The following is a 57,671-nucleotide window of genomic DNA, read 5'->3' as shown; positions in this document are numbered from 1 at the left end:
ATCCTGCACCGCGACGTCAAGCCCGCGAACGTGCTGCTGACCGAGACGGGCCGAGTCGTGCTGACCGACTTCGGCATCGCCAAGGCGCTCGGCGACCACGCGCTCACCCAGACCGGCATGGTGATCGGCTCGCCCGGATACACCGCCCCGGAGCGAGCCCGGGGCGAATACACCGGCCCCGAGTCCGACCTGTGGTCACTCGGCGCGACGCTCTACTTCGCCGTCGAGGGACGCCCGGCCTATGAACGCGCGACCGTCGGCGAGACGCTGGCCGCCCTGATGACGGAGGAGGCCGACCCGCCCGCGCAGGCCGGCGCCCTGCGGCCGGTCCTCGACGGGCTGCTCGTGAAGGACCACACCGCGCGCCTCACCCCTGAGCGCGCCGCCGCGATGCTCCGCCTGATCGCCGACACCCCTACGGGCTCCATTCCCGCCGTCCCCCCGGCACCCGCACGCGACGCGACGGCGCGTCCGGACGGCAACGCCTCGGCCGCCCGGCCGGCCGGGGGCAACGTGCCCGAGGACGACGATGACGACGCGAACCGCACAATGGTCGTCCCCCGCCCCACGGCGGCCCCCCGCCTCCCCGCCCCGCCTCCGGGCGGCGCCAGGAACGGCACCACAGGCAACACCGCAGCCAAGCCCGTCGGCAGGCCCGAGCACGCCCCCGAGCGCGTTTCCGGGGCCGCTTCGGGGGCCTATTCCGGGGGCACTTCCGGGAGCGCTTCGGGGAGCGCTTCCGGGGGCGGAGACAGGCACAGCACCACGGTGCCCGGCAGGCTGCCCGGCTCTGGGCCCATGACGCCCCCGCCGCCCGGCCCCGGCTCAGGGAACAGCTTCGGGAGCAGCTTCGGCAATGGCCCGGCGCCAATGCCAGGGCCTCACCCTGGCCCGCAGCCTGGCGCTTTCCCGCCCGGGGCCATGCCGCCCGGTGCCATGCCGCCCGGAGGCGTGCCACATGGGGCCTTACCGCCGGGGGATGGGGTTCCGGGGAAGCCGCCCAGCCTGGGCACGGACCTGTTCGCGATGCAGAGTCCCTCCGGCCCGGACGCCAAGACGCAGGTCCGGGTGCTCGTGACGATGGGAGTCGCGCTTTTCGGCGTCCTCGCGCTGATCCTCCTGGGCGTCTTCATCTTCGCGAAGTGATCGTCGCCCCGGACCTCCGGGCACCGTCGGCCAGATGTCCACGAACTCTGGCCCGGCCTGTCAGTGCTGTTGAGCATCCAGACGCCACCAACTAGGCGACCCGAGCCCTGGCCCGGTCTGTCAGTGCCGTTGAGCGCCCGGATACCGCCGACCACGTGACCCGAGCCCCGACCCGGCCGGGTCCTGCGCTGAGCGTCCAGACGCCACCGACCAGGTGACCCGAGCCCTGGCCCGGCCGATCACCGCGTTCAGCGCCCGGAAACCGCCGACCGGGTGAGGCGAGCTCTGGCCTGGTCGGTCACTGCGCCGGAAGGAACCTCCGGTCCTCGCGAAGCCCGCTCCGCTGGGCCTTCGCTGCGGTCCTCACTCCCTTCCGCTCCGCTCCCTCGCCCCCGCCGAACCGTGGAGGGGGACTGGCGAGTGTTGCGCCGGATGTCCGGACACTGCTAGCAAGGTCACGAATACCTTCGGTGTCCCCCTGGAGTGACCGGTGCGCAAAGGGATCAGCTACGCCGACGCGGTCAAACTGCTCGGGCAGGAGAGCACGGTCGCGAAGATCCTCACCGGCACCCTCGCCGGGGCTGTGCCGGGGTTGTCCTTGCTCGACGTCAAAGACGAGGCGGTACGGCTGGCGGGAGAGGCGACCGGCAAGCTCCGCGACCGTGTGACGGGCCTGAACCGGTACGACCGTACGGCCCGGCTGGAGGCGGCCCAGGCCGTCCTCGTCGTGGCGGCGTTCTTCGAGGCCCTGGACGAGTTGCCGCTGCCATTCGATCCGAAGGAACTCCGCCTCGACCGGGACGAGCAGGCGGCGCTGTCTGGAGCCGGCCCGCAACCAGGCTCGTTCATCCACACCCTGATGACGATCGAGCCGGCCGGTCTGCGCGCCAATCAGTCGTACGCCGTCATGCTCGACTCGATCACCGAGTATTACCGCACGCTCGCGGCGGCGCTGACCGGGTTCGTCTCCGGACTGGCCGTACGCGACCGTCTCGACGCGACCGAGTGGGCACGCGCGAAGACGGCGATCGAGGAGGAGCTGCCCGAGGCCGCGCGCCGAAAGTACGAGGAACTTCACCGGCGGCTGGCTCAGGATGTTCCCGAGTTCGCGTTGTGGCAGGACATGATCTCTCGGCAGCGGGTCGAGACCGGCCTGGCCGAGCTGGAGGCGCTGCTCACCGAGGTCGCCGCCAACACCAGGACACCCGAGCACCGGCATACGCTGTCCCTGGCGCACCGAGCAGCCCTACACCGGCCCATCGCCCAGTCGGGTGAGGTCCCCTCGGGCATGCGCATGCCCACGCTCGTCGAGGCGTACGTGAACCCGGACTTCCGGCTGGCCGAGTACGGCGAGCGGACCGATCCGAGCGCGGAGTGGTGGTGGGCGAAGGCGGAGCAGAGCGACGACATCGTCGGGTTCCTCGCCCGCTACTTCACCTCGCCCGAGGCCACCACGATGCCGCTGGTCGTGCTGGGCCAGCCCGGCGCCGGGAAGTCCGTGCTCACCAAGATCCTGGCTGGTCGCCTGCCGGACGGTGACTTCCTGCCGGTGCGGGTGCCGCTGCGGGAGGTGCCGGCCGACGGGACGATCCAGGAGCAAATCGAATCGGCGGTGCGGAATGCCACCGGCGAGCACCTGAGCTGGCCGGAGCTGGCGCGGTCGGCGGGCGGCGCGCTGCCGGTCGTCATGCTCGACGGGCTGGACGAGCTGCTCCAGGCCACCGGGGTCCATCGTTCCGACTACCTGAGCCAGGTGGCCGAGTTCCAACGTCGAGAAGCCGAGCTTGGTCGCCCGTTGGTCGTGCTCGTGACCACGCGCACGGCCGTCGCCGACCGGATGCGCTTCCCTCCGGGATGCCTGATGATCCGGCTGGAGCCCTTCAAGGAGGAGCAGGTCCGCCGCTGGCTGTCGGTATGGAACACCGCGAACCAGGACTATTTCACCACTCAAGGACTGAAACCGTTGCCGGCCGAGACGGCCCTGGCACATGGTGACCTGGCGTCGCAGCCGCTGCTTCTGCTGATGCTCGCGCTGTACGACGCCGACGCCAACGCCCTGCAACGCGGCGAGACCGGGCTCAGCCAGGCGGAACTGTACGAGCGGCTGCTGACCCGCTTCGCCCGCCGCGAGGTGCGCAAACACCAGCCGGGCCTGCCGGACGCGCAGATCGACCAGGCCGTGGAGACGGAGCTGCGCACGCTGGCCGTCGCGGCGTTCGCGATGTTCAACCGTGGCAGACAGTGGGTCTCCACCGACGACCTCAACAGTGACCTGGCCGCGCTGCTCCCGACTCCGACGGCCCAGACCGCAAGCTTCCAGGCGCCCCTGTCCCGAGCCGACCGGGTGATCGGGAAGTTCTTCTTCGTCCACCAGGCGTCCGCCGAGAGGGACGGCGGCAAACTCCAGACGTACGAGTTCCTGCACGCCACCTTCGGCGAGTATCTGATCGCCCGGATGGTGCGCGACGTGCTGCGGAGCATGGTCGCCCGCGAGAGGGCCGCCACCGACCCGTTCTTCGGCCGCCCACAGCCCGACGACGGGCTGCTGTACGCGCTGCTGTCGTTCGCCGTGCTGACCGAGCGGCAGCCGATCGTGAAATTCCTCCGCGACCTACTCCCTGCCCTCGATCGCGAGCCCACCATCGACCTGCTCGTCCGCCTGCTACACACCGCGGAGACCCGAACGGATCACAGCTACGCCGACTACCGTCCGGAGAAGTCGACGTTCGTCACCCGGTACGCCTACTACACGGCCAATCTGGTGATCCTCGCCTCTCTCACCACCGACGGAATAGCGGCCAGCCGACTATTCCCCCACGACGATTACCCCGCTGGCGCCCGGGCGGCGGAAGGGCCAATGCTGACGGCGGACTACCTCTGGGAATGGAAGTGGCACATCGAGCAAGGTCATCTCTCGCCGGCAGCAAGCTCGTTAGCCGAGGCGTGGCGGCACACGGAAGAAGTGCGGAGGACAGTCGAGGAGATCATTCGGGGTCTGCGGAGGGCCTACCGGTCGGATCCGGAGGGGGTCGCGACGGTCTTCCGGGAGGTGACGGGAGAAGAGCTGCCCGAGGAGGTCACAGGCGGGGCCGCGGATGAGAGTGCCCGTTCGGAGGGCGGGGATCCGGGCAGGAACGATGCGATTGACGAGAGGCTGTAGGACTGAGACATGGACGAATATCGCATCGAGCACGACTCCATGGGCGAGGTCCGGGTGCCCGCCCGTGCGAAGTGGCGGGCCCAGACCCAGCGGGCGGTGGAGAACTTCCCGGTGTCCGGCCGGGGGCTTGAGCCGGCGCACATCGCGGCGCTCGCCCGCATCAAGGCGGCCTGCGCGAAGGTCAACGCCGAGTACGGCGTCATCGACAAGGACATGGCACAGGCCATCCAGGAGGCGGCCGAGGAGGTCGCCGAGGGCAAATGGGACGACCAGTTCCCCGTGGACGTCTTCCAGACCGGCTCGGGCACCTCGTCCAACATGAACATGAACGAGGTCATCGCCACGCTGGCGCAGGAGCGGCTCGGCCGGCCCGTCCACCCCAACGACCACGTCAACGCCGCCCAGTCGTCCAACGACGTCTTCCCGTCGTCCATCCACGTCGCCGCGACGTACGGCGTGGTGCACGAGCTGACCCCGGCCCTGGAGCACCTGGCGACCGCGCTGGAGGAGAAGGCGACGGAGTTCGCCGACGTGGTGAAGGCGGGCCGCACCCACCTGATGGACGCGACGCCGGTCACGCTCGGCCAGGAGTTCGGCGGCTACTCCACCCAGATCGAGCTGGCGCTCGAACGGCTCCAGGCGACGCTGCCGCGCCTGGCCGAGCTGCCGCTGGGCGGCACGGCCGTGGGCACCGGCGTCAACGTGCCGGGACCGGGCTGGGCGCAGGCGGTGATCGCCGAGCTGAGCCGGACGACCGGCCTGCCGTTCACCGAGGCCAGGGACCACTTCGAGGCGCAGGGCGCGCGTGACGGCGTGGTCGAGCTGTCGGGCATGCTCAAGGTGATCGCCGTCTCGCTCAACAAGATCGCGAACGACCTGCGCTGGATGGGGTCGGGCCCGCGCGCCGGGCTGGGCGAGATCAACCTGCCCGACCTGCAGCCGGGGTCGTCGATCATGCCGGGGAAGGTCAACCCGGTGATCCCGGAGGCCGTCACGATGGTGGCCGCGCAGGTCGTGGGCAACGACGCGGCGATCACGATGGCCGGGGCCTCGGGGGCGTTCGAGCTCAACGTGATGCTGCCGGTGATGGCGCGCAACGTGCTGGAGTCGATCCGGCTGCTGGCCAACGTGTCGCGGCTGCTCGCCGACCGGTGCGTCAGCGGGATCACCGCCAACGTGGAGCGCCTGCGCGAGTACGCCGAGTCGTCGCCGTCGATCGTCACCCCGCTCAACCGGTACGTGGGGTACGAGGAGGCAGCCAAGATCGCCAAGCAGGCGTTGAAGGAGCGCAAGACGATCCGGGAGGTCGTCATCGAGCGCGGCCACGTGGCGAACGGCACGCTGACCGAGGAGCAGCTCGACCGGGCGCTGGACGTGCTGTCCATGACCCGCCCCACATAGGAGGGAGCGCATCTATGTCGTCGTCCGCCATGTGCCGGGAAGAGCGCGGTTTCTATCGTGAGGCAGCATGAGCCTTGAAGGACGTACGGCCCTCGTCACCGGCGCGGGGAGCGGCATCGGACGGGCGTGTGCCCGGCGCCTGGCCGCCGAGGGCGCGCACGTCGTCGTCGCCGACATCAACGCCGAGGCCGCGAGCAAGGTGGCCGCCGAGATCGGCGGCACGCCGGTGGCCGTCGACCTGTCCGATCCGGAGTTCCTGGTGGCCTGGCGGGGCCAGCTCCCGCCCTCGCCGCACACGCACCTGCGCGCCGACATCGTCGTGAACAACGCGGGGTTCCAGCACGTGGCCCCGATCGAGGAGTTCCCGCCCGAGATCTTCAACAAGATCATGCGGGTGATGGTCGAGGCGCCGTTCCTGCTCGTGCGCGACGTGCTGCCCGGCATGTACGAGCGCGGGTGGGGCCGCATCGTCAACATCTCCTCGGTGCACGGCCTGCGCGCCTCGCCGTTCAAGGCGGCCTACGTGACGGCCAAGCACGCGCTGGAGGGCCTGTCGAAGGTGATCGCCCTCGAAGGGGCGGCCCACGGCGTGACCTCCAACTGCGTCAATCCCGCGTACGTCCGGACGCCGCTGGTGGAGAACCAGATCGCCGACCAGGCGCGCACCCACGGGATCAGCGAGGACGATGTGGTCGAGCAGATCATGCTCGCCCCCGCGGCGATCAAGCGGCTGGTCGAGCCGGACGAGGTGGCCGAGCTGGTCGCCTACCTGTGCGGGCCGCAGGGATCGTTCGTCACCGGCGTCTCGATTCCCATCGACGGAGGATGGAGCGCGCGCTGACCACATCGTCTCCCAAGAACGCGACGGCTCCGGCGAGCGGCGCGCACGCCTATCTCGACCTGCTCGCCCGGGAGGCGTCGGCGGTCGAGTTCGAGGGCCCGATCCTGCAGGCCAGGGCGGCCGGGGCCGACTCGGCCACGCTGGAGGAGCTGGAGCGGGCCAAGGTCGCGGCGCTCCAGGTGCGGGCCGTGCTGCGCCGGCGGGCCAAGCGGGAGGCGGAGCTGTCGGCGCTGTTCGACACCGCCAGCGACCTGGCCGGGCTGCGCGATCTCGACGCGGTGCTGCAGGCCATCGTGCACCGATCCAGGCAGCTGCTCGCGACCGACATCGCGTACATGACGCTGAACGACCCCGAGCGCGGCGACACCTACATGCGGGTGACCGACGGGTCGATCTCGGCCAGCTTCCGGCGGCTGCGGCTGCCGATGGGCGCCGGGCTGGGCGGGCTGGTGGCGCAGAGCGGCACGCCGTACAACACGGCGGACTACTTCGCCGACCCCAGGTTCCGGCACACGAACACGATCGACGTGGCCGTCCACGAGGAGGGCCTGGTGGCGATCCTCGGGGTGCCGCTGCGACTCGGCACGCAGGTCATCGGCGTGCTGTTCGCGGCCAACCGCAGCGCCAGGCCGTTCGCGCAGGAGGAGGTGGCGCTGCTGTGCTCGCTGGCGGCGCACGCCGCCGTGGCCATCGACACCGCCCGGCTGCTGCAGGAGACCCGGGCCGCGCTGGGCGAGCTGAGCGAGGCGAACACGCTGATCAGGGCGCACAGCGAGTCGATCGAGCGGGCCGCGGACGCGCACGACCGGATGACCGGCCTCGTGCTGCGCGGCGGCGGGGTCGAGGACGTCGCGGCGGTCGTCACCGAGGTGCTGGGCGGCCGGCTGACCGTGCTCGACGACGAGGGCCGCCCCCTCGTGGGCGAGTCCCGCGACCTCGACACGGGCGTCTTCGACGCCGCGCAGTCGTCGCGGGCGCTGGGCCGCACGGTCAAGCGCGGCGACGCGTACGTCGCGTCGGTGGACGTGGGGGCGGCGCCGCTGTGCACGCTGGTGCTGCGGACCGACCACCTGGTGTCCGACACCGACCAGCGGATCCTGGAGCGTGCCGCGATCGTCACCGCGCTGCTGCTGCTGTTCCGCCGCAGCGTCGCCGAGGCGGAGGGGCGGGTGCGCGGCGAGCTGCTCGACGACCTGGTGTCCCGGCCGGAGCTGCGCGGGCTGGACGACCGGGCGCGGCGGCTCGGCATCCATCTCGACGCGCCGCACGTGCTGGTCGTGGCGCGGCACGACGGGCAGCGGGAGCGCGGCGCGTTCTGGGCGTCGTCGCAGGCGACGCTGGCGCACGGCCTCGCCACAACCAGGGGCGACGAGGTCGTGCTGCTGCTGCCCGGCGACCGGCCGGGCGCGCTGGCCCGGCGCGTCGCGGCGGAGCTGAGCGCCTCTCTCGGCCGCCCGGCGACGGCGGGAGCCGCGATGGCCACGGGTCCGGCGACGGCGGTGGCGTCCGCCTACGCCGAGGCCCGCCGCTGCGCCGGGGCCCTGGTCGCGCTGGGCCGTACGGGTGACGGCGCGAGCGCCGGGGAGCTGGGCTTCGTCGGCCTGCTCGTGGGCGAGCGGCGCGAGGTGTCCGGCTTCCTCGCGGGCGCGCTCGGGCCGGTGCTCGACTATGACGCGCGCCGGGGAACCGCCCTGGTCAAGACCCTCAACGCCTACTTCGGCACGGGCGGCTCGCTGTCGCGTACGGCCGAGGCCCTGCACATCCACGTGAACACGGTGACCCAGCGGCTCGACCGGGTGGGGCAGCTGCTCGGCGACGACTGGCAGGAACCGGAGCGGGCCCTGGAGATCCAGCTCGCCCTGCGGCTCCACCGGCTGCGCACCCACATGCCGGACGCCTGAGGTGTGTGGCGGCACCCCATAGGAGTGACCTCGGTCACTGCATACCGTGTGCGGAACCCCCATCGGAGGAGTTCCCATGGCAAACACCCCCCCTGCACGGATCGGAAAGGTGGTCGGGGCCAGCCTGATCGGCACCACCATCGAGTGGTACGACTTCTTCCTTTACGGCTCGGCCGCCGCCCTGGTGTTCAACAAGCTGTTCTTCCCCACCGAGGACGAGCTGACCGGCACCCTCCTGGCGTTCCTCACCTATGCCGTCGGCTTCGTCGCCCGGCCACTCGGCGGGCTGGTCTTCGGCCACTACGGCGACCGGCTCGGCCGCAAGCGGCTGCTGGTCATCAGCCTGCTCATGATGGGCGGCTCGACGTTCCTCATCGGCTGCATGCCGACGTACGCCGCGCTCGGCGCCGGCGCGCCGTTGCTGCTGACCGTGCTCCGTCTGGTGCAGGGCTTCGCCCTCGGCGGCGAGTGGGGCGGCGCGGTGCTGCTGGTCTCCGAGCACGGCGACGCCCGCAACCGCGGTTTCTGGGCGTCCTGGCCGCAGGCCGGCGCTCCCGGTGGCAACCTGATCGCCACCGGTGTGCTGGCGCTGCTCGCCGCGGTGCAGTCCGAGGAGGCCTTCCTCGCCTGGGGCTGGCGGATCGCGTTCCTGCTGTCCGGCGTCCTTGTGCTTATCGGCCTGTGGATCAGGCTCACGGTCACCGAGTCTCCGGTGTTCCAGCAGGCGCTGGAGCGGCAGGAGGCCGCGCCGAAGGCCCCCATCGTCGGCGTGGTGCGCCACCACTGGCGCGACGTGCTGGTCGCGATGGGCGCCCGGATGGCCGAGAACGTCTCCTATTACGTGATCACCGCGTTCGTCCTCGTCTACGGCACCACGGCGGCGGGCCTGCCCAAGGGCACCGTGCTCAACGCCGTGCTGATCGGCTCGGCGATCCACTTCGTCACGATCCCGCTGTGGGGCGCGCTGTCGGACCGGATCGGCCGCAAGCCGGTCTATCTTCTCGGCGCCGCCGGCGTCGGGCTGTGGGCCTTCGCGTTCTTCCCGCTGATCGACACCAAGAGCTTCTTCCTGGTCACCGTGGCGGTGACGATCGGCCTGGTGCTGCACGGCGCGATGTACGGCCCGCAGGCGGCGTTCTTCTCCGAGCTGTTCGCCACCCGGATGCGCTACTCGGGCGTGTCGATCGGCTACCAGCTCGCCTCGATCGCGGCGGGCGGCGTGGCCCCGCTGATCGCGGTCGCCCTGCTCGACGCGTACGGGTCGAGCGTGCCGGTGTCCGTCTACGTGGTGGCGGCGGCGGTCCTCACGATCATCGCGGTGGTCGCCTCCAGGGAGACCCGCGACCGCGACCTGTCGGCCATCCAGCCGACCTCGGGCGCCGCCCACGCCGCCGCGATCGTGAAGGAGGCCTGATGAAGGCCCTGGTCGCCCTCGCGCTGGCCCTCCCCCTGGCCGTCGCCGCCCCGGCGGAGGCCACCCCATCGCACGCCTCAGCGTGCCCGAAGGTGATCGTGCCGGGCGCGCAGAAGCAGGTGATCGCCTGCCTCGACGACCTGACCACGAAGGGCACCCTGGTCTCCGGGCACACCGACCAGTCGGACTGGTCGGGCCTCAACTCGCCCGGCGCCGTCAACCCCAGCGGGGTGCCCGGCATGCAGATCGACGGCTACTTCCCCGACACCTCCACGGGCGACACCAACCACGGCTGGAACCACGACGCGCAGTTCGTGATCCGGCTGCCGAAGACGTGGAACGGCGGCCTGGTCGTCGCGGGGTCGCCCGGCAACCGGGAGACCTACGCCAACGACTTCACGATCTCCGACTGGGCGCTGGCCAAGGGCTACGCGTACGCCGCGACCGACAAGGGCAACACCGGCGTCGAGTTCTACCGCGACGGCGCGCGGCCCGGCGACGCGGTCGCCGAGTGGAACCACCGGGTCAGCGAGCTGGCGGTCGCCGCCAAGGCCGTCGTCAAGCAGCGGTACGGCAGGCCGGCCCGCACGACGATCGCGGCCGGGCAGTCCAACGGCGGCTACCTGGTCCGCTGGCAGATCGAGAACCGTCCCGACCTGTTCGACGGCGGCGTCGACTGGGAGGGCACGCTCTTCACCACCGACGGGCCCAACCTGCTGACGTTCCTGCCGCCCGCGCTGCGCGCGTACGCGAAGGGCGACAGCGCAGGGGTGGCGGCGGCGGGCTTCGCGCCGGAGTCCGACTTCCTGTGGCCGTTCCACTACCAGTACTACTGGGACCTCACCCAGCGCCTCTACCGCGAGGAGTTCGATCCCTCCTACGACGGCGACGCCGAGGCCGGCACGCCGTTCTGCGCGTCCGGCACGCCCGGCTGCGACACCGACTACGACTACGCCTCCCGGCCCGCCGCGGTGAAGCAGGCGATGGCGCGGGTGAGCCTCACCGGGAAGATCAAGCGGCCGCTGGTCATCGTGCACGGCACCCTGGACACGCTGCTGCCGATCCGGAAGGATTCCGACGTCTACGCCAAGATGATCGGTGATCGGCACCGCGACCGGCTGATGCGCTACTACCGCTTCGAGGGCGGCAACCACGTCGACAGCCTCTACCCGTCGTTCCCGGACCGGCTGCGGCCGCTGCTGCCGTGCTTCCGCAGCGCGTTCACCGCGCTGGAGAAGTGGATCGGCACGGGCACCCCGCCGCCCCCGAACGCCACCCTGCCTCGCCCGGCCTCGGGCGACCTTGAGAACACCTGCACATTGGGAGCGACACCATGACCCAACCCATATCCGCCGAGCGCGTCAGCACGTCCCGGCTGACCCTCAACGTCCTGTCCGTTCCGGGCTCGGCGGGTGACCCTGTGGTGTTCGTCCACGGCAACGTCTCCTCCAGCGCGTTCTGGCGGTCGACGATGACCGCGATCGCGGCCGAGGGCTTCCGTCCGTACGCGGTGGACCTGCGCGGCTTCGGCGACACCGACCCCGAGCCGGTGGACGCGAGCCGCGGCGTGCGCGACTACTCCGACGACGTGCTCGCGCTGCTCGACCGGATCGGTCCCGCGCACCTCGTGGGCTGGAGCCTCGGCGGCGGAGTCGTCATGCAGGCCCTGCGCGACCGGCCCGACGTGGTCCGCAGCGCCGTCCTGGTCAACCCCGTCTCGCCGTACGGCTTCGGCGGCACCACGGGCCCGGACGGCGTGCTCACCAGCCCCGACGGCGCGGGCTCCGGCGGCGGCGCGGCCAACCCCGAGTTCGTGGCCGCGCTCCGGGCGGGCGACCGGTCCGCCGACTCCCCCGTCTCGCCCCGGAACGTGCTGCGTGCCACGTACGTCGCCGCCGGGACCGACCTGGGCGAGGAGGAGGACGCGTTCGTGGAGTCGATGCTGTCCACCCGCATCGGCGACGACCACTACCCGGGCGACTCGGCGGCCTCGGACGCCTGGCCGAACGTCGCCCCGGGCAAGCGGGGCGTGCTGAACACGATCGCGCCGACCAACTTCCGGATCGACGACCTGCACGAGATCGACCCGAAGCCGCCCATCCTGTGGATCAGGGGCGACCAGGACGTGATCGTCTCCGACACGTCGCTGTTCGACCTCGCCCACCTGGGCGCGATCGGCGCCGTGCCCGGCTGGGACGGCACGCCCGCGCAGCCCATGGTGGCCCAGACGCGGGCCGTGCTGGACCGCTACGGCGACTACCGGGAGGTCGTCATCGAGGGCGCCGGCCACGGCCCGCACCTCGACAGGCCCGAGGAGTTCCGCGCGGCCCTCCTCGACCACCTGCGCGCATAGACAGCGCGGACAGCTACCGGCGGTCGCGCAGGACGCGGACGGCGATGCGCCGCAGCAGTGAGGGAGCCTGCGGCGACGCCCCGGCGGGCAGGACGTGCACCTGCCCGCCGCGGCGCACCGTCAGCCCGAACAGCAGGTCCACGTCCTTCTGGTCGACGCGGAGCGCGGGCCGCCACGACCCCGGGCCGAGGCAGTCGTCCCCGCCGATCCGGCTGACCGGCACCCGCGCGACGAGCTGACCGGCCACCCGGCCGGGTATCCCCGGCTCGACCAGCGCGGGCACGACCATGCTGCGCCCGCGCCCGTCCTGCTCGCGCAGCACCAGCTCGGTCGGCGGCCCCCCGCTCGGCGGCACGTACGGCACGGGCACGACGACGAAGACGTGCCCCTCCTGCCTGGCGACGGAGGCGCGCGACGAGACCAGCGCGATCGACTCGGGGAACGACTTCGGCTCCACGCAGACGCCCAGCTCGCCGCGCTCGGACCAGCACGGCACGACGAGCCGTTTCGGCTCGCCGGCGAGCGCGCCCGCGCAGCTCATCGGCAGGGCGGGGCGGGCCACCCGGGTGCGGCCCGTGTGCACGCCCCGCATGCGCACGTGGATCTCCCACAGCCCGGCGGGCAGCGGCCGCCCGAGGGCCGCCACGCCGGCGTCGAGGCGGGCCTGGCCGTTCACCCACACGCGCACCTGGCCGCCGTGCTCCTGGTCGCCGAGGCTCGCACGGCCCACCGAGCAGGTGACCGGCAGCGAGTGGACCACCCCGGTCTCCGCGTGGCGTACGCAGACCTCCACGCGGGCCCTGCGCACCGCGTCGGTCACGTCGGCGCCCTCGTCGTCGAGCAGGCCGTCGAGCAGGCCCTCGACCCCGGGCGGCGGGGTCCACAGCAGCCGGTCGCCCCGCTGCCGCAGCCAGAGCGGGGCGCCCCCGGCCCGCAGGATCTCCACGCTCAGGTCGAGCATCAGCACGCCCTGGTCCCAGCGCAGCTCCCGCAGCTCCGCGCTGAGCTTGGCGCCCCGGGACGCCTCCGCGAGCGCGACCAGCGCGTCGAGGCGGTCGAGGCGCAGCAGCGCCGCACGGGCGCGCAGGTGCGCGGGCAGATGAGTGTCGAGCGCGGCGGGAAAACGGTCGAGGGTGAAGCGGCGCAGGAACGAGAAGAGGATCATGCGCTCGTCGGGCTCGGCGGCGAGGAACCGCGCCCCCGCGAGACGGCGCAGCCCGAGCGTCTTGTACCAGTGGGCCTGGATGCGCTCCCGCTGCGGGCCCGGCTCGGTGTAGGCGTCCACCACGTCGAAGATCGCGTTGAGTCCGTCGAAGAGCGCCTCGGCGTCCGGCGTCTCCTCCTCCGCCGTGCCCGGCGACGGCGGGCCCAGGTGGCAGCAGATCTCGTCGGACAGCACGGCGATCACCTTCGCGGCGAGGTACGCCCTGGTCACGAACGCCTGCTCGGACAGCGGCCGGTCGGCGAAGCGGAGCTGGCAGGTCTCCAGGAAGTCGCGGCTGAACAGCTTGTGCGCCGTCGGCAGCGCGAGCAGGTGGTCGCGCAGCACGTCGGCCCGGTCCCGGTCGCGGGAGAACGCGGCCGGCGGCGGCCCCTGGTCGGCGAGCCTGCCGATCAGCACGTCGGCGTCGGTGTCCACGGCCCTGTCGTACATCCGCTCCAGGGCGTCCGGCTCCAGCCGGTCGTACTGGCCGATCAGGTAGACGTACTCGCCGCGGGCCACCGACAGGCCGACGTTGCGCCCGCGCGCGGGCGAACCACTGTGGTCGAGGTGCAGGACCCGCACGTTGTCGCGTTGCTCGGCGATGGCGTCGAGCCGCCTGCGGGTCCCGTCCGTCGATCCGTCGTCGGCGAAGACGACCTCGTACTCATCCGGCGGCAGCGACTGCTCCAGCACCGAGCGCACGGACGCGCCGAAGGCGTCGTTCGACAGCCCGGGGTTGGACACGGGCATAACCACGCTGACCTTCACACCCATGAGGCCAAGCGTGCAGTGCGAGCCCCGCCGTACGCGCGGGCTTGCCGAAAGGTCGAGAAACCCTGACCAGAGTTTCGCGGTCAGTACCAGCCGGTCGACTGGGAGTGCGCCCAGGCGCCGCAGGGCGTCTTGTAGCGGCCGGCGATGTAGCCGAGACCCCATTTGATCTGGGTCGCGGGGTTCGTCTGCCAGTCGGAGCCCGCGCTCGCCATCTTGCTGCCGGGGAGCGCCTGGGGGATGCCGTAGGCACCGCTGTAGCGGTTCATGGCCCGCTCGTTCCAGTGGCTCTCCCTGTCCCACAGCTTCTCCAGGCAGCCCCACTCGCCGCCCCAGCCGCGCGCCTCGGCCATCTGCTTGCCGAGCGCCTTGTTGCTGCCGGGGTCGGGCGTGGAGCCGGGCGGGAAGTTGGCTGGGCTGAAACCACCGCCGCCGGGGGCCTTCTCGGCGATCTCGACCGGGTCGAGGCCCTTCTTCCGGTCGTCGCGGGTGCTTTCCAGCCGCTCCTTGCGCAGCGCCTGGACCGCCTGCTCCTTGAGGATGTCGGTCTCGGGATCGGGCGCGTTCGGGTCGAGCGCGAGGAAGCTGTCCGGGTCCAGCACCTGCTTGGGCGCGTTGCTGTGCTCGATCGAGGTGCGGACGACGAAGGCCGTCCCGCCGGCGAGCACGGCCAGGCTGACGGCGAGGATCGCCATCCCCTTGGGGGTCAGCCGGCCCGACCCCGAGCGGCCGCCGGTTCCCCGCCGCGGGCGGGCGGCGCGGGGACGATCCTTCAACTGCTGACCAGAGCTCACGGCTTATGAGCTTGCCCTGTGGTGGGGGGTGCTCCGCAACCGAATCGTGGTACCTGTTTGGTGACGTCTTGACTCGATGGCCGATCACATGGACTTTCCCCAACAATGTGATTTTAATCACACTTTGCGCCACAGGGAGGGGCATGGGTGCCCGCGCACCAGCCTGCTCCCGCTTCTTGATGATGAGGTGCTGACGGTGTCACAGGGCTGTGACAAATAGGGAAATGGTGAGGTTCGCACCATAATGACCGAGTGGCAGGCATCCTCCTGGTCGAAGACGACCCCTCGGTCCGCGCCGGACTCGAGCTCGCGCTCACCCGGCAGGGCCACTCGGTGACCGCGTACGCCACGGGCGAGGAGGCCCTCGAACACGTACGCTCCCGCCGCCCCGAGATCGCGATCCTCGACGTCATGCTCCCCGGCATCGACGGAGTCGAGGTGTGCCGCCGCATCCGCAGACTCGATCCGCTGCCGATCATCCTGCTCACGGCCAGAGGCGACGACCTCGACGTGGTGGTGGGGCTGGAGGCCGGCGCGGACGACTACGTCGTCAAGCCCGTCGAACCGCGGGTGCTGGACGCTCGTATCCGCGCCGTACTGCGCCGGCTGGAGTCCGCCTCGCCCGACCGCCTCACCTTCGGCGACCTCGTGATCGACCGCGGAGCCCTCAAGGTGAGCCTTTCGGGCAAGGAGATCCACCTCACCCCGACCGAGCTGCGTCTGCTCCTCGAACTGGTCCGCCACCCCGGCCAGGTGCTCAACCGCCGCTATCTCCTGCGCGCCGTGTGGGACCACACGCACGTGGCGGACTCGCGGCTGGTCGACGCGTGCGTGCAGCGCATCCGCGCCAAGATCGAGCCGGTGCCCGCCGACCCCGTCTACATCCACACGGTGCGCGGCTTCGGATACCGCTTCAGCCCGCCATGACCCCGACATGAGCTGGGTGCCCACCGGGTTGCAGGCCCGGCTGGTGATCACCTTCCTGCTGGTGGCGGTCACGGCGTCCGCCATGGTGGCGGGCCTGGGCTACCAGATCATCCGCCGGGGCATGCTCGACCGCGCGGAGCGGACCGCGGTCGCCGACGTACGGGAGACGCTCTCCAAGATCACGCTGCCGATCGGCGCGAGCGACGTGGTCTGGCCGAGCGACACCACCGTCACCGACGAGGACCTCAGCGGGGTCGTGCAGGCGCTGGAGGCGCCGGAGCGCACCGTCATCGTGACCTACGGCGACCACCGCAGCTCCAGCGCCGGCGCCAGGTTCACCATGGCCGACGTGCCCGACCAGCTCCGCTGGCAGGCGGCCCGGCGGCTCGTCTACCAGAGGGTGCTGCTCAGGGACCATCCGTGGCTGATCGTCGCCACGCAGATCCAGCGGGCCACCCGCGACGACATGCTGCGCCCGACCGGCCTGACGGCCTACGTCTTCGTGCCGCTGTCGGACGAGGAGGCCGTGCTGTTCCGCCTCAGGAACGCTCTCGCGCAGGCCGGAGCCATCACACTCGTCCTGGCGCTGACCCTGGCCCTGCTGTCGGCCCGGCGGGTGCTGCTGCCCGTACGGCGGCTGGGCGCGGCCGCCCGCGCCCTCGGCGCAGGTGAGCTGCACGTCCGCCTCCCCGTACGCGGCCGGGACGAGCTGGCGGAGCTGACCGCGACGTTCAACGAGACGGCGGCGGCGCTGGAGGGCAGCGTCTCGGAGCTGCGGACGCTGGAGTCGATGTCGCGGCGGTTCGTCGCGGACGTCTCACACGAGCTGCGCACGCCGCTGACCGCGATGACCGCGGTGACCGACATGCTGTCGGAGGACGCCGACGACCTGCCGGAAGACGCCGGGGAGGCGGTGCGGATCGTCGTCCGCGAGATCGACCGGCTGCGGGTGCTGGTCGAGCACCTCATCGAGATCAGCCGGTTCGACGCGGGCGCCGCGACGCTCCGCCGGGAGACGGTCGACGTGGGCGACACGCTGGCCGACTGCCTGGAGGTGCGGGGCTGGGCCGACCGGGTGAAGCTCACCGTGCCCGTCGGGCTCACGTTCTCGCTGGACGCCCGGAGGTTCGACGTGATCGTCGCCAACCTCGTCGGCAACGCGCTCAACCACGGCGCGCCTCCCGTGGTTGTCGGCGCGCGGGTGGCGGTCGGCGGCGAGCATCACGGGGCGCTCGAAGTGAGCGTGCGCGACCACGGGAGCGGCATCCCCGAGCAGGTGCTTCCCCACGTCTTCGACCGCTTCTACAAGGCCGGCACCGACCGGGCCAGGAGCGTGGGCAGCGGTCTCGGCCTGGCCATCGCCAAGGCCAACGCCGAGTTGCACGGCGGCTCGATCAGGGCCGAACGCTGCGACCCCGGCACCCTCTTCCGCGTCTGGATCCCGAAACCATGAGCCGCGGACGGACCAGGCGTGCGTCCAGGGCCCTGCTCGCGGGCCTGCTCGCGGCACTGCTCATGGTGTCGGCGGCCTGCGGGGTCGCGCCGACCGGGGTGATCGACGCCGGTCCCGCCCCCGTCATCAGCGGCACGCCCACCCTCGTCACGATCTACATGCTGCGGGACGGCCGGCTGTGGCCCACCCGCGTCGCGGCGCGCTCACCCCACGTCAACGACGTGCTCTACGCGCTGTTCGCGGCCAGCGGGCGGACGCCGAACCAGCTGTCCACCGCGCTCACCGGCCTCACGCTGGCCCAGGTGCAGCTCGTCAGGTACGCCCCGGACGCCGGCAGCCGCAACGACCCCGACGCCACCCTCAGCCTGCGCGTACGGCTGTTCGTGAGCGGCTGGAAGATCACCAGGACCGCCATGGCCCAGATCACCTGTACGGCGCGGCTGCGCCCGGAGATCTGGGCCGTGGAGATCGCTCACGCGACTCCCGACAAGAACGGGCCCCTGAAGGTCCACACCTGCCGGGAGTTCTGGGATCTGGCCCCCAAAGACGGCCAGCTCCCCCCGTGAGCCTTGTGCCCCTCTCGTCGATCGCGGCACTACAGCGTGATGTTCTCCAGCATCTCGGTGACCAGGGCGGCGATCGGCGACCGCTCGGACCTGGTCAGCGTGATGTGGGCGAACAGCGGGTGGCCCTTGAGCTTCTCCACCACGGCGACGACGCCGTCGTGCCGGCCCACCCGCAGGTTGTCGCGCTGGGCGATGTCGTGGGTGAGCACGACCCGCGAGTTGGCGCCGATGCGGGACAGCACGGTCAGCAGCACGCCGCGCTCCAGCGACTGCGCCTCGTCCACGATCACGAAGGCGTCGTGGAGCGAACGGCCGCGGATGTGCGTCAGCGGCAGGACCTCCAGCATGCCCCGGTCGATGACCTCCTCGATGACCTCGGGAGACGTGACCGCGCCCAGCGTGTCGTAGACCGCCTGGGCCCACGGGCCCATCTTGTCGTTCTCGGAGCCGGGCAGGTAGCCGAGCTCCTGGCCGCCCACGGCGTACAGGGGGCGGAAGACGATGATCTTGCGGTGCTGACGGCGCTCAAGCACCGCCTCCAGCCCCGCGCACAGCGCCAGCGCGGACTTTCCTGTGCCGGCCCGGCCGCCCATCGACACGATGCCCACGTCGGGGTCCATCAGCAGGTCGAGCGCGATCCGCTGCTCCGCCGACCGGCCGTGCAGCCCGAAGACCTCACGGTCGCCCCTCACCAGACGCACCGACTTGTCCGGCAGGACGCGGCCGAGCGCCGAGCCGCGGCTCGACAGCAGCCGCAGGCCGGTGTGGCACGGCAGGTCGCGCGCCTCTTCGATGTCGGCGCTGCCGGCCTCGAAGAGGGCGTCCATCTCCTCCGTGGTGACCTGGAGCTCCGCCATGCCGGTCCAGCCGGACTCCACCACCATGCCGGCGCGGTACTCCTCCGCGGCCAGGCCGATGGACGCCGCCTTGACCCGCATCGGCAGGTCCTTCGACACCAGCACCACGTCCTTGCCCTCCGCCGCGAGGTTCTGCGCGACGGTGAGGATGCGGGTGTCGTTGTCGCCCAAGCGGAAGCCCGCCGGGAGGCAGGACGGATCACTATGGTTCAGCTCGACCCGGATGTTCCCGTCGCCGATCGGCATGGGCTCATCCAGCCGTCCGTACCGCACTCTGAGGTCATCGAGGAAGCGCAGCGCCTCCCGGGCGAAGTAGCCGAGCTCGGGGTGGTGGCGCTTGGCCTCCAGTTCCGTGACGACGACGATCGGGACGACGACCTCGTGCTCGGCGAAGCGGCTCATCGCCGCCGGGTCGGCGAGCAGGACGGACGTGTCCAGAACGTAGGTGCGGGATGTGGACGGGTTGCTCGAGGACACTGCCACGCGTTCTCCCCCGGGCGCCTGAGGGCGCCCTGCCTTGACTGGTGGTGAACGGACCGGGCCCGTGACCTGCGAGAGCAGACCGGGGCTCCGGCCCTCCTCGCATGGTGGTCGCGCAAGGACGGGCCCTCTCCCGAGGTGGTGGCCGCCGATCCCCTCGACGGCCGCTCAGCTACCACGTTACGTAACGAATCTCCCCAGCCCAATAGGTTTTCGCTGGTAAAAAGACGCTGGTCACGTACCGTCTCAGGAGCCGTACCGACGGTGCCGTGCGGCGTACGAGCGGAGCGCCCGCAGGAAGTCGACTCTGCGGAAGTCGGGCCAGTAGGCCTCGCAGAAGTAGAACTCGGAGTGGGCGCTCTGCCAGAGCAGGAATCCGGAGAGCCGCTGCTCTCCCGAGGTCCGGATGACGAGATCCGGGTCGGGCAGGCCGCGCGTGTAGAGATGCTCAGCGATGTGCTCGACGTCGAGGACCTCGACGAGGTCCTCGATGCTTGCGCCCTTGCTGGCATGCTCCTGGAGGAGGGAGCGCACCGCATCAGCGATCTCACGCCTTCCTCCATACCCAACGGCAACGTTCACAATCAGGCCCGGACGATGCGATGTGGTTTCTTTTGCGTGTTTGAGGACACGAGCCGTGTGATCGGGCAGAAGGTCGAGCGAGCCCATGGGATTGAGGTGCCATCCCTGGTCCACGAGATCCTGGACGAGGTTCTCGATCACCTGGAGCAGCGGATCGAGCTCGGCCTTGTCCCTGGACAGGTTGTCGGTGGAGAGCAGCCACAGCGTCACGTACTCGACCCCGGCCTCGCGGCACCACACGAGCAGCTCGGAGATCTTGTCGGCGCCCTTCTGGTGGCCCCGGCTGACGTCCCGCAGGCCCATGGCCCGCGCCCACCTGCGGTTGCCGTCCACGATGACGCCGACGTGGCGGGGAATCTGGTCGGAGGACAGCTTCCGTTCGAGCCTGCGCTCGTACAGCTTGTACACGAGATCGCGCGCGCTCATGCGACCTTCTTCCTCGCGACGATGGGCTCGATCACCAATTATCGCGGGCGAACCGGTGTGCCCTGCCCTCCCCGGGCCGGGGCGGCCCGCCGGGGCGGCGCGCCCCGGCGGGCGCCGGCGGGCACCGGACGAGCCGCCGGACCACTCAGCCCAGGCGCTGGACCAGGGCGCGGTACTCGTCCCACAGCTCCTTCGGCATGTGGTCGCCGAAGGTCTCGAAGTGGGGCGGGATCAGCGCGGCCTCCTCGCGCCACACCTCGGGGTCGACGCTGAGCAGGAGCTCCATGTCCTCGGGCGCGATGTCGAGGCCCTCGGTGTCGAGCGAGGCCGGCAGGTTGCCGATCGGCGTGGGCACGGCGTCGGCCACGCCGTTCAGCCGGTCGACGATCCACTTGAGCACCCGGCTGTTCTCGCCGAAGCCCGGCCACAGGAAGCGGCCGTTCGCGTCCTTGCGGAACCAGTTGACGTAGTAGATCCTCGGCAGCTTCTCCGGATCGGTCATCCTGCCGATCTCCAGCCAGTGGGCGAAGTAGTCGCCCATGTTGTAGCCGCAGAACGGCAGCATCGCGAACGGGTCGCGGCGCAGCTCGCCGACCTTCCCCTCGGCCGCCGCGGTCTTCTCCGAGGCCACGTTGGCGCCCAGGAACACGCCGTGCTGCCAGCCGAACGACTCGGTCACCAGCGGCACCGCGGTCGCCCTGCGGCCGCCGAACAGGATGGCCGAGATCGGCACCCCGGCGGGGTCCTGCCACTCGGGGGCGATCGTCGGGCACTGCTCGGCCGGCGTGGTGAACCGGGCGTTCGGGTGGGCGGCGGGCTCCGGGGAGTCCGGCGTCCAGTCACGGCCCTTCCAGTCGATGAGGTGCGCGGGCGGCTCGTCGGTGAGGCCCTCCCACCAGACGTCCCCGTCGTCGGTCAGCGCGACGTTCGTGAAGATGCTGTTGCCCCACAGCGTCTCGATCGCGTTGGCGTTCGTGGACCGCCCGGTGCCGGGCGCGACGCCGAAGAACCCGGCCTCCGGGTTGATCGCGTACAGCCGGCCGTCGGGGCCGAAGCGCATCCAGGCGATGTCGTCGCCGATCGTCTCGACCTTCCAGCCCGGGATCGTGGGCTGGAGCATGGCGAGGTTCGTCTTGCCGCACGCCGACGGGAAGGCCGCGGCGACATACCGCGCCTCGCCCTGCGGCGGCGTGAGTTTGAGGATCAGCATGTGCTCGGCCAGCCAGCCCTCGTCGCGGGCCATCACGCTGGCGATCCGCAGCGCGTAGCACTTCTTGCCCAGCAGCGCGTTGCCGCCGTAGCCCGAGCCGTACGACCAGATCTCGCGGGTCTCCGGGAAGTGGCTGATGTACTTGGTCTGGCTGCACGGCCACGGCACGTCGGCCTGGCCGGGCGCCAGCGGCGCGCCCACCGAGTGGACGGCCTTCACGAAGTCGCCGTGCTCATGGTCGCGCTTGCCGCGGCCCTCGCTGGCTCGTGCCTCGCTCTCTCGGGCCTTTCGCGCCGCTCCGCGCTCCTCGATGAGCCGCAGCGCGTCCTCGCCCATCCGGGTCATGATCCGCATCGACACCACGACGTACGGCGAGTCGGTGATCTCGACGCCGAGCTGCGAGATGTTCCCGCCCAGGGGACCCATGCAGAACGGCACGACGTACATCGTCCGGCCCCGCATGCAGCCCTTGAACAGCGTGGCGAACGTGCGGCGCATCTCGTCGGGCGCGATCCAGTTGTTGGTCGGCCCGGCGTCCTCCTCACGCTCGGAGCAGATGAACGTGCGGTCCTCCACGCGGGCGACGTCGCTCGGGTCCGAGGCCGCGTAGAAGCTGTTGGGACGCTTGGCCAGCCGCGTGAAGGTGCCCTGCTCGACCAGGAGGTTGGTCAGGCGCGTCCATTCGGCCTCGGAGCCGTCGCACCATTCGATCCGGTCGGGCTGGGTCAGCTCCGCGATCCGGGTCACCCAGGCCGCCAGATCGCTGTGACTCGTGGGCGTGGGTACCTCTACTGAAATGGACACGGGGGCGGCTCCTTAATCTCTCAGGGCCAGAGCATCATCGGCGAAGAATGGCCTCCGAATCCAATTGGAGTAGACCATCGAGTTTCCACTCCGTTAAATCGGCGCCATTCTCTACTTCATGGCCACGGATGCCATCCGCACAGGCAGTGGCCGTGATGTTGTGGGACCTTACCCACTCTGGCCCTGTTGGAAAAACGTCGCTCTTCCCCTTACCCGCAGCACCGTCCTTACACATTGGTATAGGCCAATTCGACTGGTCCAGACCTTTCGGCGAATTGGTTCAGTCCAATCCGCCGGGGCCCTCCGCCCTGATCCTGTCGACGTGCTGGAGGGCATCGCGCAGGTCAGCGAGCCAGCTGTCGGTGTGCTTGCCGACGAGCCGCACGCACCAGGCCAGCGCGTCGCTGCGGCTGCGCGCGACACCCGCGGCGACCAGGGTGTCGAGGACCTGCCGTTCCGGCTGGCGGAGCCGGGTCATGACGGGGACGGAAAGAGTGGTGAACATCACGGTCTCGCCGCCCACGACGACACCCCAGGAGACCTTGCGGCGGAAGCGGTGCTCGGCCTCCCTGGCGATGTCGATCCTGCGCTCGCGCGTCTCCTCGCGGAACCGCTCGACGTACCCATCCATGGCCGCCGCACGCTCCGGGTCGGGGAGCCCTTCGGCCACCGACAGCGGCGGAAGCGTGCCCAGCACGGTGATCTCCTCGCGGTCCACCACGACCTTGGGGGTCTCGGCGAACCAGTTGTCCGGCAACCGGCCGGCGAACCAGGCGCTCAGCTGTTCTTCTGAATGCATGTAATCAACATTACATCGCTATTGCACAGCAGCCTAGGTTGACAGTCGCTACTTTTTGAGGGCTACTTTCAAATTATGGCTACTCTCACTTCTCGATGGTGGGCGCTCGGCGCCCTCGTGCTCAGCGCCCTTGTCATCGGCATGGACGCGACCGTGCTCAACGTGGCGCTGCCGACCCTCGCGGCCGACCTGCACGCCTCGACCGGCGACCTGCAGTGGATCGTCGACGCCTACCTGATCCCGTTCGCCGCGCTGATGCTCCCGGCGGGCGCGCTCGGCGACCGGTTCGGCCGCAGGCGCCTGCTGCTGGCCGGGCTCGCGGCCTTCGGCATCGCGTCGGTGATCGCGACGTACGCGGGCGGCACCGGCGCCCTGGTCGCGGCCCGCGCGTTGATGGGGGCGGGCGGCGCGGTGATCATGCCGCTGTCGACCTCGATCCTGCCGGTGGTCTTCCCACCGGCCGAGCGCGGGCGCGCGATCGCCGTGTGGACGGCCGCCATGGCGCTCGGCCTGCCCCTCGGCCCGGTCGTGGGCGGCTACCTGCTCGACCACTTCTGGTGGGGCTCGGTCTTCCTCGTGAACATCCCCATGATCGTCGTCTCGATGGCGGCGGTGGCCGCGTTCATCCCCGAGTCGCGCGACCCCGCCGCGCCGCGGACCGACCTGCCCGGCGCGCTGCTGTCGGTGACGGGCCTGGCCGCGCTGGTGTACGGCGTCATCGAGGCCCCGGCGCGCGGGTGGGGCGACCCCCGCGTGCTGGCCGGTCTCGGCGCGGGGGCGGCGCTGCTGGCGGTGTTCGTCCGGGTCGAGGCCCGCACCCGGCAGCCGATGATGGACCTCGGCCTGTTCCGCAGCCGGGTCTTCGTCTGGGGCGCGGCCGGCGCGACGTTCGTGAGCCTCGGCATGTCGGGCGTGCTGTTCGTCGTCCCCCAGCACCTGCAGGCCGTGCTCGGGCACGACGCCCTCGGCACCGGTGTGCGGGTGATCCCCATGGTGGCCGGGCTGATGGCCGGGGGCCTGGCCGGAGAGCGGCTCACGGCCCGCCTCGGGCTGCGCGTGGTCATGCCGGCGGGCCTGGTCCTGCTCGCCGCCGGCTTCCTCCTGGGCGCCGCGACCTCGGTGTCTTCCGCGTACGGCTTCGTCGCGGCCTGGCTGGCCGTCCTCGGCGCGGGCGTGGGCCTCGCCATGGTCCCCGCCATGGACGGCGTGCTCGCCACGCTGCCCGAGGAGCGGTCGGGCTCCGGCTCGGCCACCCTGCAGACCGTGCGCCAGGTCGGCGGCGCGCTGGGCGTGGCCGGTCTCGGCAGCCTGCTCTCGGCGGCGTACGCCTCGGGTCTGCCGGACCGGGTCCCGGAGGGAGCGGCCGGCTCGATCACGGCCGTGACGGCCCTGGCCGCGCGTGCGGGAGACGCCGCGCTGCTGGGCGCGGCCAGGGAGGCGTTCGTGGACGGCATGGACCTGGTCCTGCTGGTGTGCGGGGCCCTGTCGGTGCTGACCACCGTCCTCGTGGCCGTCTTCCTACCGGGGAGTACGGCAGGGCGCGGGAAGACGGCAGAATCAGGGCATGAGCTCACCTCAGCGCGCTGACCGGACCTCGCCCGCCTCCGACCGCGCTGTCACGAGCCTGCGCGAGCGCAAGAAGGCCAAGACCCGCAGGACCATCCAGGAGCAGGCGCTGCGGCTGTTCGCCGAGCAGGGATACGACGCGACGACGGTCGAGCAGATCGCGGAGGCGGCCGAGGTCTCCCCCAGCACGTTCTTCCGCTACTTCCCCACGAAGGAGGACGCGGTCACCCAGGACGACTACGACCCGCTCCTGATGGAGGCGATCAAGGCGCAGCCGCCGGACCTGCCCCCGCTGACCACGCTGCGCGCCGCGTTCCGCACCGCCTTCGAGGCGATGGAGCCCGAGGAGCTCGACCGGATGCTCTCCCGGACCAAGCTGACCACCTCCGTGCCCGCCCTGCGGGCCCGGACGATGGAAGGGCTGTACTCCACGATCGAGATGCTCGCCGGGGCGGTGGCCGAGCGGGCGGGCCGCGACCCCCGCAGCCCCGCCGTACGGACGCTGGCCGGCGCGGTGATGGGGGTCATGCTCCCGGCGATGTTCACCTGGGTGGAGCACGACGGCCGGATCCCGCTGCCCGTGCTGCTCGACGAGGCACTCGGCTACCTGGAGGCCGGGCTGCCGATCTAATCGGCTTTGTCGGGAACCACCTGAAGGACCAGCTTGCCCTGGATGTGCCCGCGCTCGGCCCGCTCGTGGGCCTTCGCGGCCTCGGCGAGCGGGAAGACCGCGTCGATGCCGACGCGCAGCCGGCCCTCCTCCAGCAGGCGTCCCAGTTCGGCCATCTGCTTGCCGTCCGAGTGGACCTGGCCGCCCCGGAACGTGATGCCCAGCTCGGCCGCGTGGTCGCGGTGATACTCGCCGTGGAAGACCGGGCTGATCACGCCGCCGGGCCGCACCACCCGCAGGAACCGGTGGGCGTCCGGCCCGCCCACGCTGTCGATGAGCACGTCCACGTCGCGCACCGCGTCCTCCACGCGCGTGGTCGTGTAGTCGACGAACTCGTCCACCCCCAGCTCGCGCAGGAACGTCTCGTGCCGCCCCGAGGCGACCCCGATGACGTACGCGCCCTGTAGTTTGGCGAGCTGCGCCGCGAAGTGGCCGACCCCGCCGGCGGCGCCGTTGACCAGCACCCTGCGGCCCTCGCCGAGCTTGATGTGGTCGAAGACGAACTGATAGGCGGTGAGCCCCGCCATCGGCACGGCGGCCGCCTCGACGTGGCTGAGCGAGGCCGGCTTGCGGGCCAGGTGGGACGCGGGCGAGGTGGTGTATTCGGCGTAGCCCCGGCCTCCGTTGCCCAGAGCGCCGGGAAAGCGCACGAGCCCGAAGACCTCGTCGCCCTCCCGCCACTCGCCGACGCCCTCGCCGACGGCGACGACCACGCCGGAGATGTCCGAGCCCGGCGTGTACGGCAGGGGAAACGCGGGCCGCATCTCCTCGGGAATGTTCGAAAAGCCTATGCGGGCGTACCAGTCGGGCGGGTTCATCCCGGCCGCGTGCACCCGGACCAGCACGTCCCCGGGACCCGGCTCGGGGCGGGGAACCTCCTCCAGCGCCAGGACCTCGGGGTCTCCGGTCCTGTGCATGCGGACGGCCTTCATGGTGGGCATCGGTCCTCCTGGACGACTACGATTCGGAGCGATGCTCCGGATAATAAGCGGAGCACCGCTCCACATGTCAAGTGCGAGGATCGACGCATGACGGGCCGACAGCAGCGCGCGGACGCGCAGCGCAACTACGAGCGCATCCTGGAGGTCGCCAGGACCGTGGTGGAGGAGCAGGGCACCCAGGCGTCGCTGCGCGACATCGCCCGGCGCGCCGAGGTCGGCATGGGCACGCTCTACCGCCACTTCCCCACGAGAGAGGCCCTGCTGGAGGCCCTGCTCCGGCAGCGGTTCGACACCCTGGCGGCCCGCGCGGAGGAGCTGGAGGGCGCGGACGACTCCCGCGAGGCGCTGCGGCAATGGCTGCGGGAGTTCCTCAGCCGCGCGAGCGCCTACCGCGGCCTGAGCTCTTCGATGATGACGACGATCGGCGACGAGGACTCCGCCCTCCACGCGTCGTGCTCCGCCATGCGGGAGGCCGCCGGGCGCCTGGTCAAGCGGGCCCAGGACGACGGCCACATCCGGCCGGACATCGACGGGATGGACGTGTTCGCGCTGGTCAGCGCAGTCGGGTGGATCGCCGAGCAGGGCCCGGTCGTCGCCGGGCGGCGCGACCACCTGTTCTCGCTCGTGCTGGACGGCCTGGCCGCCGGCGCGGTCAGCGGACGCGCGCCGAGATCTGCGGACTGACCCGGACGACCCCGGCGAGGTTCTTGGTGTAGACGTTCGCGATCTTCACGACGTCGCCCGTGTGCGGGGCGTGCAGCATCTTCCCGTTGCCCCAATAGATGGCGACGTGCGAGATGTAGCCGGGGTTGGTCGGATCGTTGCGCCAGAACAGCAGGTCACCCGGCTGCGCCTGCGACAGCGGCACCTGCGGCCCGGTGACCCACTGCTGATAGGTCACCCGCGGCATGCGCACGCCCGCCTGCGCGTACGCCCACTGCACGAGCCCCGAGCAGTCGAAGCTGTCGGGCCCCTCGGCGCCCCACACGTACGGCCGGCCGAGCTTGCTGACGGCGGCGGTGAGCGCGACCTTGAGCTGCTCCGCGGACATGAACGCCGTCTGCGGCCACACCTTGCGGCCCTTCGGCGCCACCACCACCGGGTTGATCGTGGCGACCTGGCTGCCCTTGGGGAGGATCTTCAGCAGTCTGAGGCGGAGCTTGCCGGAGTCGACCTTGGGCGCGCTCACGACCAGGGCGTTGCCGTCCGGGATGCCGAGCGCCGACGCCGTCCCCTTCGAGACGATCGCCGCGATCGAGCCCATGCCCACCGTGGCGTACGCGCCGATGCGCAGGCGCCGGGCGCCGCTCTGGACCTGCGAGCCCAGCTGCACGCCGCCGTCGTTGCCGAGCTCGAAGGAGACCGCCATGTCGCCGGCGGCGATGTTGCGCCACAGCTCGTCGGAGGAGGCCGTGACCTTCGGCGTGTACGAGCGGAAGGTGGACGGGTCGACGCCCATCGTGGGCACCCGCTTGCCGTCCACGGTCACCTCGGCCGCGCCGGTCGCCTCGGCGGCGGCCACGCCCTTCACCTTGCGCACCTTCTCCACCACCTCTGGGGGAAGGGGCCGGGTGGCCACCACGAACAGGTGCGGGCGGATCAGCCGCTGCAGCGGGGCCACCGGCTGCTGCGACACCGTCTGAGCGGCCGGGGCCTGGTGGCCCTGCGCCGGGGCCGGCATCTCACGGGCCTGCCGGGTCGCGGCCACGTAGCCGTGGCCCGCGCGCCGCCCGGACAGGGCCGCGACCACGTCCGGGTCCCCGGATTGCGGCCGGAGATCCCCGAGCACGAGCACGTCGATGGTCAGCACGGCGACGAGCGCCGCGGCGATGAGGGGAACCGTCCTGCGCAGGCGCCCCGGGCGGGGCAGCCGCGGGCGATAGGCGAGATCCTGACGAGCCTCGGACACGGCTCTCGCGAGCTTCCTGCCTAAACGGGTGGACGGCCGCGCTCGGCGTTCGAGCACGATCTCACCCCTCCCGCGGCGAATGGTCCGGTCAGGGACGAGACTGCCGCACAGCCGGGAATCCCGCAAACGATTCCGGAATTCCCGGCCGGGGCGAAAAGGGTCAGTTGCCGATGTACGGCACGGCTTCGAGGATCTCGACGGTGTTCTGCCTGCCGTTGGGCAGCGTGTACGTCGCCTTTTCCCCGATCTTCTTGCCGTTGATCGCGGACCCGAGGGGAGAGTTCGGCGAGTAGACGTCGATGGGCGCGCCGCTCTCCTCGCGGGAGGCCAGCAGGAAGGTGACCTCCTCGTCGTCGCCGTCGAAGCGGACCGTCACGGTCATGCCGGGGCCGACCACGCCCTCGGCGCGGGGCGCCTCGCCGACCCTGGCGTTGTCCAGGATCTGCCGGAGGTGGAAGATGCGGGCCTCCATCTTGCCCTGCTCGTCCTTGGCGGCGTGGTAGCCACCGTTCTCCCTGAGGTCACCCTCTTCCCGGGCGGCTTCGATCTTCTTGGCGATGTCCGTGCGTCCCGGGCCCGAAAGGTACTCGTACTCCTCCTTGAGGCGGTCGTACGCCTCTTGCGTCAGCCAGGTGACGTTGTCGTTCTGGGAGACGGCCACGGGCTCTCCTTGTTTCCGTAAGTGACTCGAAAGGCTGTCAAGTTAACGCCTTCGAACGCTTCCCCAAAGATTCCACTATACGAGATCGCAGTAGTCGACATGAACTGCTGTGGCCTGGGAACTCGTCCTCAGACGTTCGGTGAACTCGAGATCCGACCGGCCCTTGGGAATGGTTATCTCACGGCTGCCGACCTCCAGGTGCTGGGTGTCGAGCGCCTGGATCCGGCACATCGCCGCCCGGTCCGCGGGCTTGTGCACGGTGAAGGTGATGGCGGCGGAGTCCGCGGCGCTCGCGTCGAAGGTGATGACGTCCGCACTCACCGAAGGGTTCCCGTTCGCGCGGAGCATCACGTAGCCCCAGCCGCCCGCGAACACCGCCACGATCAACGCGATCACGACGTACGACACCAGCCTGGAGGGCCGCGCCGGGCGGGGCGCGAACTCGTCCGGCGTGCCGAGCACCGGGCGTGTCCCCTGGCCGCCGACCTCATCGGTGGGCATCGCGGAATCTCCCTGAGGATTGTCGGTGTTGTGCGAGACGATCGTCCGCACAAGTCGACCGTGCCGGTGACGCCGGCCAGCCGGGTCCGAAACGCACGGTCTCTAAGAAGCTAACCTCTTTTCGTAGCCATAGAACACCTGAGGAGAGACGTGAGTGCACCGTTGAGGCTGATGGCCGTGCACGCGCACCCGGACGACGAGTCGAGCAAGGGCGCCGCCACGATGGCCCGCTACGTCGCGGAGGGCGCGGAGGTGCTCGTCGTCACGTGTACGGGTGGTGAACGCGGCTCGATCCTCAACCCCAAGATGGACCGGCCGGACATCCTGGAGAACATCGGCGAGGTCCGCCGCCAGGAGATGGAGAAGGCGCGCGAGATCCTCGGCGTCCAGCAGCGGTTCCTCGGCTTCGTCGACTCGGGGCTGCCCGAGGACGAGAACGAGCCGCTGCCCGAGGGGTGCTTCGCCCTGCAGCCGCTCGACGTGGCGTCGGCGCCGCTCGTCGCCGCCGTCCGGGAGTTCCGGCCGCACGTGATCCTCACGTACGACGACAACGGCGGCTACCCCCACCCGGACCACATCATGACCAACCGGGTGTCCGTGGAGGCGTTCGAGGCGGCGGGCGACCCCGACCGCTACCCCGGCACTGGCGAGCCGTGGCAGCCGCTGAAGCTCTACTACCACATGGGCTTCACGCGGGAGCGGTTCGAGGCGCTGCACAACGCCATGACCGAGCGCGGCATGGGCTCGCCGTACGCCGACTGGATCTCGCGGTGGGAGGACCGCCCGCAGAAGTGGGAGGTCACCACCAGGGTCCCGTGCGCGGACTATTTCGAGGTCCGCGATCTCGCCCTGCTCGCGCACGCCACCCAGGTCGACCCCGACGGGTTCTGGTTCGTCTGCCCGCGTGAGCTGCAGGAGGAGATCTGGCCGACCGAGGACTACCACCTCGCGCGGTCGCTCGTGGACACCACGCTGCCGGAGGACGACCTGTTCGCGGGGATCGCCGCGGGGGTCACCCCTGCCTGCTCGTAAGCTGAAGGCGTGGATGCAACCAGCTACGGGCCGGGTCTTCTCGGCTTCGTCGTCGTCGCCGCGATCGGCCTGGCCCTGTTCTTCCTGCTGAAGAACATGAACAAGCAGATGCGCAAGATCCAGGTGCCGCACGACCAGCATGAGGACGAGCGGCGCGAAAACGGGCCCAAGGCGTGAGCACGGACGTCAGGGTCGTCGACAACCCCGCCGCGTCGCGCTACGAGATCATCGTGGACGGCGTGGTCGCCGGGTTCGCCCAATACCGGCTGCGCGACGGCGCGATGGTCCTGCCGCACACCGAGGTGCGCGGCGAGTTCGAGGGCCGCGGGCTGGGCGGCGCGCTGGTCGGCGGAGCCCTCGACGCGGCCCGGGCGGCCGGCCTGCGGGTCGTGCCGCTCTGCTCGTTCGTGGCCTGGTACATCCAGCGGCATCCGGAATACCGCGATCTCGTGGACGACGACTACCGCGACCTGGTCGACACACCCGGCTGAGCCGACACACCCGGCTGAACCGGGCGGATCATTCGGGTAGCGCGGGGCCCGAAGACCAGGCACGCTCCAGCGCCTTCGGCAGGCCCCACCAGCCCAGCGGGGTGAGCACCTCGGCCCGGTCCACGATGCCGAGGTGCGCCCACAGCGGCGTCACCGCCGTGAACAGCATCTCCGTCGCTTCCAGGTCCTCCGGCTCGTCCGGGTCGATGTCGACGTCCTCGGAGTCGGCGATGAACCGGGCGATCCGCTCGGGCGAGGCGAGCACGCCCGGGCCGTACCGGACCAGGGCGATCACCGACGCGAGCCAGTCGGCGTGGTGGATGGCGCACAGCGACGCCAGTATCGAGTCCTCGTGGCTGAGCTCGCCCTCCATGTCGAAGAACCGGGCGGCGTCCTCCTCGTCCGGAAGGTCGGAAATCGGCGCGGCGATCCCGGCGGCGACCGTGAGCCACAGGTCCTCGTCGCGTTCGGGCAGATCGCCGTCCTCCAGCCCGGCGCAGGCGCGCAGCACGTTGCCCGGATAACCGGGGCGGGTCAGCGTCACCCGCAGCCGCCGGGCGGCCGAGCGGAGATCGGCCTCGGGGAAGGGCGGCTCCGGCAGGTCGTCGAGCACCCGCCGCAGCTCGCCGAGCGCGAACGCCTCCTCCTCGTCCCAGGCGGCGTACAGCTCCTGGTCCTGCTCGTCGTTGACCACGACGTTGGGCACCCGGCCGTCCGGCAGCGGGGTGCCGAGCCAGCGCTCCTGGAGCTCCTCGTAGGCGTGCCGGGCGCCGGGGTCCCCGGCGGCGAGCGCGTCCGGGTCGATCTCCCCGGCCGCCAGCCGCTCCTCCAGGAACTCGACCAGCCGCTCGTACATCTCGGTCGCGACCGGGCCGCGCTCGCTCTCCTCCGGCCACAGGAAATAGCTGCGGGTGAGCATGATCGGCTCGGTGCCGCTCGACTCCAGCCAGCGCTGCACGTCCCCGACCGTCGCCACGCCGGACTCGATGCTCATCAGCACGGCTTTGGCCGACTCCCAGAACCTGACCGACAGCGGGTTGCCCGCCGCGAGAAGCTGCCGCCTCAGGTCGGGCAGGGCGACCAGGGCGTGTCCGGACGGCACGGCCAGCAACACCCGTGCGACGTCGCGCCGCGTCATGGCGGCCGCCGGGCGTCCCGAGTGCCTGATAGCGAAGTCCAGATCCAAGCCCACGTCCTGTGAGCCTACGCCGGGACGGGCCGGAACACATCCCCACGGTCCCCCACGAGTTCCCCCGGACGTGGCGGCCCGCCCAGGCCGGGGCGCGTACGGGCCCGGAAGGTGCGGCGGTAGGTGTCCGGAGGCACGCCGACAGTGCGGTTGAAGTGCCGGCGCAGCGTCGTGGCGGTGCCCATTCCGGTGGCCGCCGCGATGACGTCGATGCCGTCGTCGGTGGTCTCCAGCAGCTCCTGGGCGCGGCGGATGCGCTGCACCAGCAGCCACTGCAGCGGGGTGGTGCCGGTGACCGACCTGAAGTGGCGGCTCAGGTTGCGCGAGCTCATCCGCGCCCGGCGGGCCAGGTCGTCCACGGTCAGCGGATGGTCAAGACGTTCCATGACCCAGGGGAACAGTTCGGCGAGCGGGTGGTTGCCGGGGGCGGGCACCGGGGTGGTGACGAACTGGGCCTGGCCGCCGTCCCGGTGCGGCGGCACGACCAGGCGGCGGGCGACCGTGTTGGCGACCGAGGAGCCGTGGTCGAGGCGCACGAGGTGAAGGCACAGGTCCATGGCCGCGGCCTTGCCCGCGGAGGTGAGCACGCTGCCGTTGTCCACGTACAGGACGTCCGGGTCCACCTCCACCCGCGGATAGCGGGCGGCCAGCTCCTCGGTGTGCGCCCAGTGCGTGGTCGCGCGCCTGCCGTCCAGCAGGCCGGCGGCCGCCAGGACGAACGCGCCCGTGCAGAGGGAGGCCACCCGCGCGCCCGCCTCGTGGGCCGCGCGCACCGCGTCGACCAGCTCGGCGGGTGGATCGACCTCGGCGTCGGCCCAGCCCGGGACGATCACGGTGTCGGCGTGCGAGAGCCGGTCGAGCCCGTGGTCGGGCTCCAGCCGGAACCGCCCGGCCCGCACCGCGCCGGGACCGCAGACGACGAGGCTGTACCAGGGGTCGGCCACGTGGCTCAGGTCGGCCCCGAAGACCTCGTAGGCCAGCGCCAGCTCGAAGTGCAGCATCCCGTCGGTGACGGCCAGCGCGACAGTGCTCATGTCCGGAATTGTACGGGTGATGGCGTTCCGGACACTCGTGCCGGACGCCCGTCCTCGTCAGGATGTCCGCGACGGATCATTCGACGAATCATTCGGGTGAGGAGGAGAACCGGTGGAATCGGGTCTCACGGTGGCGGTTTACGGCGCGTACGGGCACACCGGGCGATTCGTGGTGGCACGGCTGCGGGAGCGCGGGTTCGTGCCCGTGCTGTCCGGACGGGACGCCGCCAAGCTGGAGAAGGCGGCGTCGGAGACCGGGCTGGAGGCCCGCCCGGCCCCGGTCGGCGACCCGGCCTCGCTCGACCGCGCCCTGGCCGGCGCGGCGGCCGTGATCAACTGTGCCGGGCCCTTCGCCGCGACGGCCGCGCCCGTGATCGAGGCGGCGCTGCGCGCCCGGATCCCCTACGTGGACGTGGCGGCGGAGATCGAGGCCAACGTCGACACGTTCGCGAACTTCGCGGACCGCGCCCGCGCCGCCGGAGCCGTGATCGTCCCCGCGATGGCCTTCTACGGCGGTTTCGGCGACCTGCTGGCCACCGCCGCGATGGGCGACTGGACGGCCGCAGACGAGGCGCACGTCGCGTACGGGCTGAGCGGCTGGCACCCGACCGCCGGGACCCGCGCCTCGGGCGTGGTCTCCGGGCAGCGGCGGGGCGGCCGGCGCGTCCGTTATGCGAACGGCCGGCTGGAGTATCGCGACGACAAGCAGCCGACCCTGGAGTGGCCCTTCCCCGCCCCGATGGGACCGCGGGCCGTCATCGGAGAGTTCACGATGGCCGACGTCGTCACCATTCCCAGCCATTTGTCCATCCCCGACGTGCGGACGTACATGACGGTCGAGGCCGCCAGGGACCTGTCGGATCCGGGCACCCCGGCCCCGGCCCCGGTCGACGAGCACGGGCGGTCCGCGCAGACCTTCCTCGTCGACGTCGTCGTGCGCTCCGGCGGCAGCGAACGGCGGGCCGTGGCACGTGGCCAGGACATCTACGCCGTCACCGCGCCGCTCGTGGTGGAGGCGGTCGAGCGCATCCTCACCGGACGGACCAGGACCGCCGGCGTCGCCTCCGCCGGTGAGATCTTCGACGCCCTCGGCTTCCTCCACGCCCTGGCCCCGCACGTCTCCTTCGAACTGCGCCGATAACGCGGATCACCCGCGTCCTGCTCCGCGTGGCAGTCCGGCGCGCCACCGGCGCGGACGGATCCCGCGCGCGCCCCCGAAGCCCGTCCGCCGCGCCGTACCCTGATCGTCCTTTTCCGGCGTGTGAGAGGCTGGCCTTATGAACCGGCTGGGCGGCGAGACCTCTCCCTACCTCCTGCAACACGCGGACAATCCCGTCGACTGGTTCCCCTGGGGCGAGGAGGCGTTCGCGGAGGCCCGCCGGCGCGACGTCCCCCTGCTGGTCAGCGTGGGCTATTCGGCGTGCCACTGGTGCCATGTCATGGCTCACGAGTCGTTCGAGGACGAGGCCACCGCGCGGCTGATGAACGAGCTGTTCGTCAACGTCAAGGTGGATCGCGAGGAGCGGCCCGACGTGGACGCGGTCTACATGGGCGCGGTCCAGGCGATGACCGGGCAGGGCGGCTGGCCGATGACGGTCTTCGCCACCCCCGACGGACACCCGTTCTACGCCGGCACCTACTTCCCCCGGCCGCAGTTCCAGCGGCTGCTGCACGCCGTGTCGCAGGCCTGGCGGCAGGACCGTGAGGGCGTCCTGACCCAGGGCCAGAAGGTCGTGGAGGCGCTCGCCGACCGCACCGGGGTGCCCTCGGGCCCGCTGCCCACCGCCGAGACCCTCGACCTCGCCGTACGGAACCTCGTGGAGACCTTCGACGAGCGGCGGGGCGGATTCGGCGGCGCGCCCAAGTTTCCGCCATCCATGGTCCTGGAGTTCCTGCTGCGGCACGGCACCCCGGAGGCCATGGCCATGGCAGAGAAGACCATGGAGGCGATGGCCAGAGGCGGCATGTACGACCAGCTCGGCGGGGGCTTCGCCCGCTACTCGGTCGACGCCGGCTGGGTGGTGCCCCACTTCGAGAAGATGCTCTACGACAACGCGCTGCTGCTGCGGGTCTACGCCCACTGGTGGCGGGCGACCGGCTCGGTCCTGGCCAAGCGGGTGGCCCTGGAGACCGCCGAGTGGCTGCTGCGGGAGATGCGCACGTCCGAGGGCGCGTTCGCCTCGGCCCTCGACGCCGACAGCGAGGGACCGGACGGCACCCACGGCGAGGGCCTGTTCTACGTCTGGACGCCCGAACAGCTCCGCGAGGTCCTCGGGGAGGACGACGCCGCCTGGGCGGCCTCGGTGTTCGAGGTGACCGGCACGTTCGAGCACGGCACGTCTGTGCTCCAGCTTCTCGCCGACCCCGACGACCCGGCCCGGTTCGACCGGGTCCGTACGGCCCTGCGCGCGGCACGGGAGCGGCGGCCCCGGCCCGGCCGGGACGACAAGATCGTGGCCTCCTGGAACGGGCTCGTGATCGCCGCCCTGGCCGAGGCGGGCGCGCTGTTCGAACAGCCGGTGCTGATCGACGCCGCGCGTGAGGCGGCCGTGCTGCTCGACGAGCTGCACACGGTGAGCCGCGGCCCGGCCCGGCTGCTGCGGACCTCCCGCGACGGCCGGGCGGGCACCAACGCCGGCATGCTGGAGGACTACGCCAACACCGCCGAGGGCTTCCTCGCCCTCTATGGCGTCACCGGCGAGACCCGATGGTTCCACCGCGCCGGAGACCTGCTGGAGACCGTGCTGGCGCGGTTCCCCGACGGGTCAGGGGGGTTCTACGACGCCCCCGACGACGGCGAGCGGCTGTTCCAGCGGCCCCAGGACCCGACCGACAACGCGACGCCCTCGGGCCAGTTCGCGGCGGCCGGGGCGCTGCTGTCGTACGCCGCGCTCACCGGCTCCGCCCGGCACCGGGAGGCCGCCGAGGCGGCGCTGGGCACGGTCTCCGCGCTGGCGGAGCGGTACGCCCGGTTCGCCGGGTGGGGTCTCGCGGTGGCGGAGGCGGCGCTGCGCGGCCCCGCCGAGGTTGCGATCATCGGCCCGGCCGACGACGCCCGCACCCGCGCGCTGCACCGGGCCGCCCTCATGTCCGGCACGCCGGGGCTGGTCGTCGCGCTGGGCACAGGACAGCTCGGCACGGGAGATCTCACCAGCGTGCCGCTGCTCGAAGGGCGGGGCATGGTGGACGGCTCACCGGCGGCCTACGTGTGCCGGCGCTTCACCTGCCGGGCGCCGGTCACCACGCCCGCCGAGCTGCGCGCCGAACTGGCCCGATAGAGAACTGGCCCGATAGAAGGGCACAGGAGAAGCGGCACAAGCGGCACGGCGGCCTCTCCCGGCCCGGCCGCTCCTCAGGCCGCGCCGCTCTCAGGCGTGCTCCCGGCCGTCAGCGGCCGGGAAGCTGCCCGACCGGGAGCTCCGGCCCGGGGAGCTGCCCGATCGGGCCGCTCTGATCACCTTGATCGTTCTGGCCGGTGCGCCGGGTGCCCGGGTCGGTCTGGCCGGGCCGCCTGGCGCCCGTGCCGGTGGCGCCGGGGTCGGATCTGGTGGTCCCTCTGGTGGTCCCGGCCTCGGGGCCGGCGCGGGTGGCGGGGTCGGCGGCGTCCAGGTCGCGGGTGCCTGCCGGGCCTGCCGGACCGCCGATGCCGTTCGCGCCGCCTCTTGGTGGGGCCTCGCCGTCCTGGCCGGTCGCGCCCTCCTCGTCGCCCCCTGCGGGCGGACCGGGCATGCCGGGCCCGTCGGGGCCGGGCATCGTCACCCCGTCCGGCACGGGCGGCCCGGAGGGTCCCGACGGATAGGCCGTGGGAGACCCGCTCTGCTGCGGCAGCGCCATGCCGTAGGCGTCCCAGTAGTAGGGGTTCCAGGTGACCGGGTCGGGGAACTCCCGGACCGGCTTGCCCTCCATGGCGGTGCTCATGAAGGTCTTCCAGATCTCGGCGGGCAGCGTGCCGCCGTACAGCTCGCCGTAGCCGGGGATGGTCACCGGCTTGTTGTCGTCGCGGAACATGTCGACCGCGACGGCGAGCTGCGGGACGTAGCCGGAGAACCACACGGCCGCCGACTCGTCGGTGGTGCCGGTCTTGCCCGCGACCGGGCGGTCCCACAGCCGCGCGGCCGTGCCGGTGCCGCCGCGCACCACCTGCTCCAGCGCGTACGTCGTGTCGGCGGCGGTGTTCTCGCTGAAGGCCCGGACGCCGGGCGGGGCGAACTTCCGGGTGAGCCCGGTGGAGTCGGTGACCGCCCGGATCACGTGCGGCTCGTGGTGAATGCCTCCGGCGGCGAAGGTGGCGAACCCGGCGGCCTGCTGCACGGCGCTCACCGACGCCACCCCGAGGGGCAGCGTGGCGGCGCCCTGGTGCGGGGCGAGCTGCGCCGCGGGGATGCCGGCGGCCTTGGCCGCGGCGACGACCTTGTCGAGGCCGATGCGCTGCCCGAGGTCGACGAAGGCGGTGTTGACCGAGAACTGCGTCGCCTGGAGCAGCGGAATCGCCGGTCCGTACGACTTGCCGCCGGAGTTGGGGATGTCGGCGGAGCCGATGCGGATGGGGGAGTTGCCGTAGACCAGCGTGTCGAGCCCGTATCCGGCTTCGAGCGCGGCGGCCAGCGTGTAGGGCTTGAAGGTCGAGCCCGCCTGCACCTTGGCGGAGAAGGCGTTGTCGTACTGGTTGGTCTCGTAACGACCGCCGTAGAAGGCGACGACCTCGCCGGTCGCGGGATCGACGGCCGCCAGGCCGGTGCGGACCTTCTTGGGGGTGTCGGCCGGCAGGACCGACTTGACCGCGTGCTGGGCCTGCGCCATGAGCTTCTTGTCGAACGTCGTGGTGACCTTCAGGCCGCCGTGGTTGATGTCCTCGTCGGTGAAGCCGAGCCGGTTCAGCTCCGCGCGCACCTGCGCCAGCATGTAGCCGTTCTGGCCGCCGAGGGACAACGGCGCCCGCTGCTTGGCGAGGGTGGGGAACACCTGGGCACGGGCCTCTGCGCGGCTGATCGCGCCGATCTCGCGCATGCCCTGGATCACCGACGTCCATCTGGCCTTCACCGCGTCGAGCGCGGCCCCGGTCGGGTTGGCGAACCGGGTCGGCTGCTGGATCACGGCGGCGAGGTAGGCGCCCTCGGCCGCCGTCAGGTTCTGCACGTCCTTGTCGAAGTAGGCCCGCGCGGCGGCCTGGATGCCGTAGGCCCCACGGCCGAAGTAGATGGTGTTGAGGTAGCGCTCCAGCACCCAGTCTTTCGGCTTGGAACGATCCACCTTCAGCGCGATCATGATCTCCTTGAGCTTGCGCCCGATGGAGCGTTCCTGACCGAGGCCGCTGTAGTAGTTGCGCACCATCTGCTGCGTGATCGTCGAGCCGCCCTGGAGCTGACGGCCGGTGATCGTGGACCACACGGCGCGGGCCGTACCTGACAGCGAGACGCCCTGGTCCTGGTAGAACGTCCGGTTCTCCGCCGCGATGACCGCGCTTCTGACGACCTGGGGGACCTGCGAGAGCGGCACGGTCTTGCGGTTGACGCCCTCGTTGGCGAGGACCGTCTTGCCGTCCCGGTAGTAGATGACCGAGCCCTGGGCCGTCGCCAGCTCCTGCGTGCTGTCCGGGATGGGGGTCAGCGCCCACACCACGGCGAGGAACACGGCGAGCCCGACGATCGCGGTGGCCAGGCTCAGGAGGAAGACGCGCAGCAGCCGTCTTCGCCGGCGAGGCTTCGGCGCGCCGCCGTCCCCGCCGCCTCCTCCCCCGTTCGGGCCGTCGAGCGACGCCCGCGGTTCCGCGGCGCCCTCCCCGATCGGGCCCTCTTCGGCGCTGTCCACGCTGTGACCCCCGATAAGTCCGATACCCCCGCTACGCCCTTTTGTGCCCGCTGAGCTGGGCGGATGGAACCACGGTAAACGATGGCCTTCTATGGTCCGGCACTTCCCGCCACGTCTGTGGAAAAGTCCGCCCGAGGCGGCAAAGACTGTGGAAAACGCGGGTCAACCCCCGGCCGCACGGACGAGCGGGAGGGTCCGGTAGGGCACCGGCGTGTCGAGCGCGATCACCGATTCGGTCCGTACGACGCCCTGGACGTCCACGATGAGGTCGATGACGCGCTGGAGGTCGGCGTTGCTGCGGGCGACCACACGGCAGAGCATGTCTCCCCCGCCGGTGATCGTGTGGACCTCCAGGACCTCCGGGATGAGCGCGAGCTGGTCGGCCACCGGCACGTGCCCCGCGACCTGCCTGATGTGCAGCGTCACGAACGCCGTCACGTCGAAGCCGAGCGCGGCAGGGTCGATGTCCGGGCCGTAGCCGGTGATGACGCCCTTCGCGGCCATCCGGTCGAGCCGGGCCTGCACCGTCCCCCGGGCGACGTTCAGCCTGCGGGAGCACTCCAGCACGCCGATCCTGGGCTCGGCGGTCAGCAGCGCGACGAGCTGTGCGTCGAGGTGGTCAATCGTCATAACGATTTCCCCTTGTACGAGGCGGAGACTGAGCACATTGTCCACCAAAACAACTCACTGTTGCGCAAATTGGCCATGCCCACGGACAGTTGGCCTATGAACGATGTCTTTCCGGTTCACGGCATGGACGCGGTGGTCTTCGCGGTCGGCAACGCGAAGCAGGCCGCCCACTACTACTCGACCGCCTTCGGGATGCGCCTGGTGGCCTACCGGGGGCCGGAGACAGGCAGCCGCGACGAGGTGGCGTACGTCCTCGTGTCGGGCTCGGCCCGGTTCGAGCTGCGCGGAGCCGTACGCGCGGGCACGCCGCTCGCGCGTCACGTGGCCGAGCACGGCGACGGTGTGATCGATCTCGCGCTGGACGTGCCGGACGTGGAGACGGCCTACCGCCACGCGCTGGCGCAGGGCGCCCGTGGCCTTGAGGAGCCCCACGTGGTCGAGGACGACCACGGCAAGGTCGTGGTCGCGGCGATCGCGGCGTACGGCGAGACCCGGCACACCCTGGTCGACAGGTCCAACTACACCGGCCCCTACCTGCCCGGATATGTCGCGGCGGAGCCCATCGTCGCGCCGCCCGCGGTGAAGAACGGCCGGCTCTTCCAGGCGATCGACCACTGCGTCGGCAACGTCGAGCGCATGGAGGAGTGGGTGGAGTTCTATGAGAAGGTCATGGGCTTCACCAAGATGGCGGAATTCATCGGCGACGACATCGCCACCGAATACTCGGCGCTGATGTCCAAGGTCGTCGCGGACGGCACCCGCAAGGTCAAGTTCCCGCTGAACGAGCCCGCCGAGGGCAAGAAGAAGTCCCAGATCGAGGAGTTCCTGGAGTTCTACGGCGGCCCGGGCGTGCAGCACATCGCGCTGGCCACCAACGACATCGTCACGACGGTCGACGCCATGCGGGAGGCGGGGATCGAGTTCCTCGACACGCCCGACTCGTACTACGACGACCCGGAGCTGCGCTCCCGCATCGGCGAGGTCCGTGTGCCGGTCGAGGAGCTCAAGAAGCGCCGCATCCTCGTTGACCGCGACGAGGACGGATACCTTCTGCAGATCTTCACCAAGCCGGTGGTGGACCGTCCGACGGTCTTCTTCGAGCTCATCGAGCGGCACGGGTCGCTCGGCTTCGGCAAGGGCAACTTCAAGGCGCTCTTCGAGGCCATCGAGCGCGAGCAGGAGCGCCGCGGCACCCTCTGACGCCCGCAGCGCGCCCACTGACGGCCGTCGGCAGCCACTGACGGCCGTCAGGGCACCCTCTGAGCCCCGCCGGCACCCGCCGGACACCCGCTCACGCACCCCAGGCCACCCGCTGACGCACCCTTTGCGCGTGCCCGGCTTTGCCCGAAGGGCGGCAGGGTGACCATTCAGCCATGGGAACACCGCCGCCTCCGGGAAACCCGTACGAGGAACCGAGGATTCCCTGGACGCCCCCGCCCTTCGGGCAGACGGCGCCGCGGCTCGCCGGCCGCTGGCGCCGCCTGTTCGCCGGGATCACCGACACCGTGCTCGTGGGGCTCGTCACCTCGCCGCTCACCGTGGACGACCTGAGGGTCGCGTACGACGGCGCGACGGAGGCGGTGGCGCGGATCCCGGTCGGCGACGGCCTTGTCGTCGGGGTGATCGGGTTCCTCTACTACTGGCTGCTCCAGTCGTTCTGGAACGGCCAGACGGTGGGCAAGAGGCTGTTCGGCATGCGCGTCGTGCGGGAGAACGGGGAGCCGGCCGGTCCCGGGCCGATCGCGGTGCGGCAGGCGGTGGAGATCGTCCTGTCCTGGCTGTGCTGCCTCGGGCTGGTGAACCTCGCGTGGATTCTGTTCGACCGCAGGAAGCAGGCCCTGCACGACAAGGCGGCGCGGACGCTCGTCGTGGACGCCTGAGACCCGCCCGCCCCACACGCCTCACGAGAACCGCGGCAACCCCTGCGAGCAGGCAAAACACCCGGAGTCGCTTCCCGGACCACATCACCTGCTCGCGTAGAGTTGCCACACATATGTCCTCGCATCGTCTTCCTTCGCGCCCGGCGCCGACCGCCGCACCGACCACCACGCCCGCCCGTGTGCGGGCCGGCCGGTCGATCTCCGTCCTGATCTGCGCCGTGGCCGTGGGCGCCGCCACGGCCTGCGCGCCGTCCGAGGGCGCGGTCACGCCGTCCCTGGCGGCGGCCGCGCCGGCGTCGCCGGGCACCGGCGCGTCGGCGAGCACCGTCGGGGCCCCGGGGATCGGCGACCCCGACTTCCCCACCGACGGCAACGGCGGCTACGACGTCCAGCACTACGACCTGCGCCTGTCGTACGACCCGGCGTCGCGGAAGCTCGCGGGCAGCGCCACGATCGAGGCGAAGGCCGTACAGGACCTGACCTCGTTCGACCTCGACCTGCACGGGCTCACGGTGAGCCGGGTGACGGTGGACGGCGGGGACGCCTCGTTCAGCCGCAGCAAGGACGAGCTCGTGATCGAGCCGGGCGGTCAGATCTCGAACGGCGCCCGATTCGAGGTCACGGTCGACTACTCGGGCGTGCCGGAGCCGATGCGCGACTCCGCCAACCTCGGCGAGTACGGCTTCATCTCCACCCCGGACGGGGCGTTCGTCACCTGTGAGCCGAACGGCGCGAAGACCTGGTTCCCGTCGAACGACCACCCCTCCGACAAGGCGACCTACGACTTCCGGATCACCGTCCCCGCGGGGCTGACCGCGATCGCCAACGGCGAGATGGCAGGGACGCCGCAGACGAACGCCGGCAAGACGACCTTCGTGTGGCGGGAGAAGCACCCGATGGCGAGCTATCTCGCCACGATGACGACCGGGAAGTTCCAGATCCGCACCGGCACGAGCGCCAGGGGCCTGCCGGTCTACGTCGCCGTCGCCGACAACTACCGCGGCTCGCTCGACCAGCTCTACACGCAGACGGCGAAGATCACCGACTACTGGTCGACCGTGTTCGGGCCCTACCCCTTCTCCTCCACCGGCGGCGTGATCGACGACTACGCGGCGGGGTACGCGCTGGAGAACCAGACCAAGCCCATCTATGGCGGTTTCTCCCCCGCGCCCACGATCATCGCGCACGAGCTGGCGCACCAGTGGTTCGGCGACAGCCTGACCATCAAGCGCTGGCGGGACCTGTGGCTCAACGAGGGTTTCGCGACGTACGCCGAATGGCTGTGGGCGGAACACACCGGTCAATACACGGCCGATTCGGCCTTCCGGCGTTACTACGCGAACGCGGCCGACCCGATGTGGAGCTATCCACCGGGCGCGGCACGGCCCGACGACCTGTTCGGCGCGGCCGTCTACAACCGCGGCGCGATGACGCTGCACGCCCTGCGCCGGGAGATCGGCGACGACAAGTTCTTCCCGCTGATCAGGGCGTGGACGGACGCCCACAGGTATGGCAACGTCACGACGCAGGAGTTCATCTCGATGGCCGAGCTGATCTCGGGCAAGAACCTGAAGTCGCTGTTCGACGCATGGCTCTACGAGCCGAGGCGTCCCGCGCCGATCCCCTGATCCACACGGCCCCGATCAATGGGCTGGCGAGCTCAGGAGGCCGATCCTCTGATCCGCACCGTCCTGATCACACGAGCTCAGGAGAACAGCAGCTTGTAGCCGTCCCGCCGCAGGGCGCTGAGCACCTCGTCGCAGTGCGCCGGGCCGCGGGTCTCCAGTTGCAGCAGGACCTCGGCCTCCTCCAGGTGCAGCCGGGAGCCGAACCGCTCGTGCACCACGTCGAGCACGTTCGCGCCGAGGTCGGCCAGCCGGGCCAGCAGCGCGGCCAGCGCCCCGGGGCGGTCGGTCAGCCGGATGCGGAAGGCCAGGTAGCGGCCCGCCGCCGCCAGGCCGTGCCGCAGCACCCTGGCCAGCAGCAGCGGGTCGATGTTGCCGCCCGACAGCACGACGACCACCGGCGGCTCGAACGCGTGCGGCTGGTCGAGCAGCGCCGCGACCCCCGCCACCCCGGCCGGCTCCACCAGCAGCTTCGAGCGTTCGAGGCACAGCAGCAGGGCCCGCGACAGCGACTCCTCCGAGACCGTCACGACGCTGTCGACCAGATAGTGGATCAGCTCGAACGGCAGGTCGCCCGGCCGCCCGACCGCGATGCCGTCCGCCATCGTCGACGCGGGCTCGACCATGACCGGCCGGCCCGCGGCCAGCGAGTCGGGATAGGCCGCGGCCCGCTCGGCCTGCACGCCCACCACCTTGATCCCAGGGCGCTGGGACTTCACCGCGAGCGCGACCCCCGCCGCGAGACCGCCGCCGCCGATGGGCAGCACGATCGTGGCCGTGCCGGGAAGCTGCTCCAGGATCTCCAGGCCGACCGTGCCCTGCCCGGCCACCACGTCGGGGTGATCGAACGGGTGGATGAACACCGCGCCGGTCCTGTCGGCGTGCTCCCTGGCCGCCCGCAGGGCCTCGTCGACCGTGTGCCCCGCGAAGATCACGTCCGCGCCGTACGCCCGGGTGGCCTCCACCTTCGGCAGCGGCGCGCCCTCGGGCATGTAGACGGTCGACTTTGCCCCGACCAGCGACGAGCCCAGCGCCACGCCCTGCGCGTGGTTGCCCGCGCTGGCCGCCACCACGCCCCTGGCCCGCTCCTCCTCGCTCAGCCGCGCGATCCGCACGTACGCCCCGCGGACCTTGAACGACCCGGCCCGCTGGAGGTTCTCGCATTTGAGGTGCACCGAGCCGCCGACGATCTCCGACAGCACCCGTGAGTGCAGGACGGGCGTCTGCGCCGCCACTTCCGACAGCAACTCGCGTGCGGCGACGACGTCCTCGTACGTCACCTGTGGGACAGCCATGCGCCAATCATCACAGGTTCCGGAAGGCGACATGCCTTCAGAGCCCGGGTGACCAATAACTGTCTCCGGCGATGACGAGGGCGGCGGCGCCGACGAGACCGGCCTCCTGACCGAGCGAGGCGGGCACGACCCGCACCCGCTCGGCGAACCCCATCCGGGTGTGCTCCCGCAGGGCCTCCTCCAGGGGCCCGAACAGCAGGTCGCCCGCCTGGCTGAGCCCGCCGCCGACGGTCACGAGATCGAGGTCGCACAGGTTGACGGCCGAGGCGATCGCGATGCCCAGGGCGCGCCCCGCGCGGGTCATCGCGGCCAGCGCGATCGGGTCGCCCGCCGCGGCGTCGGCGGCCAGCCTGCGCGCGGTCGCCGTCCCCTCCTCCTGGTAGAGCCCATCACGCGTGACCTCGGCTTTCGGCGACCAGCCCTGGGCGAGCGCCCAGGCGGCGAGGCCGGGGCCGCGGGCGATCGCCTCCAGGCAGCCGTAGCCGCCGCAGCCGCACGGCGGGCCCTCGGGATCGACCACGACGTGGCCGATGTGACCCGCGTTGCCCGTTCCGCCGTCGATGAGCCTGCCGCCGAGGATCAGCCCGCCGCCGACCCCGGTCGACACGACCATCCCCAGCATGGCCGCGCTCCCCCGCCCGGCGCCGCGCCAGTGCTCGGCGACGGCCAGGCAGATCGCGTCGTTGTGGATGCGGACCGGGACGCCGGGAAAGCGCCCGGCGAGCCTGCCGCGCAGCGGGAATCCACGCCAGCCGCCCATGTTGAGCGGCGAGACCTCCCCCTCGGGCCAGGTCATCGGGCCGCCGCAGCCGACGCCCACCCCGGCGATGGCGTCGGGCACGTCCAGCCGGTCGAGCACGCCGGTCAGCGTCCGCCACAGCGTCTCGGCGTCGGCGCCCTGCGGAGTGGCGGCCCGCTCGGCGGCCACGACCCGCCCGTCCGGCTCCACCAGTCCCACCGCGAACTTCGTGCCGCCGATGTCGACGGCCAGGGTGAGGTCGCTCACGCACCCGCTCCCCTGCCGGTGGACAGTCCCGTGCCGCTGGAGAATCCGGAGCCGCTGGAGAAGACGAGCAGCGACGCGGTGAAGCCGTGCACGTGGTTGTGCCCGCTGACCGGCCCGACCTCGCCCGCGGCGAAGAACCCCGCCACCCCGATCGGCCCCAGCGTCTCGCGTACGGCGAGCGCGTCGTGGTCGGGCGTGCCGAACATGCCCGAGCCCCTGCCGTTGCAGGAGAACAGCAGTGCCCCCTCGACCCGGCCGGGCTGCTGCTGCAGATGGGCGTCGAGCAGCTCGTAGAGGTCCTCGTCGGCGGTCTCGGCGTCCCTGACCTGGAACCGCACCGTCCTGCCGATCTCGATGACGTCGCCGACGGCCACCGCCTCGCGTTCGGGGTCGATGCCGATGACCCCGCGGATCAGGAAGTCGCCGCGCTCGTGGCGCTCGGCGTACTCGTCCATGGCAATGCCGATCTGTAAGCCGGCGGCCACCAGGTCGCGGTCCTCCTCGTCGAGGGCGCTGACGATGTCCTCCAGCCGCGCCAGCGCCGGTTGACCGGCCAGCTCGAGCAGCACGTTGTCCTCCGCCCGGGTGACGACCATGGACGGGCCGATGGGCCGGCAGCCCTGGCTGACGACCGTCCCGATGTTCACCTCGCCACCGATGATCACACCGATCGCGCCGGAGTCGTGCACCTCGCCGTTGGCGAACAGCCGTACGGAGCCACGGCCCTGGAGCCCGTTGGCCAGGCCGCCCACGATCGGCAGATCGCCCATCACCTCGTGGGAGTGCTCGATGAACGCGTCGGTGGGGAAGCTGTAGGGGTCGGCGAGCAGGATCGCGGCCCGGTCGTCGGGGACGCGCTCGGGCAGCCCCACGACCACGAACCTGTCCTCCGTCCTCAGCGTCTCCAGGGCGAAGGTGTCGATCCTGGCGCCGCCGAGGGAGGCCGCCCACGCGCTCACGGCGGGGGTCAGCTCCACGCCCTGGCCGTGCCCGATCACGCCGGTCGCACTGCAGCCGATCACGTCGGCCCCGGACGCGACGGACATCGCCCGCCGCCCCGCGCTGGCCACGTCGTCCGGGTCGTCCCCACAGACGAAGAAACACACCAGATCTGGCGGACCCGACAGGCCGGCCAACGCCTGGCGTACGGCCGTCTCGGCCGCTTCCACCAGGTTGGCGCCCACGGCGAGACCGTCGGCGAAGCGGCTCGTCAATACCGCCATGTCTCGCCCTCTCTTCCTCCGCGACAGAGTTTCCTTGGGCCGATTCTCCCCACTGAACGGAGGACAACGCACAGGCCGCCCGTCCAATTGGCCCCGCGGCCCACAGCCGTGTCTTCAAACCCGGCTGCCGGATCGCCTGATGGGGACGTAGGCTCGACTCCGTGCACAAATCGCCCACGCCTGCCCCTAGCACTCTGCGTGAACTGCGCGAGAGTGGACACCGATACCGTACGGTCAAGGCCGAGATCAGGGAGAACCTCCTGGCCCGGCTGCGGGCCGGCGAGACCCGGTTCCCCGGCATCGTCGGCTTCGACGACACCGTCCTGCCCCATCTGGAGAGGGCGCTGATCGCCGGGCACGACCTCGTGCTGCTCGGCGAGCGCGGCCAGGGCAAGACCCGCCTGATCCGCACGATCACCGGCCTGCTCGACGAGTGGTCGCCCGTGGTCGAGGGCTGCGAGATCAACGACCATCCGTACGAGCCGGTCTGCGTCCGATGCCGCCGGCTCGCCGCCACCCACGGCGACGACCTGCCGGTCGCCTGGAAGCACCGTGAGGACCGGTACGGCGAGAAGCTGGCCACCCCGGACACCTCGGTCGGCGACCTCATCGGCGACGTCGACCCCATCAAGATCGCCGAGGGCCGCACGCTCGGCGACCCCGAGACGGTCCACTACGGCCTGGTCCCCCGGACCAACCGGGGCGTCTTCTCCGTCAACGAGCTGCCCGACCTGGCCGAGCGCATCCAGGTGGCGCTGCTCAACGTGCTGGAGGAGCGCGACATCCAGGTCCGCGGCTACAACCTGCGCCTGCCCCTCGACATCCTGCTGATCGCCAGCGCGAACCCCGAGGACTACACCAACCGCGGCCGGATCATCACCCCGCTGAAGGACCGCTTCGGCGCGGAGATCCGCACGCACTACCCCCGCACCATCGAGGACGAGCTGGTCCTGATCCGCCAGGAGGCCGACCTCGGCGCCCTCGGCGCGGACCTGCCCGACCACCTGGTGGAGGTGATCGCCCGGTTCACCCGCCTGGTGCGCGAGTCCACCGCGGTCGACTCCCGCTCGGGCGTGTCGGCCCGCTTCTCGATCGCCGCCGCTGAGACCGCCGCCGCCTCCGCCGTACGGCGGGCCGCGCTGACCGGGGAGGAACGGCCGGTCACCCGGGTCTGCGACCTGCCCGGCGTGGTCCACACGCTGCGCGGCAAGGTCGAGTTCGAGGTCAGCGAGGAGGGGCGGGAGATCGACGTGCTCGCCCACCTGCTGCGCCGCGCGACGGCCGAGACCTTCCGCGCCTCGCTCGGCGGCGCCGATCTCGCGCCGCTGCTCGACAAGTTCGGCGAGGGCGCGCAGGTCGAGTCGGGCGAGCTGGTGCCGGCCCACGAGCTGCTGCGCAGGATCGGGCGCGTCGAGGGCCTGTCGAAGATCATGACGCGGCTCGGCATGGGCGAGGGCGACGAGTCGCCCGGCCACGCCGCCGCCGCGCTGGAGTTCACGCTGGAGGGCCTCTACCTGATGCGCAGGCTGTCCAAGGACGAGACCGACGGCGGTTCCGTCTACCGGACCTGAGCCGGGGCGGGCCCCGTCCCACTACCCACCGAACAAACTCCCGCCCGTCCCGCCGGACTTCGGCAAGGGCGGGTGGCCCTGAAAGGTTGCGTGGTCGCGTGTCCTACGTCTACGGGGAGTATCGCGACGGGCCGGATCCGCTGGCTCCGCCCTACGACGTGCGCTCGGCGCTGGACGACATGGGCGACGCCATCCTGTCCGGCTCGACGCCGATGGACGCGCTGCGCGACCTGCTGCGGCGCGGGCTCCCCGGCGCTCCCGACCGCCGCGGCCTGGACGACCTGCTCCGCCAGGTGCGGCGGCGCCGCCGCGAGCTGCGGGAGAACACCCGGCTCGACGGCACGCTGGAGCGCGTGCGCGCCCTGCTCGACAAGGCGATCGGCCAGGAGCGGGCCGAGCTGTTCCCGGATCCCTCCGACGACGCCCGCTTCCGTGAGGCGGCGCTCGACGCGCTGCCCTCGGACACGGCGCGGGCGGTCCAGGAGCTGGCCGACTACGACTGGCGGTCGGCCGCCGCGCGGCAGACGTTCGAGGAGCTGCGCGACCTGCTGCGCCGGGAGGTCCTCGACAGCCAGTTCCGCGGCATGCGCGACGCGCTGGCCAACCCCGATCCGGCCGCGATGGAGCGGGTCCGGCAGATGATGTCGGACCTCAACGACATGCTGGACCGCGACGCCCGGGGTGAGCACACCCAGGAGGACTTCGACCGGTTCATGCAGCAATACGGGGACATGTTCCCGGAGAACCCGCGCACCCTCGACGAGCTGGTCGACCAGCTCGCCCGCCGCGCCGCCGCCGCGCAGCGGATGCTCGCCTCGCTCACCCCGGAGCAGCGCGAGGAGCTGGCCGGGCTGATCAACAACACACTGGAGCAGGCCGGCCTGGCCGAGCAGATGCGCCGGCTCGGCGACGCCCTCTACGCCCGCCGTCCCGACCTCGCCTGGAACACCCCCGAACGGGTGTCCGGCGAGCAGCCGATGGGCATGGGCGACGCGGTGACGGCCCTGCAGGAGCTGGCCGACCTCGGCGACCTGGAGACCGCGCTGCGTCAGGACTACCCCGGCGCCCGGCTCGACGACATCGACGAGGCCGCCATCCGGCGGGCGCTCGGCCGCTCGGCAGTGGACGACCTGGAGGCCCTGCGGCAGATCGAGCGCGAGCTGGAGGCCCAGGGCTACCTGCGGCGCAACCGCGGCAAGCTGGAGCTCACCCCCAAGGCCGTACGCCGGCTCGGGGAGACCGCACTGCGCCGGGTCTTCGCCTCGCTCGACTCCGGCCGGCGCGGCGACCACGACCAGCGCGACGCGGGCACGGCCGGGGAGCCCACCGGATCGACCCGTCCGTGGCGTTTCGGCGACGAGCAGCCCATCGACGTCGTCCGTACGGTCGTCAACGGCGTACGGCGTGGCGGCGGCGCGCCGGTGGCCCTGACCGTGGACGACTTCGAGGTCGTGGAGACCGAGCGGCGCTCGGCGGCGGCCGTGTGCCTGCTGGTCGACCTGTCCTACTCGATGGCCCTGCGCGGCACCTGGGCGGCGGCCAAGCAGACCGCGCTCGCCCTCCAGGCGCTGGTGGCCTCGAAGTTCCCGCAGGACGCCGTGCAGATCATCGGCTTCTCGAACTACGCGCGGGTGCTGCGGCCCGACGAGCTGGCCGGGCTCGAATGGGACATGGTGCAGGGCACCAACCTGCACCACGCCCTGCTGATCGCGGGCCGTCACCTCGACCGGCATCCGGACTTCGAGCCGGTGGTCCTGGTGGTGACCGACGGCGAGCCGACGGCGCACCTCATGCGCAACGGCGTGCCGCGCTTCGAGTGGCCGCCGTCGCAGGAGACGCTGACGCTGACGCTCGCCGAGGTCGACAAGATGACCCGGCGGCGCGCGACGATCAACGTCTTCATGCTGGCCGCCGACGACCGGCTGCGCGAGTTCGTGGACGAGGTCGCCCGGCGCAACGGCGGCCGGGTCTTCTCCGCCAGCGCCGACCGCCTCGGCGAGTACGTCGTCAGCGACTTCCTCCGCGCCCGCCGCACCCGCTGAGCATCCGAGCTCCCGGGGGCTCCCCAGGCTCCCAGGGCTCCCGGGCCCCGGGACTCCTGGGGCGCCGGGGAGGAGACGGACCGCTGGACGGTTCGCCGGCCGCCTGCCGGGCATTAAGCAGATCTGCGCGGGCGGGGGCGCTCACGGGGGCCGGGCAGCACCGGACACCGGACACCGAGCACTGGACACCGAGCACTGAGCACTGTGCAGCGGGCGCGGGCGGGGAGGCGGACGGCCGCGGGCCGGGAGATCGATAATCGATTGCCGACCTGGTTGCAATCGGCGGACGATAGACAGGCATCCCCTGTTCGCGCTGGTCGTTCCACATGCCCGTGGAAGGAGCGCTCCCATGTTCGCAGCGGTCGGCCTCGTCGTCCTCATGATCCTCACCGGCGTGCTGTACGAGATGGCGGTCCACAACCGCCCCCGCCGCCGGAAGTAGCCCGCGCCCTCCCGGCGTCCGACGCGCCCGTGACGAGCGCGTCCGGGCACTGCGGAGCCGATCACTCAGGCGATAGCCTCTGCCCATGTCGCCTCTCGACCATCTGCTGCTGTGGTTGCACATAGGGTTCGCGATCTTCGCGCTCGGTCCGCTCACGGCGGTCACGAGCGTCACGCCGCGTTACATCCGGGCGCGCGATCTGAGCGTGCTGCGGTATCTGCACCGCGCGACCCGGATGTTCGGCCTGCTCACGATCGGGGTCTTCCTGTTCGGCCTGCTGCTGGGCCGCAGCGCGCTCGGCGCGCCCTACCTGTCGGTGTCGATGACGCTGTTCGTCGTGGCCGCCGTCCTGCTGGTGATCGTCGAGCGTGACCAGCGGACGGCCATCGCGGCGCTGGCCAGCGAGTCGACGGAGGACGACGCCAAGGTGCAGACCGGCCGGATCGCCGCGCTGGGCGGCATCAGCGCCCTGATCTGGCTCGTCATCCTGTTCCTGATGGTCTTCTTCAACCCCTGAGAGTCCCGCTTACCCCTGAATGTCCGGTAGAACGTTTTTGGCCGGAAACGGGGGAAAGAGGAGCGGGTGCACCTAACGACGCGTCGCCGGGCGGCGTGGGCGCTGGTCGCCCTCGCCGTCGGGGCCTTCACCTACGTCACCGCCGAGGTGCTCCCCATCGGCCTGCTCACGGTGATCGCGGCCGACCTGGACCGGTCGCCGTCCGAGACGGGCCTGCTCGTGACGGGGTACGCCGCCGTCGTGGTGATGGCGTCGCTGCCGCTCACCCGGCTGACCCGGCGGGTGCCGCGGCGCACGTTGCTCACCATCACGCTCGGCGTGTTCGTCGCGGGGATGCTGCTGACCGCCGTGGCGCCGAACTATCCGATGCTGCTGGCCGCCCGGCTGCTGGTCGCGGCCACCCAGGCGCTGTTCTGGTCGGTCGCGACCCCGGCCGCGGCGGCGATGTTCCCCCCGGAGATCCGGGGACGCGCGATCGCCCGCATGTCGATCGGCAGCTCCCTCGGGCCCGTGCTCGGCGTCCCCGCGGGCACCTGGCTCGGCCAGCAGGTCGGCTGGCGGGCCGCGTTCGCCCTGGCCGCCGCCGTCGGCCTGATCACCTGCGTCACCGTGGCGACGCTCATGCCCGGCCGCCGGCAGCCGGGCGCGGGCTCCGGCGGTCACGAATCCGGCCGCGGCGCGACCCCGGACGCCCGCCGCTACGCGCTGCTCATCGTGGCCACCGTCATCGGAGTGGGCGGCTATCTCACCGCGTACACCTACATCACGCCGTTCCTGCTGGACTTCGGCGGCTTCGCCCCGGCCGCGCTCAGCCCGCTGCTGCTCGCGTCCGGGATCTCCGGGGTCGCGGGGACGATCGTGGTCGGCCGGCTGCTCGACACCCGGCCGCGGGCCGCCATCACCGGTCCGCTGGCCCTCATCACGTGCGCGCTGCTCGCCCTGTACGCCTTCGGAGCCCTGCACCCGGTGGCGGTGGTGGCCCTCTGCGTGACGGGCATGTCGTTCAGCGCGCTCGCGGCGGCCATCGCAAGCCGGGGGCTGCAGGTGGCCCCGGGCAGCACCGACATCGCCTCGGCCGGCACCGGCTCGGCCTTCAACATCGGCATCGCGGGCGGGTCGCTGCTCGGCGGCGCGCTCATCGACCATGCCGGGGTCCGCAGCGTGACCGTGGCGGGCGCCGTCCTGACCGCCGCGGCGCTCGCCGCCCTGGTGGGCGAACGGTGGATGGCCCCCGCCCGCCCCTCCGCGCCGGAGCGTACGACCCCGGCGCGGAGCGCGCAGTAAGCAGGGCGCGGAGCGCCCGATAAGCGGAGCGCCCGATAAGCAGAGCGCGGAGTGGGCGCTGAGATCTCAGCCGAGGGCCTCGGTGAGGTCGGCCAGCAGGTCGTCGACGGTCTCGATGCCGACCGACAGGCGGACCAGGTCGGCGGGGACCTCCAGCGGCGACCCGGCGGCCGACGCGTGGGTCATCCGGCCGGGGTGCTCGATCAGCGACTCGACGCCGCCGAGCGACTCGCCGAGCGTGAACAGCTTGGCCCGGTTGCAGATCTCGACCGCGGCCTCCTCACCGCCCTCGACGCGGAACGACACCATCCCACCGAAACGCCGCATCTGCTTGGCCGCGACCTCGTGGCCGGGGTGCTCGGGCAGGCCCGGATAGAGCACCTGGACGACCTTCGGGTGCGACAGCAGCAGGTCGACCACGCGCTCGGCGTTGTCGCAGTGCCGGTCCATGCGCACGCCCAGCGTCTTGAGGCCGCGCAGCGTGAGCCAGGAGTCGAACGGCCCGGCCACCGCGCCCATCGCGTTCTGGTGGTAGGCCAGCCGCTCGCCGAGGTCGGCCGACCGCGTCACCAGCGCCCCGCCGACCACGTCGGAGTGGCCGCCGACATACTTGGTCGTCGAGTGGACCACGACGTCGGCGCCCAGGCTGAGCGGCTGCTGCAGGTAGGGCGAGGCGAAGGTGTTGTCCACCGCGAGCACCGCGCCCCCGTCGTGGGCGATGGACGCCAGGGCGGCGATGTCCGCGACGTTCAGCAGCGGGTTCGTGGGCGTCTCCACCCAGATCGCCCGCGTCTCCGGCCGTACGGCGGCGCGCACCGCGTCGAGGTCGCCGAGCGGCACCGGGTCGAAGGCGACCCCCCACTCCTGGAGCACCCGGGAGAACAGCCGGTAGGTGCCGCCGTACGCGTCATCGGGGATCACCACGTGGTCGCCGGGCTTGCAGACGGTGCGCAGCAGCGTGTCCTCGGCGGCGAGGCCCGACGCGAAGGCCAGCCCGCGCACGCCGCCCTCGACGGCGGCCAGCGCCTCCTCCAGGGCGGTCCTGGTCGGGTTGGCCGACCGGCTGTACTCGTAACCCGCCCGCAGGCCGCCCACGCCGTCCTGCTTGTAGGTCGAAACGGCATATATGGGAGGGACGACGGCTCCCGTGTGCGGGTCCGCCTCCTGGCCCGCGTGGATGGCCAGCGTCTCGAAACCTTGGTTCATGGGGTCGAGCGTAGCCGTCCGCACCGCCTGGTCACGGCGGGTGTGCGGCGGGCGCGCCAGGCCGGGTACGCCACGCGGCACCGGCGGCCGACGTTCCGGCGCCGGTGCGCGCGCGACGGCGTGATCAGTGGTTGGCGAGGAAGGCCAGCAGGTCCTGGCGGGTGACCATGCCGACCGGCTTGCCGTCGTCGAGGACCACGGCGGCGTCGGCCTTCTCCAGCGCCTCGACCGCCCGGGCCACCGGCTCACCGGAACCGATCATGGGCAGCGGCGCGGACATGTGGCCGCCGATCTCGTCCTCCGACCGCACCCGGCCGCGATAGAGGCCCTCGAGCAGGTCGCGCTCCACGATCGAGCCGATGACCTCGGCCGCCATGACCGGCGGCTCCTCCTTCATGACCGGAAGCTGGGAGACGTTGTACTCCCGCATGATCGAGATCGCGGTGCCGACCGACTCGTGCGGGTGGACGTGGACGAACTCGGGCAGCCCCGGCGTCTTGCGCCCCAGCACGTCGCCGACCAGGCCCTCCTCGCTCGACGTGGTGAGGAAGCCGTAGTCGGCCATCCACTCGTCATTGAAGATCTTCGACAGGTAGCCGCGGCCGCCGTCCGGCAGCAGCACGACCACGACGTCGTCCGGCCCTGCCGCCTGGGCCACCCGTACGGCGGCCACCACCGCCATGCCGCACGATCCGCCGACGAGCAGCGCCTCCTCGCGGGCGAGCCTGCGGGTCATGCCGAACGAGTCCTTGTCGGAGACCGCGATGATCTCGTCGCAGATCGTGGTGTCGTACGTCGCGGGCCAGATGTCCTCGCCCACGCCCTCCACCAGGTAGGGACGTCCGGTGCCGCCGGAGTAGACGGAGCCGACGGGGTCGGCGCCGATGACCTTCACCCGGCCGCCGGAGACCTCCTTGAGGTATTTTCCGGTGCCGCTGATCGTCCCGCCGGTGCCGATGCCGGCGACGAAGTGGGTGATCCTGCCCTCGGTCTGCTCCCAGATCTCCGGCCCGGTGGAGTGGTAGTGGCTCGCCGGGTTCTCCGGGTTGGAGTACTGGTCGGGCTTCCAGGCGTTCGGGATCTCGCGGGCCAGCCGGTCGGACACCGAGTAGTACGAGTCGGGGTGATCGGGCGAGACGGCGGTCGGGCAGACGACGACCTCGGCGCCGTACGCGCGGAGCACGTTGATCTTGTCCTGGGCGACCTTGTCCGGGCAGACGAACAGGCAGCGGTAGCCCTTCTCCTGCGCCACGATGGCCAGGCCCACACCGGTGTTGCCGGAGGTAGGCTCGACGATCGTGCCGCCGGGCTTCAGCGCGCCGCTGCGCTCGGCCGCCTCGATCATCCGTACGGCGATGCGGTCCTTCACCGAGCCGCCGGGGTTGAAATACTCCACCTTGGCCAGGACCTGGGCGGGCGCGCCCGCCGTTACCCTGCGCAGCCGGACGAGCGGGGTGTTGCCCATCAGCTCCACCAGCGAGTCGTGTACGCGCACCGCGATGACCACCTTGTTTGCCGAAGCTTGTCAGCCTGCCGTCAGCCGTGATTCCGATAGGGGTGGCCGGAACTCGGCTAGTTTCTTCTTTCAAACCGTACCGTGAGCATGGAGGAGGGCGGGTGGTCTGGACGTCCGGCGCGGTGCGCGCCGCGCGGCGCATCGCGACCGCCGCCGCGCTGGGCGGGGGCGGGCTCACGGCGCTCGGAGCGGTCACGTACGGCCTGCTCATGGCCGAGGCCATGGTGGCCCGGCGCATCGTGGGGCAGCCGCACGGTCTCGACGGCCCCGACTCCGACGGCGTGTACGGCGCCTTCCCCGGCGAGCCGATCCGGATGGCCGTCCTCGGCGACTCGACCTCCGTCGGCCTCGGCATGAGCAACGCCGAGGACACCCCGGGTGTCCGTATCGCGTACGGGCTGGCGGCGGTGGCCGAGCGCCCGGTGCGCCTCACCGTCGTCGGCCAGTCGGGCGCGGCGTCGGTGGACCTCGGCGTCCAGGTGGACCGCGCGCTGGAGGCCCGGCCGGAGGTCGCGATCATCTTCATCGGGGCCAACGACGTGACCACGGCCACGCTGCCGGCCCATGCCGTACGGCACCTGCAGAAGGCGGTGCGCCGGCTGCGCGAGGCCGGCGCGGAGGTGGTCGTGGGCACCTGCCCCGACCTGGGCACCGTACGCCCGATCGCGCAGCCGCTCCGCTGGGTCACCCGGCGCTGGTCGCGGCAGCTCGCCGCGGCCCAGACGGTCGCCGTCGTCGAGGCGGGCGGCCGTACGGTGGCGTTCGCCGACCTGCTCGGACCCGAATTCGACGCGAACCCGGCAGAGATGTTCGGACCTGATCGTTTTCACCCATCTGCCCGAGGCTACCTACAAGCCGCGTACGCAGTGCTACCGTCTGTATGCGCCGCGTTGGGGTTGTGGCCCGAGCCGGAACCCGTGCGCGTCGAAGGATCGCAATACCTCTTGGCCGCAATGGCCGTGGAGGAACCCGGCACCGAGGTCACCGCGACCCGTGTCGCCGGCCGGGCGGTCGGCCCCCATGGACGATGGGCGGCGCTGCTCCGCCGGAGACCCGGGCCGCTTCCGAACGCCTAGAGCCGGTTACCTCCTGCGGCCGGGCCATCACCCCCTGTAGGAGCGAAATGATCCGGCCCCAGCTGAACCACGCGAAACCCGCTCTGGCGCTCGCCGCGACCGCCCTGCTGGCGGGGGGCGCCCTCACCGGCTGCTCCGGCGGCGACGAGGCCGCCAAGGACTACCCGGCCTGGCAGAACACGCAGGTGAACGCGGTCAGCCGGGCCACCACGGGAGGCGGCGTCGCGGCCACCACCTCCATGCGGCCCGACGGCTCCCTGGAGACGGTCGTCCTCGACCTCGCCACCGGCCGCCGGCTCTGGGCACACGCCGCGACGATGGTGGGCCGGCTCCCCGGCATGGGGGTGCAGGCCCCGGCGACCGTGGAGACCGGCGGCGGGCAGGCCGTGGTGATCGCGCTCGATCCCCCCGCCGCCGGCCGCAAGGGCGCCACGCTGGTCGCCAGGGACGCCCGCACCGGGCAGCAGAAGTGGATCAGGCCCGTGCGGTCCACCTTCGGGCCGCAGCGCTGCGGGACGTACGTCTGCGTCTCCGAGGACACCGCGCTCTCCAGCGCGCGGGTCGTGGTCCTCGATCCCCGCGACGGAGCCGTGAAGTGGCGCCTGGCCGGCATCGCCGAGGTCGAATGGTCCGACGCGTCCAAGGTCGTCCTGCTCCGGCTCGCCTCCCACCCCGTGCTGGAGGCCCGCGCGCTCAAGGACGGCAAGGCCGTCTGGCAACTGCCGATCGAGCAGGCCCTCGGCCCCGACGTCGACCTGAGCGGGGGCTGGGCCTTCGGCGCGACGGGCGACAAGATCATCGGGTACGTCGCCCCGTATACCAACCCCCAGACCAAGGAGACCTCGACGTTCGGCCTGTTCTCCGCCCGTCTGACCGACGGCGCCGTCGACTGGATGCGGCCGTCCGTCGTCCGCGTCTATCCCAGCGGCAACCCCGCGTACGCGCCGGTCGTCCGGCCGGTCGACGAGCAGGGCCAGTACGGCGGGTTCGCCCGGCTCGACGCCAAGACCGGACGGGTCCTTGGGCAGATCACGCCCGCCCAGGTGCCCGGGTCGGGCTGGTGGCTCGCCTTCCCGCCCGAGATGAACAAGCTCGGCTTCCTCAAGCGCGACGCGCCCGGCTCGGTCTTCGACCTCAGCACCGGCGAGCCGACCCCGGTGAGCGGCGCGACCGGCTGGTCGTTCTGCGTGACCGACCCCAAGCCGCTGCCGCTGCGCGGCATGATCCCCGGGTTCTACTCGATCGCGGCACTGTGCGAGTTCGACCTGGCCACGGGCAAGCGCAAGGACTCCTCCGTCCCGCCGCCCTCCTGGTTCACCGGCAGCCAGAACGGCTGGCGCCTGTGGCGCGACGAGAAGGGCGCCCTCCACGCCCTCAAGGACGGCACCGCCACCACCCCCGGCATGTACGGCTGAGTCTCCCACCACCGAGCGAGCCGTCGGAGCGCGCCGCCGATCTGGACTGAGA

Annotated in this window: 47 protein-coding genes (1 of these 47 running past the window's edge); 28 read left to right on the top strand and 19 right to left on the bottom strand. The window is 71.6% G+C overall.

Features of this window, described 5'->3' with window-relative positions; genetic code table 11:
- From HCK04_RS27705 to HCK04_RS27670, 8 genes are all read left to right on the top strand, one after another.
- A protein-coding gene (locus HCK04_RS27705) for a serine/threonine-protein kinase (protein ID WP_142650331.1) crosses the window boundary here: on the top strand, positions 1–1,146 show its 3' portion. 405 nt of this gene lie to the left of the window's left edge; the window shows 1,146 of its 1,551 coding nt (coding positions 406–1,551); its start codon lies beyond the left edge, outside the window; its stop codon occupies positions 1,144–1,146.
- A gap of 490 nt (positions 1,147–1,636) precedes the next feature.
- Positions 1,637–4,306: a hypothetical protein gene (locus HCK04_RS27700; RefSeq protein WP_142650330.1), complete on the top strand. Its 2,670-nt coding sequence runs from the start codon at positions 1,637–1,639 to the stop codon at positions 4,304–4,306.
- A 9-nt stretch (positions 4,307–4,315) separates the two neighbouring features.
- Positions 4,316–5,707, top strand: a complete 1,392-nt coding sequence (locus HCK04_RS27695) for a class II fumarate hydratase (RefSeq protein ID WP_142650329.1) — start codon at positions 4,316–4,318, stop codon at positions 5,705–5,707.
- Positions 5,708–5,774: 67 nt separating this feature from the next.
- The gene (locus HCK04_RS27690) at positions 5,775–6,548 is read left to right on the top strand and encodes a 3-hydroxybutyrate dehydrogenase (protein ID WP_142650328.1); all 774 of its coding nucleotides are present in this window, start codon (positions 5,775–5,777) and stop codon (positions 6,546–6,548) included.
- Positions 6,533–8,449: a helix-turn-helix domain-containing protein gene (locus HCK04_RS27685; protein ID WP_142650327.1), complete on the top strand. Its 1,917-nt coding sequence runs from the start codon at positions 6,533–6,535 to the stop codon at positions 8,447–8,449. Before HCK04_RS27690 ends, HCK04_RS27685 begins: the two co-directional genes overlap by 16 nt.
- Positions 8,450–8,525: 76 nt before the next feature.
- Entirely contained in the window at positions 8,526–9,863 is a 1,338-nt protein-coding gene (locus tag HCK04_RS27680; RefSeq protein WP_142650326.1) for an MFS transporter, read from the top strand.
- The gene (locus HCK04_RS27675) at positions 9,863–11,200 is read left to right on the top strand and encodes a tannase/feruloyl esterase family alpha/beta hydrolase (RefSeq protein ID WP_142650325.1); all 1,338 of its coding nucleotides are present in this window, start codon (positions 9,863–9,865) and stop codon (positions 11,198–11,200) included. Before HCK04_RS27680 ends, HCK04_RS27675 begins: the two co-directional genes overlap by 1 nt.
- Positions 11,197–12,216 (top strand): alpha/beta hydrolase, encoded by a 1,020-nt coding sequence (locus HCK04_RS27670; RefSeq protein ID WP_142650324.1) that lies wholly within the window; start codon positions 11,197–11,199, stop codon positions 12,214–12,216. The genes HCK04_RS27675 and HCK04_RS27670 overlap by 4 nt, the downstream gene beginning before the upstream one ends.
- Before the next feature lie 13 nt (positions 12,217–12,229).
- On the opposite strand, the gene HCK04_RS27665 is transcribed toward HCK04_RS27670, so the two are convergent.
- On the bottom strand, positions 12,230–14,194 hold the full coding sequence (locus HCK04_RS27665; protein ID WP_168066310.1) for a glycosyltransferase family 2 protein: 1,965 nt from the start codon (positions 14,192–14,194) through the stop codon (positions 12,230–12,232).
- Between the two features lie 80 nt (positions 14,195–14,274).
- Positions 14,275–14,985, bottom strand: coding sequence for a lytic transglycosylase domain-containing protein (locus tag HCK04_RS27660; RefSeq protein WP_142650322.1), 711 nt, complete (start codon positions 14,983–14,985; stop codon positions 14,275–14,277).
- 252 nt (positions 14,986–15,237) lie between these two features.
- On the opposite strand from HCK04_RS27660, the gene HCK04_RS27655 reads away from it, so the two are divergent.
- Genes HCK04_RS27655 through HCK04_RS27645 form a run of 3 tightly spaced genes read left to right on the top strand, consistent with a single transcriptional unit; the run spans position 15,238 to position 17,931 of the window.
- Positions 15,238–15,912: a response regulator transcription factor gene (locus tag HCK04_RS27655; protein WP_142650321.1), complete on the top strand. Its 675-nt coding sequence runs from the start codon at positions 15,238–15,240 to the stop codon at positions 15,910–15,912.
- 7 nt (positions 15,913–15,919) lie between these two features.
- Positions 15,920–17,365, top strand: coding sequence for a HAMP domain-containing sensor histidine kinase (locus tag HCK04_RS27650; protein WP_142650320.1), 1,446 nt, complete (start codon positions 15,920–15,922; stop codon positions 17,363–17,365).
- Positions 17,362–17,931 (top strand): hypothetical protein, encoded by a 570-nt coding sequence (locus tag HCK04_RS27645; RefSeq protein WP_142650319.1) that lies wholly within the window; start codon positions 17,362–17,364, stop codon positions 17,929–17,931. Before HCK04_RS27650 ends, HCK04_RS27645 begins: the two co-directional genes overlap by 4 nt.
- A gap of 29 nt (positions 17,932–17,960) precedes the next feature.
- Here the strand turns inward: HCK04_RS27645 and HCK04_RS27640 are convergent, their stop codons facing one another.
- From HCK04_RS27640 to HCK04_RS27625, 4 genes are all read right to left on the bottom strand, one after another.
- Complete coding sequence (locus HCK04_RS27640; protein WP_142650318.1) at positions 17,961–19,271, bottom strand: PhoH family protein; 1,311 nt, start codon at positions 19,269–19,271, stop codon at positions 17,961–17,963.
- A 243-nt stretch (positions 19,272–19,514) separates the two neighbouring features.
- Positions 19,515–20,276 (bottom strand): isoprenyl transferase, encoded by a 762-nt coding sequence (locus HCK04_RS27635; protein ID WP_142650317.1) that lies wholly within the window; start codon positions 20,274–20,276, stop codon positions 19,515–19,517.
- 145 nt (positions 20,277–20,421) lie between these two features.
- Positions 20,422–22,290, bottom strand: a complete 1,869-nt coding sequence (locus HCK04_RS27630; RefSeq protein ID WP_185949046.1) for a phosphoenolpyruvate carboxykinase (GTP) — start codon at positions 22,288–22,290, stop codon at positions 20,422–20,424.
- Positions 22,291–22,570: 280 nt separating this feature from the next.
- The gene (locus HCK04_RS27625) at positions 22,571–23,089 is read right to left on the bottom strand and encodes a hypothetical protein (protein WP_142650316.1); all 519 of its coding nucleotides are present in this window, start codon (positions 23,087–23,089) and stop codon (positions 22,571–22,573) included.
- A gap of 75 nt (positions 23,090–23,164) precedes the next feature.
- Here HCK04_RS27625 and HCK04_RS27620 point away from each other — a divergent pair, with 75 nt between their 5' ends.
- Together HCK04_RS27620 and HCK04_RS27615 are read left to right on the top strand one after the other, a co-directional pair.
- Positions 23,165–24,676 carry an MFS transporter gene (locus HCK04_RS27620; RefSeq protein WP_142650315.1) on the top strand — a complete coding sequence of 504 codons (1,512 nt, stop codon included), beginning with the start codon at positions 23,165–23,167 and terminating at the stop codon, positions 24,674–24,676.
- Positions 24,654–25,286, top strand: coding sequence for a TetR family transcriptional regulator (locus HCK04_RS27615; RefSeq protein ID WP_142650314.1), 633 nt, complete (start codon positions 24,654–24,656; stop codon positions 25,284–25,286). Before HCK04_RS27620 ends, HCK04_RS27615 begins: the two co-directional genes overlap by 23 nt.
- On the opposite strand, the gene HCK04_RS27610 is transcribed toward HCK04_RS27615, so the two are convergent.
- Entirely contained in the window at positions 25,283–26,266 is a 984-nt protein-coding gene (locus tag HCK04_RS27610) for an NADP-dependent oxidoreductase (protein ID WP_240971870.1), read from the bottom strand. The genes HCK04_RS27615 and HCK04_RS27610 overlap by 4 nt on opposite strands.
- An 87-nt stretch (positions 26,267–26,353) precedes the next feature.
- On the opposite strand from HCK04_RS27610, the gene HCK04_RS27605 reads away from it, so the two are divergent.
- Complete coding sequence (locus HCK04_RS27605) at positions 26,354–26,950, top strand: TetR/AcrR family transcriptional regulator (RefSeq protein WP_142650313.1); 597 nt, start codon at positions 26,354–26,356, stop codon at positions 26,948–26,950.
- Here the strand turns inward: HCK04_RS27605 and HCK04_RS27600 are convergent.
- The 3 genes from HCK04_RS27600 to HCK04_RS27590 all read right to left on the bottom strand — a co-directional run bounded on the left by HCK04_RS27600 (position 26,919) and on the right by HCK04_RS27590 (position 29,337).
- Positions 26,919–28,175, bottom strand: coding sequence for a C40 family peptidase (locus HCK04_RS27600; protein ID WP_260617422.1), 1,257 nt, complete (start codon positions 28,173–28,175; stop codon positions 26,919–26,921). The genes HCK04_RS27605 and HCK04_RS27600 overlap by 32 nt on opposite strands.
- Before the next feature lie 160 nt (positions 28,176–28,335).
- Positions 28,336–28,836 (bottom strand): transcription elongation factor GreA, encoded by a 501-nt coding sequence (gene greA, locus HCK04_RS27595; protein ID WP_079315666.1) that lies wholly within the window; start codon positions 28,834–28,836, stop codon positions 28,336–28,338.
- 75 nt (positions 28,837–28,911) lie between these two features.
- Complete coding sequence (locus tag HCK04_RS27590) at positions 28,912–29,337, bottom strand: DUF4307 domain-containing protein (protein ID WP_142650312.1); 426 nt, start codon at positions 29,335–29,337, stop codon at positions 28,912–28,914.
- 150 nt (positions 29,338–29,487) lie between these two features.
- On the opposite strand from HCK04_RS27590, the gene mca reads away from it, so the two are divergent.
- Genes mca through HCK04_RS27575 form a run of 3 tightly spaced genes read left to right on the top strand, consistent with a single transcriptional unit; the run spans position 29,488 to position 30,860 of the window.
- On the top strand, positions 29,488–30,369 hold the full coding sequence (mca, locus tag HCK04_RS27585; protein ID WP_142650311.1) for a mycothiol conjugate amidase Mca: 882 nt from the start codon (positions 29,488–29,490) through the stop codon (positions 30,367–30,369).
- 9 nt (positions 30,370–30,378) lie between these two features.
- Positions 30,379–30,546 carry a hypothetical protein gene (locus HCK04_RS27580; RefSeq protein ID WP_167530465.1) on the top strand — a complete coding sequence of 56 codons (168 nt, stop codon included), beginning with the start codon at positions 30,379–30,381 and terminating at the stop codon, positions 30,544–30,546.
- Positions 30,543–30,860 carry a GNAT family N-acetyltransferase gene (locus HCK04_RS27575; protein WP_142650310.1) on the top strand — a complete coding sequence of 106 codons (318 nt, stop codon included), beginning with the start codon at positions 30,543–30,545 and terminating at the stop codon, positions 30,858–30,860. The genes HCK04_RS27580 and HCK04_RS27575 overlap by 4 nt, the downstream gene beginning before the upstream one ends.
- A 28-nt stretch (positions 30,861–30,888) precedes the next feature.
- Here HCK04_RS27575 and HCK04_RS27570 read toward each other — a convergent pair whose 3' ends face one another.
- Entirely contained in the window at positions 30,889–32,052 is a 1,164-nt protein-coding gene (locus HCK04_RS27570; RefSeq protein ID WP_142650309.1) for a hypothetical protein, read from the bottom strand.
- 11 nt (positions 32,053–32,063) lie between these two features.
- On the bottom strand, positions 32,064–33,083 hold the full coding sequence (locus tag HCK04_RS27565) for a helix-turn-helix domain-containing protein (RefSeq protein WP_142650308.1): 1,020 nt from the start codon (positions 33,081–33,083) through the stop codon (positions 32,064–32,066).
- Positions 33,084–33,195: 112 nt separating this feature from the next.
- Here HCK04_RS27565 and HCK04_RS27560 point away from each other — a divergent pair, with 112 nt between their 5' ends.
- Positions 33,196–34,224 carry a saccharopine dehydrogenase NADP-binding domain-containing protein gene (locus HCK04_RS27560; RefSeq protein WP_142650307.1) on the top strand — a complete coding sequence of 343 codons (1,029 nt, stop codon included), beginning with the start codon at positions 33,196–33,198 and terminating at the stop codon, positions 34,222–34,224.
- Between the two features lie 136 nt (positions 34,225–34,360).
- Entirely contained in the window at positions 34,361–36,361 is a 2,001-nt protein-coding gene (locus HCK04_RS27555) for a thioredoxin domain-containing protein (protein WP_142650306.1), read from the top strand.
- Between the two features lie 109 nt (positions 36,362–36,470).
- Here HCK04_RS27555 and HCK04_RS27550 read toward each other — a convergent pair whose 3' ends face one another.
- Complete coding sequence (locus tag HCK04_RS27550; RefSeq protein WP_260617421.1) at positions 36,471–38,891, bottom strand: transglycosylase domain-containing protein; 2,421 nt, start codon at positions 38,889–38,891, stop codon at positions 36,471–36,473.
- A gap of 162 nt (positions 38,892–39,053) precedes the next feature.
- Complete coding sequence (locus HCK04_RS27545; RefSeq protein WP_142650305.1) at positions 39,054–39,521, bottom strand: Lrp/AsnC family transcriptional regulator; 468 nt, start codon at positions 39,519–39,521, stop codon at positions 39,054–39,056.
- Positions 39,522–39,617: 96 nt separating this feature from the next.
- Between HCK04_RS27545 and hppD the strand changes: the two genes are divergently transcribed.
- The 3 genes from hppD to HCK04_RS27530 all read left to right on the top strand — a co-directional run bounded on the left by hppD (position 39,618) and on the right by HCK04_RS27530 (position 43,029).
- Positions 39,618–40,721, top strand: coding sequence for a 4-hydroxyphenylpyruvate dioxygenase (gene hppD / locus HCK04_RS27540; RefSeq protein WP_185949045.1), 1,104 nt, complete (start codon positions 39,618–39,620; stop codon positions 40,719–40,721).
- Between the two features lie 173 nt (positions 40,722–40,894).
- Complete coding sequence (locus tag HCK04_RS27535; protein ID WP_142650303.1) at positions 40,895–41,401, top strand: RDD family protein; 507 nt, start codon at positions 40,895–40,897, stop codon at positions 41,399–41,401.
- Between the two features lie 113 nt (positions 41,402–41,514).
- Positions 41,515–43,029, top strand: coding sequence for a M1 family metallopeptidase (locus tag HCK04_RS27530; protein WP_142650302.1), 1,515 nt, complete (start codon positions 41,515–41,517; stop codon positions 43,027–43,029).
- A gap of 77 nt (positions 43,030–43,106) precedes the next feature.
- Here HCK04_RS27530 and ilvA read toward each other — a convergent pair whose 3' ends face one another.
- From ilvA to HCK04_RS27515, 3 genes are read right to left on the bottom strand one after another with little or no spacing between them, the layout of a single operon-like run.
- Positions 43,107–44,321: a threonine ammonia-lyase gene (ilvA, locus tag HCK04_RS27525; RefSeq protein ID WP_185949044.1), complete on the bottom strand. Its 1,215-nt coding sequence runs from the start codon at positions 44,319–44,321 to the stop codon at positions 43,107–43,109.
- A 37-nt stretch (positions 44,322–44,358) separates the two neighbouring features.
- On the bottom strand, positions 44,359–45,327 hold the full coding sequence (locus tag HCK04_RS27520) for an ROK family protein (RefSeq protein ID WP_142650300.1): 969 nt from the start codon (positions 45,325–45,327) through the stop codon (positions 44,359–44,361).
- Positions 45,324–46,550 (bottom strand): FIST N-terminal domain-containing protein, encoded by a 1,227-nt coding sequence (locus HCK04_RS27515; RefSeq protein WP_142650299.1) that lies wholly within the window; start codon positions 46,548–46,550, stop codon positions 45,324–45,326. Before HCK04_RS27515 ends, HCK04_RS27520 begins: the two co-directional genes overlap by 4 nt.
- Before the next feature lie 161 nt (positions 46,551–46,711).
- Between HCK04_RS27515 and HCK04_RS27510 the strand changes: the two genes are divergently transcribed.
- The 4 genes from HCK04_RS27510 to HCK04_RS27495 all read left to right on the top strand — a co-directional run bounded on the left by HCK04_RS27510 (position 46,712) and on the right by HCK04_RS27495 (position 52,406).
- The gene (locus HCK04_RS27510; protein ID WP_142650298.1) at positions 46,712–48,121 is read left to right on the top strand and encodes a sigma 54-interacting transcriptional regulator; all 1,410 of its coding nucleotides are present in this window, start codon (positions 46,712–46,714) and stop codon (positions 48,119–48,121) included.
- 98 nt (positions 48,122–48,219) lie between these two features.
- On the top strand, positions 48,220–50,163 hold the full coding sequence (locus tag HCK04_RS27505; RefSeq protein WP_142650297.1) for a hypothetical protein: 1,944 nt from the start codon (positions 48,220–48,222) through the stop codon (positions 50,161–50,163).
- A 527-nt stretch (positions 50,164–50,690) separates the two neighbouring features.
- Positions 50,691–51,122 (top strand): hypothetical protein, encoded by a 432-nt coding sequence (locus HCK04_RS27500; protein WP_142650296.1) that lies wholly within the window; start codon positions 50,691–50,693, stop codon positions 51,120–51,122.
- A 66-nt stretch (positions 51,123–51,188) separates the two neighbouring features.
- Positions 51,189–52,406 (top strand): MFS transporter, encoded by a 1,218-nt coding sequence (locus HCK04_RS27495; RefSeq protein ID WP_142650295.1) that lies wholly within the window; start codon positions 51,189–51,191, stop codon positions 52,404–52,406.
- A 66-nt stretch (positions 52,407–52,472) separates the two neighbouring features.
- On the opposite strand, the gene HCK04_RS27490 is transcribed toward HCK04_RS27495, so the two are convergent.
- Together HCK04_RS27490 and HCK04_RS27485 are read right to left on the bottom strand one after the other, a co-directional pair.
- Positions 52,473–53,612, bottom strand: a complete 1,140-nt coding sequence (locus HCK04_RS27490; RefSeq protein WP_142650294.1) for a cystathionine gamma-synthase — start codon at positions 53,610–53,612, stop codon at positions 52,473–52,475.
- 124 nt (positions 53,613–53,736) lie between these two features.
- Positions 53,737–55,107 carry a cystathionine beta-synthase gene (locus HCK04_RS27485; protein WP_142650293.1) on the bottom strand — a complete coding sequence of 457 codons (1,371 nt, stop codon included), beginning with the start codon at positions 55,105–55,107 and terminating at the stop codon, positions 53,737–53,739.
- 122 nt (positions 55,108–55,229) lie between these two features.
- Here HCK04_RS27485 and HCK04_RS27480 point away from each other — a divergent pair, with 122 nt between their 5' ends.
- The gene (locus HCK04_RS27480; RefSeq protein ID WP_142650292.1) at positions 55,230–56,204 is read left to right on the top strand and encodes an SGNH/GDSL hydrolase family protein; all 975 of its coding nucleotides are present in this window, start codon (positions 55,230–55,232) and stop codon (positions 56,202–56,204) included.
- Positions 56,205–56,251: 47 nt separating this feature from the next.
- Entirely contained in the window at positions 56,252–57,619 is a 1,368-nt protein-coding gene (locus tag HCK04_RS27475; RefSeq protein ID WP_142650291.1) for a PQQ-binding-like beta-propeller repeat protein, read from the top strand.
- The last annotated feature ends 52 nt before the right edge of the window (positions 57,620–57,671 follow it).

Origin of the sequence: Microbispora sp. CL1-1 (genome assembly GCF_012034195.1) — a bacterium.
Lineage (GTDB): Bacteria > Actinomycetota > Actinomycetes > Streptosporangiales > Streptosporangiaceae > Microbispora.
The sequence above is the reverse complement of the archived record's forward strand: the minus strand, read 5'-3'. Positions and strand labels throughout refer to the sequence as shown.

Coding starts and splice junctions, on each gene's coding strand:
- HCK04_RS27695 (WP_142650329.1), top strand. CDS start 4,316: ATGGACGAATATCGCATCGAGCACGACTCCATGGGCGAGGTCCGGGTG.
- HCK04_RS27690 (WP_142650328.1), top strand. CDS start 5,775: ATGAGCCTTGAAGGACGTACGGCCCTCGTCACCGGCGCGGGGAGCGGC.
- HCK04_RS27685 (WP_142650327.1), top strand. CDS start 6,533: ATGGAGCGCGCGCTGACCACATCGTCTCCCAAGAACGCGACGGCTCCG.
- HCK04_RS27680 (WP_142650326.1), top strand. CDS start 8,526: ATGGCAAACACCCCCCCTGCACGGATCGGAAAGGTGGTCGGGGCCAGC.
- HCK04_RS27675 (WP_142650325.1), top strand. CDS start 9,863: ATGAAGGCCCTGGTCGCCCTCGCGCTGGCCCTCCCCCTGGCCGTCGCC.
- HCK04_RS27670 (WP_142650324.1), top strand. CDS start 11,197: ATGACCCAACCCATATCCGCCGAGCGCGTCAGCACGTCCCGGCTGACC.
- HCK04_RS27665 (WP_168066310.1), bottom strand. CDS start 14,194: ATGGGTGTGAAGGTCAGCGTGGTTATGCCCGTGTCCAACCCCGGGCTG.
- HCK04_RS27650 (WP_142650320.1), top strand. CDS start 15,920: ATGAGCTGGGTGCCCACCGGGTTGCAGGCCCGGCTGGTGATCACCTTC.
- HCK04_RS27645 (WP_142650319.1), top strand. CDS start 17,362: ATGAGCCGCGGACGGACCAGGCGTGCGTCCAGGGCCCTGCTCGCGGGC.
- HCK04_RS27635 (WP_142650317.1), bottom strand. CDS start 20,276: ATGAGCGCGCGCGATCTCGTGTACAAGCTGTACGAGCGCAGGCTCGAA.
- HCK04_RS27625 (WP_142650316.1), bottom strand. CDS start 23,089: ATGCATTCAGAAGAACAGCTGAGCGCCTGGTTCGCCGGCCGGTTGCCG.
- HCK04_RS27620 (WP_142650315.1), top strand. CDS start 23,165: ATGGCTACTCTCACTTCTCGATGGTGGGCGCTCGGCGCCCTCGTGCTC.
- HCK04_RS27615 (WP_142650314.1), top strand. CDS start 24,654: ATGAGCTCACCTCAGCGCGCTGACCGGACCTCGCCCGCCTCCGACCGC.
- HCK04_RS27610 (WP_240971870.1), bottom strand. CDS start 26,266: ATGCCCACCATGAAGGCCGTCCGCATGCACAGGACCGGAGACCCCGAG.
- HCK04_RS27605 (WP_142650313.1), top strand. CDS start 26,354: ATGACGGGCCGACAGCAGCGCGCGGACGCGCAGCGCAACTACGAGCGC.
- HCK04_RS27590 (WP_142650312.1), bottom strand. CDS start 29,337: ATGCCCACCGATGAGGTCGGCGGCCAGGGGACACGCCCGGTGCTCGGC.
- HCK04_RS27565 (WP_142650308.1), bottom strand. CDS start 33,083: ATGAGCACTGTCGCGCTGGCCGTCACCGACGGGATGCTGCACTTCGAG.
- HCK04_RS27555 (WP_142650306.1), top strand. CDS start 34,361: ATGAACCGGCTGGGCGGCGAGACCTCTCCCTACCTCCTGCAACACGCG.
- HCK04_RS27545 (WP_142650305.1), bottom strand. CDS start 39,521: ATGACGATTGACCACCTCGACGCACAGCTCGTCGCGCTGCTGACCGCC.
- hppD (WP_185949045.1), top strand. CDS start 39,618: ATGAACGATGTCTTTCCGGTTCACGGCATGGACGCGGTGGTCTTCGCG.
- HCK04_RS27535 (WP_142650303.1), top strand. CDS start 40,895: ATGGGAACACCGCCGCCTCCGGGAAACCCGTACGAGGAACCGAGGATT.
- HCK04_RS27530 (WP_142650302.1), top strand. CDS start 41,515: ATGTCCTCGCATCGTCTTCCTTCGCGCCCGGCGCCGACCGCCGCACCG.
- ilvA (WP_185949044.1), bottom strand. CDS start 44,321: ATGGCTGTCCCACAGGTGACGTACGAGGACGTCGTCGCCGCACGCGAG.
- HCK04_RS27515 (WP_142650299.1), bottom strand. CDS start 46,550: ATGGCGGTATTGACGAGCCGCTTCGCCGACGGTCTCGCCGTGGGCGCC.
- HCK04_RS27500 (WP_142650296.1), top strand. CDS start 50,691: ATGTCGCCTCTCGACCATCTGCTGCTGTGGTTGCACATAGGGTTCGCG.
- HCK04_RS27490 (WP_142650294.1), bottom strand. CDS start 53,612: ATGAACCAAGGTTTCGAGACGCTGGCCATCCACGCGGGCCAGGAGGCG.
- HCK04_RS27475 (WP_142650291.1), top strand. CDS start 56,252: ATGATCCGGCCCCAGCTGAACCACGCGAAACCCGCTCTGGCGCTCGCC.